The organism is Amycolatopsis sp. NPDC005003, assembly GCF_053600695.1.
Map to the genome: position 1 here is coordinate 56,702 of NZ_JBSGAI010000023.1, position 55,583 is coordinate 112,284.

51 protein-coding genes and 1 pseudogene (2 of these 52 running past the window's edge) are annotated in these 55,583 nt (G+C 71.6%); 20 read left to right on the forward strand and 32 right to left on the reverse strand.

The window, feature by feature from the left end; translation table 11 throughout:
* A protein-coding gene (locus ACWED2_RS25580; protein WP_449693008.1) for a DNA gyrase/topoisomerase IV subunit B crosses the window boundary here: on the reverse strand, positions 1 to 1,545 show its 5' portion. Its footprint begins 507 nt before the window's first position; 1,545 of the gene's 2,052 nt are visible here — the first part of the coding sequence; it begins with the start codon at positions 1,543 to 1,545; the stop codon falls past the left edge of the window.
* A gap of 134 nt (positions 1,546 to 1,679) precedes the next feature.
* Positions 1,680 to 3,281, reverse strand: a complete 1,602-nt coding sequence (locus tag ACWED2_RS25585) for a hypothetical protein (RefSeq protein ID WP_449693009.1) — start codon at positions 3,279 to 3,281, stop codon at positions 1,680 to 1,682.
* A gap of 107 nt (positions 3,282 to 3,388) precedes the next feature.
* Here ACWED2_RS25585 and ACWED2_RS25590 point away from each other — a divergent pair, with 107 nt between their 5' ends.
* Together ACWED2_RS25590 and ACWED2_RS25595 are read left to right on the forward strand one after the other, a co-directional pair.
* Positions 3,389 to 4,489, forward strand: coding sequence for an LLM class flavin-dependent oxidoreductase (locus ACWED2_RS25590; RefSeq protein WP_449693010.1), 1,101 nt, complete (start codon positions 3,389 to 3,391; stop codon positions 4,487 to 4,489).
* Positions 4,486 to 5,073, forward strand: a complete 588-nt coding sequence (locus ACWED2_RS25595; protein WP_449693011.1) for a CE1759 family FMN reductase — start codon at positions 4,486 to 4,488, stop codon at positions 5,071 to 5,073. Before ACWED2_RS25590 ends, ACWED2_RS25595 begins: the two co-directional genes overlap by 4 nt.
* A 55-nt stretch (positions 5,074 to 5,128) precedes the next feature.
* Here ACWED2_RS25595 and ACWED2_RS25600 read toward each other — a convergent pair whose 3' ends face one another.
* Positions 5,129 to 6,331: a DUF222 domain-containing protein gene (locus ACWED2_RS25600; protein ID WP_449693012.1), complete on the reverse strand. Its 1,203-nt coding sequence runs from the start codon at positions 6,329 to 6,331 to the stop codon at positions 5,129 to 5,131.
* A 52-nt stretch (positions 6,332 to 6,383) separates the two neighbouring features.
* Positions 6,384 to 6,980: a dihydrofolate reductase family protein gene (locus ACWED2_RS25605; protein ID WP_449693013.1), complete on the reverse strand. Its 597-nt coding sequence runs from the start codon at positions 6,978 to 6,980 to the stop codon at positions 6,384 to 6,386.
* 145 nt (positions 6,981 to 7,125) lie between these two features.
* Here ACWED2_RS25605 and ACWED2_RS25610 point away from each other — a divergent pair, with 145 nt between their 5' ends.
* From ACWED2_RS25610 to ACWED2_RS25620, 3 genes are read left to right on the forward strand one after another with little or no spacing between them, the layout of a single operon-like run.
* A complete protein-coding gene (locus tag ACWED2_RS25610) occupies positions 7,126 to 8,550 on the forward strand; it encodes a serine hydrolase domain-containing protein (RefSeq protein WP_449693014.1) in 1,425 nt (474 codons plus the stop codon).
* Complete coding sequence (locus ACWED2_RS25615; protein ID WP_449693015.1) at positions 8,517 to 8,933, forward strand: PGPGW domain-containing protein; 417 nt, start codon at positions 8,517 to 8,519, stop codon at positions 8,931 to 8,933. Before ACWED2_RS25610 ends, ACWED2_RS25615 begins: the two co-directional genes overlap by 34 nt.
* An 18-nt stretch (positions 8,934 to 8,951) precedes the next feature.
* Positions 8,952 to 9,614: a TetR family transcriptional regulator gene (locus ACWED2_RS25620; protein WP_449693016.1), complete on the forward strand. Its 663-nt coding sequence runs from the start codon at positions 8,952 to 8,954 to the stop codon at positions 9,612 to 9,614.
* Here ACWED2_RS25620 and ACWED2_RS25625 read toward each other — a convergent pair.
* The 7 genes and pseudogenes from ACWED2_RS25625 to ACWED2_RS25655 form a co-directional block, all read right to left on the reverse strand.
* On the reverse strand, positions 9,574 to 10,239 hold the full coding sequence (locus tag ACWED2_RS25625) for an epimerase (RefSeq protein ID WP_449693017.1): 666 nt from the start codon (positions 10,237 to 10,239) through the stop codon (positions 9,574 to 9,576). The two genes, ACWED2_RS25620 and ACWED2_RS25625, sit on opposite strands and share 41 nt — an antisense overlap.
* On the reverse strand, positions 10,236 to 10,634 hold the full coding sequence (locus ACWED2_RS25630; RefSeq protein WP_449693018.1) for a carboxymuconolactone decarboxylase family protein: 399 nt from the start codon (positions 10,632 to 10,634) through the stop codon (positions 10,236 to 10,238). The genes ACWED2_RS25625 and ACWED2_RS25630 overlap by 4 nt, the downstream gene beginning before the upstream one ends.
* Positions 10,635 to 10,723: 89 nt before the next feature.
* Complete coding sequence (locus tag ACWED2_RS25635) at positions 10,724 to 13,192, reverse strand: LamG-like jellyroll fold domain-containing protein (protein ID WP_449693019.1); 2,469 nt, start codon at positions 13,190 to 13,192, stop codon at positions 10,724 to 10,726.
* A gap of 29 nt (positions 13,193 to 13,221) precedes the next feature.
* Entirely contained in the window at positions 13,222 to 14,196 is a 975-nt protein-coding gene (locus tag ACWED2_RS25640; RefSeq protein WP_449693020.1) for an ABC transporter permease, read from the reverse strand.
* Entirely contained in the window at positions 14,193 to 15,143 is a 951-nt protein-coding gene (locus tag ACWED2_RS25645) for an ABC transporter permease (protein ID WP_449693021.1), read from the reverse strand. The genes ACWED2_RS25640 and ACWED2_RS25645 overlap by 4 nt, the downstream gene beginning before the upstream one ends.
* A pseudogene (locus ACWED2_RS25650) lies at positions 15,130 to 16,690 on the reverse strand (sugar ABC transporter ATP-binding protein); the annotation flags it as partial. The gene ACWED2_RS25645 and the pseudogene ACWED2_RS25650, both read right to left, overlap by 14 nt.
* Positions 16,687 to 17,766, reverse strand: a complete 1,080-nt coding sequence (locus ACWED2_RS25655) for an ABC transporter substrate-binding protein (RefSeq protein WP_449693022.1) — start codon at positions 17,764 to 17,766, stop codon at positions 16,687 to 16,689. The gene ACWED2_RS25655 and the pseudogene ACWED2_RS25650, both read right to left, overlap by 4 nt.
* Positions 17,767 to 17,919: 153 nt before the next feature.
* Between ACWED2_RS25655 and ACWED2_RS25660 the strand changes: the two genes are divergently transcribed.
* Positions 17,920 to 18,924, forward strand: coding sequence for a LacI family DNA-binding transcriptional regulator (locus tag ACWED2_RS25660; protein ID WP_449693023.1), 1,005 nt, complete (start codon positions 17,920 to 17,922; stop codon positions 18,922 to 18,924).
* Positions 18,925 to 18,983: 59 nt separating this feature from the next.
* Here ACWED2_RS25660 and ACWED2_RS25665 read toward each other — a convergent pair whose 3' ends face one another.
* From ACWED2_RS25665 to ACWED2_RS25675, 3 genes are all read right to left on the reverse strand, one after another.
* Positions 18,984 to 20,141 (reverse strand): AAA family ATPase, encoded by a 1,158-nt coding sequence (locus tag ACWED2_RS25665; protein ID WP_449693024.1) that lies wholly within the window; start codon positions 20,139 to 20,141, stop codon positions 18,984 to 18,986.
* A gap of 133 nt (positions 20,142 to 20,274) precedes the next feature.
* Positions 20,275 to 20,829, reverse strand: coding sequence for a snapalysin family zinc-dependent metalloprotease (locus tag ACWED2_RS25670; RefSeq protein WP_449693025.1), 555 nt, complete (start codon positions 20,827 to 20,829; stop codon positions 20,275 to 20,277).
* A 115-nt stretch (positions 20,830 to 20,944) separates the two neighbouring features.
* Positions 20,945 to 21,436 (reverse strand): winged helix-turn-helix transcriptional regulator, encoded by a 492-nt coding sequence (locus ACWED2_RS25675; protein WP_449693026.1) that lies wholly within the window; start codon positions 21,434 to 21,436, stop codon positions 20,945 to 20,947.
* A gap of 101 nt (positions 21,437 to 21,537) precedes the next feature.
* On the opposite strand from ACWED2_RS25675, the gene ACWED2_RS25680 reads away from it, so the two are divergent.
* Positions 21,538 to 22,242 (forward strand): SDR family oxidoreductase, encoded by a 705-nt coding sequence (locus ACWED2_RS25680; protein WP_449693027.1) that lies wholly within the window; start codon positions 21,538 to 21,540, stop codon positions 22,240 to 22,242.
* 80 nt (positions 22,243 to 22,322) lie between these two features.
* Entirely contained in the window at positions 22,323 to 22,925 is a 603-nt protein-coding gene (locus tag ACWED2_RS25685) for a TetR/AcrR family transcriptional regulator (protein WP_449693028.1), read from the forward strand.
* Positions 22,926 to 22,987: 62 nt separating this feature from the next.
* On the opposite strand, the gene ACWED2_RS25690 is transcribed toward ACWED2_RS25685, so the two are convergent.
* The 3 genes from ACWED2_RS25690 to ACWED2_RS25700 are packed head-to-tail and all read right to left on the reverse strand — an operon-like array spanning position 22,988 to position 26,933.
* Positions 22,988 to 23,860, reverse strand: coding sequence for a phosphotransferase family protein (locus ACWED2_RS25690; protein WP_449693029.1), 873 nt, complete (start codon positions 23,858 to 23,860; stop codon positions 22,988 to 22,990).
* On the reverse strand, positions 23,845 to 24,663 hold the full coding sequence (locus ACWED2_RS25695; protein WP_449693030.1) for a siderophore-interacting protein: 819 nt from the start codon (positions 24,661 to 24,663) through the stop codon (positions 23,845 to 23,847). Before ACWED2_RS25695 ends, ACWED2_RS25690 begins: the two co-directional genes overlap by 16 nt.
* Entirely contained in the window at positions 24,660 to 26,933 is a 2,274-nt protein-coding gene (locus ACWED2_RS25700; RefSeq protein ID WP_449693031.1) for an ATP-binding cassette domain-containing protein, read from the reverse strand. The genes ACWED2_RS25695 and ACWED2_RS25700 overlap by 4 nt, the downstream gene beginning before the upstream one ends.
* A 76-nt stretch (positions 26,934 to 27,009) precedes the next feature.
* Here ACWED2_RS25700 and ACWED2_RS25705 point away from each other — a divergent pair, with 76 nt between their 5' ends.
* Positions 27,010 to 27,810, forward strand: coding sequence for a TetR/AcrR family transcriptional regulator (locus ACWED2_RS25705; protein ID WP_449693032.1), 801 nt, complete (start codon positions 27,010 to 27,012; stop codon positions 27,808 to 27,810).
* On the opposite strand, the gene ACWED2_RS25710 is transcribed toward ACWED2_RS25705, so the two are convergent.
* The 6 genes from ACWED2_RS25710 to ACWED2_RS25735 form a co-directional block, all read right to left on the reverse strand.
* Positions 27,788 to 28,528, reverse strand: a complete 741-nt coding sequence (locus ACWED2_RS25710) for a methyltransferase domain-containing protein (protein WP_449693033.1) — start codon at positions 28,526 to 28,528, stop codon at positions 27,788 to 27,790. The two genes, ACWED2_RS25705 and ACWED2_RS25710, sit on opposite strands and share 23 nt — an antisense overlap.
* Before the next feature lie 11 nt (positions 28,529 to 28,539).
* Positions 28,540 to 28,770 (reverse strand): putative acetyltransferase, encoded by a 231-nt coding sequence (locus ACWED2_RS25715; RefSeq protein WP_449693034.1) that lies wholly within the window; start codon positions 28,768 to 28,770, stop codon positions 28,540 to 28,542.
* On the reverse strand, positions 28,767 to 30,881 hold the full coding sequence (locus ACWED2_RS25720) for a phage holin family protein (RefSeq protein WP_449693035.1): 2,115 nt from the start codon (positions 30,879 to 30,881) through the stop codon (positions 28,767 to 28,769). Before ACWED2_RS25720 ends, ACWED2_RS25715 begins: the two co-directional genes overlap by 4 nt.
* Entirely contained in the window at positions 30,878 to 31,459 is a 582-nt protein-coding gene (locus ACWED2_RS25725) for a DedA family protein (protein ID WP_449693036.1), read from the reverse strand. Before ACWED2_RS25725 ends, ACWED2_RS25720 begins: the two co-directional genes overlap by 4 nt.
* Positions 31,456 to 32,238, reverse strand: coding sequence for an MBL fold metallo-hydrolase (locus tag ACWED2_RS25730; protein WP_449693037.1), 783 nt, complete (start codon positions 32,236 to 32,238; stop codon positions 31,456 to 31,458). Before ACWED2_RS25730 ends, ACWED2_RS25725 begins: the two co-directional genes overlap by 4 nt.
* Positions 32,239 to 32,348: 110 nt before the next feature.
* A complete protein-coding gene (locus ACWED2_RS25735) occupies positions 32,349 to 34,493 on the reverse strand; it encodes a terpene synthase family protein (protein WP_449693038.1) in 2,145 nt (714 codons plus the stop codon).
* A gap of 160 nt (positions 34,494 to 34,653) precedes the next feature.
* On the opposite strand from ACWED2_RS25735, the gene ACWED2_RS25740 reads away from it, so the two are divergent.
* Both ACWED2_RS25740 and ACWED2_RS25745 read left to right on the forward strand, forming a co-directional pair.
* Entirely contained in the window at positions 34,654 to 34,950 is a 297-nt protein-coding gene (locus ACWED2_RS25740; RefSeq protein WP_449693039.1) for a GNAT family N-acetyltransferase, read from the forward strand.
* 151 nt (positions 34,951 to 35,101) lie between these two features.
* The gene (locus tag ACWED2_RS25745) at positions 35,102 to 36,118 is read left to right on the forward strand and encodes a S1 family peptidase (protein WP_449693040.1); all 1,017 of its coding nucleotides are present in this window, start codon (positions 35,102 to 35,104) and stop codon (positions 36,116 to 36,118) included.
* A gap of 58 nt (positions 36,119 to 36,176) precedes the next feature.
* On the opposite strand, the gene ACWED2_RS25750 is transcribed toward ACWED2_RS25745, so the two are convergent.
* Positions 36,177 to 36,800, reverse strand: coding sequence for an SAM-dependent methyltransferase (locus ACWED2_RS25750; RefSeq protein WP_449693041.1), 624 nt, complete (start codon positions 36,798 to 36,800; stop codon positions 36,177 to 36,179).
* Positions 36,801 to 36,876: 76 nt separating this feature from the next.
* Positions 36,877 to 38,454, reverse strand: coding sequence for a discoidin domain-containing protein (locus ACWED2_RS25755; RefSeq protein ID WP_449693042.1), 1,578 nt, complete (start codon positions 38,452 to 38,454; stop codon positions 36,877 to 36,879).
* Positions 38,455 to 38,622: 168 nt separating this feature from the next.
* Between ACWED2_RS25755 and ACWED2_RS25760 the strand changes: the two genes are divergently transcribed.
* The 5 genes from ACWED2_RS25760 to ACWED2_RS25780 all read left to right on the forward strand — a co-directional run bounded on the left by ACWED2_RS25760 (position 38,623) and on the right by ACWED2_RS25780 (position 42,635).
* Entirely contained in the window at positions 38,623 to 39,351 is a 729-nt protein-coding gene (locus ACWED2_RS25760; RefSeq protein WP_449693043.1) for an SDR family oxidoreductase, read from the forward strand.
* Positions 39,352 to 39,448: 97 nt separating this feature from the next.
* Positions 39,449 to 40,648 (forward strand): cytochrome P450, encoded by a 1,200-nt coding sequence (locus ACWED2_RS25765; protein ID WP_449693044.1) that lies wholly within the window; start codon positions 39,449 to 39,451, stop codon positions 40,646 to 40,648.
* 217 nt (positions 40,649 to 40,865) lie between these two features.
* Complete coding sequence (locus ACWED2_RS25770) at positions 40,866 to 40,991, forward strand: hypothetical protein (protein ID WP_449693045.1); 126 nt, start codon at positions 40,866 to 40,868, stop codon at positions 40,989 to 40,991.
* A gap of 9 nt (positions 40,992 to 41,000) precedes the next feature.
* Positions 41,001 to 41,828: an SCO6745 family protein gene (locus ACWED2_RS25775; RefSeq protein WP_449693046.1), complete on the forward strand. Its 828-nt coding sequence runs from the start codon at positions 41,001 to 41,003 to the stop codon at positions 41,826 to 41,828.
* A gap of 60 nt (positions 41,829 to 41,888) precedes the next feature.
* Complete coding sequence (locus ACWED2_RS25780) at positions 41,889 to 42,635, forward strand: SDR family NAD(P)-dependent oxidoreductase (RefSeq protein ID WP_449693047.1); 747 nt, start codon at positions 41,889 to 41,891, stop codon at positions 42,633 to 42,635.
* A gap of 49 nt (positions 42,636 to 42,684) precedes the next feature.
* Here the strand turns inward: ACWED2_RS25780 and ACWED2_RS25785 are convergent, their stop codons facing one another.
* Positions 42,685 to 43,239 carry a CGNR zinc finger domain-containing protein gene (locus ACWED2_RS25785; protein WP_449693048.1) on the reverse strand — a complete coding sequence of 185 codons (555 nt, stop codon included), beginning with the start codon at positions 43,237 to 43,239 and terminating at the stop codon, positions 42,685 to 42,687.
* A 101-nt stretch (positions 43,240 to 43,340) separates the two neighbouring features.
* On the opposite strand from ACWED2_RS25785, the gene ACWED2_RS25790 reads away from it, so the two are divergent.
* Together ACWED2_RS25790 and ACWED2_RS25795 are read left to right on the forward strand one after the other, a co-directional pair.
* Positions 43,341 to 44,210, forward strand: a complete 870-nt coding sequence (locus tag ACWED2_RS25790; protein WP_449693109.1) for an alpha/beta fold hydrolase — start codon at positions 43,341 to 43,343, stop codon at positions 44,208 to 44,210.
* A 67-nt stretch (positions 44,211 to 44,277) separates the two neighbouring features.
* Positions 44,278 to 46,329, forward strand: coding sequence for a PQQ-dependent sugar dehydrogenase (locus ACWED2_RS25795; protein WP_449693049.1), 2,052 nt, complete (start codon positions 44,278 to 44,280; stop codon positions 46,327 to 46,329).
* A gap of 34 nt (positions 46,330 to 46,363) precedes the next feature.
* On the opposite strand, the gene ACWED2_RS25800 is transcribed toward ACWED2_RS25795, so the two are convergent.
* Positions 46,364 to 47,389: a carbohydrate kinase family protein gene (locus ACWED2_RS25800; RefSeq protein WP_449693050.1), complete on the reverse strand. Its 1,026-nt coding sequence runs from the start codon at positions 47,387 to 47,389 to the stop codon at positions 46,364 to 46,366.
* 149 nt (positions 47,390 to 47,538) lie between these two features.
* Here ACWED2_RS25800 and ACWED2_RS25805 point away from each other — a divergent pair, with 149 nt between their 5' ends.
* On the forward strand, positions 47,539 to 48,819 hold the full coding sequence (locus ACWED2_RS25805) for a 6-phospho-beta-glucosidase (RefSeq protein ID WP_449693051.1): 1,281 nt from the start codon (positions 47,539 to 47,541) through the stop codon (positions 48,817 to 48,819).
* On the opposite strand, the gene ACWED2_RS25810 is transcribed toward ACWED2_RS25805, so the two are convergent.
* On the reverse strand, positions 48,816 to 49,517 hold the full coding sequence (locus tag ACWED2_RS25810; protein ID WP_449693110.1) for an SDR family NAD(P)-dependent oxidoreductase: 702 nt from the start codon (positions 49,515 to 49,517) through the stop codon (positions 48,816 to 48,818). The two genes, ACWED2_RS25805 and ACWED2_RS25810, sit on opposite strands and share 4 nt — an antisense overlap.
* 299 nt (positions 49,518 to 49,816) lie before the next feature.
* Between ACWED2_RS25810 and kstD the strand changes: the two genes are divergently transcribed.
* Positions 49,817 to 51,538 carry a 3-oxosteroid 1-dehydrogenase gene (gene kstD / locus ACWED2_RS25815; RefSeq protein ID WP_449693052.1) on the forward strand — a complete coding sequence of 574 codons (1,722 nt, stop codon included), beginning with the start codon at positions 49,817 to 49,819 and terminating at the stop codon, positions 51,536 to 51,538.
* On the opposite strand, the gene ACWED2_RS25820 is transcribed toward kstD, so the two are convergent.
* The 4 genes from ACWED2_RS25820 to ACWED2_RS25835 all read right to left on the reverse strand — a co-directional run.
* Positions 51,535 to 52,557: an LLM class flavin-dependent oxidoreductase gene (locus tag ACWED2_RS25820; protein WP_449693053.1), complete on the reverse strand. Its 1,023-nt coding sequence runs from the start codon at positions 52,555 to 52,557 to the stop codon at positions 51,535 to 51,537. The genes kstD and ACWED2_RS25820 overlap by 4 nt on opposite strands.
* Before the next feature lie 44 nt (positions 52,558 to 52,601).
* On the reverse strand, positions 52,602 to 53,774 hold the full coding sequence (locus tag ACWED2_RS25825) for a Glu/Leu/Phe/Val dehydrogenase dimerization domain-containing protein (RefSeq protein WP_449693054.1): 1,173 nt from the start codon (positions 53,772 to 53,774) through the stop codon (positions 52,602 to 52,604).
* A 20-nt stretch (positions 53,775 to 53,794) separates the two neighbouring features.
* On the reverse strand, positions 53,795 to 54,376 hold the full coding sequence (locus tag ACWED2_RS25830; protein WP_449693055.1) for a TetR/AcrR family transcriptional regulator: 582 nt from the start codon (positions 54,374 to 54,376) through the stop codon (positions 53,795 to 53,797).
* A gap of 440 nt (positions 54,377 to 54,816) precedes the next feature.
* Positions 54,817 to 55,583: the final stretch of a TIGR03086 family metal-binding protein gene (locus tag ACWED2_RS25835; protein WP_449693056.1), read on the reverse strand. Its footprint extends 940 nt past the window's final position; only the last 767 of its 1,707 coding nucleotides appear in the window; its start codon lies off the right edge, out of view — the gene reads right to left on this strand; it ends in the stop codon at positions 54,817 to 54,819.

Consider the following 55,583-nt stretch of genomic DNA (forward strand, 5'->3'; position numbering starts at 1 on the left):
GAGCACCTGGACGATCGACGCGATCTCGGCGTTCTTCAGCGTGTCGCCGAGCGACGCCTTCTGGACGTTCAGGATCTTGCCGCGCAGCGGGAGCAGCGCCTGGTACTCCGACACGCGCGCCATCCGCGCCGAACCCAGCGCGCTGTCGCCCTCGACCAGGAACAGCTCGCTGCGGGAGACGCCGGTGGTGCGGCAGTCGACCAGCTTCGGCGGCATCGCCGCGCCTTCGAGCGCGGTCTTGCGCCGGGCGGCGTCCTTCTGCTGCTTCTGGGTGAGCCGGACGCGGGAGGCGTCGACCACCTTCTGCAGCACGACCTTGGCCTCGGACTTCGTCTTGCGATCCTCGGTCCAGGCCTTGACGTGCTTGTCGACGATGCCCTGCAGCACGCGGGTGATCCCGGCGGTGGACAGCTCGTCCTTGGTCTGCGAAGTGAACTGCGGCTCCGGCAGCCGGACGTGGATCACGGCCGTCATGCCCTCGAGGACGTCCTCGATCGTCGGCATGTCCTCCTTGGGCTTGAGCAGCCCGCGGGTCTTGGAGATCGCGTCCTGCAGGGCCTTCGCCATCGCCCGGTCGAAGCCGCGGCGGTGGGTGCCGCCGTGGACGTTGCGGATCGTGTTGGTGAAACACTCGATCGTGCGCTCGTAGCCGGTGCCCCAGCGCAACGCCACCTCGACCTCGGCGTGGCGCTCCACATTGGACTGCATGACGCCCGCGGCGTCGGCCGCGTTCTCCTTGTACGTGCCCTCGCCGGTGATCAGCAGCGTGCCGCAGACCGGCTTCTCGCCCGACGGTGTGAGGAAGTCGACCATGTCGGCCAGGCCGTGCGGGAAGTGGAACGTCTCCTCGTTGATCGTGTCTTCGATCGCGGTGCGCAGCACGTACGTGACGCCCGGGACGAGGAACGCGGTGTTGCGCAGCTTCGACCGGACGCCTTCGACGTCGAGCGCCGCGCCGGACTCGAAGTAGCGCGCGTCGTACCAGTAGCGGATCGACGTGCCGCTGCGCTCGCCGCGCTTCATCTTGCCGGTGATGTTCAGCCCGGACCGGCGGGTGAACTTCGCCTTCGGGCCCGGCCCGTCGAACGTGCCGGGGACGCCGTGCTTGAACGACATCTGGTGGACCTTGCCGTCCTGCTTCACCGTGACGTCGAAGCGGTGCGACAGCGCATTGACCGCCGAGGCGCCGACGCCGTGCAGGCCGCCGGAGGTCTTGTAGCCGGAGCCGCCGAACTTGCCGCCGGCGTGCAGCCGCGTCAGCACCAGCTCGACGCCGGACAAACCGGACTTGGCGTGGGTGCCGGTCGGGATGCCGCGGCCGTCGTCGTCGACCTGGACGCTCCCGTCGGCGTGCAGCGTGACGACGATCTTCGTCGCGTGACCGGCGACGCCTTCGTCCGTGGAGTTGTCCACCACCTCCGAGAAGAGGTGGTTGATGCCCCGGCTGTCGGTGGAGCCGATGTACATCCCGGGGCGTTTGCGGACGGCTTCGAGACCCTCGAGATGCGTCAGGTCGTCGGCCCCGTACAAGGTCTCGGCAGTCACAGGGTCGTTCTCCCGGATCGTGGCTCGCGAAAGTGCTGGTGGTGGTGCGGACTGGCCTGCACCGTAGTGCAGGATATCCGCCGACCCCGACAACTTTCGCGCGCTGTCCTCCCCGGAGTGGCGCGCACCGCCCCCTAGCGGGGGTCGTAGCCCAGGTCGGGCCACAGACTCAGCAGGGCTTCGATCTTCCGCGGGACCTGGAAGCTGTTCCGGAAGTTCGGCTTCTCGCCGATCGCGGCGAGGGCCTTGCGGAGGTCGCCGAAGGCCGGTTTGGCGGCCGACTGCCGGGTCAGGACGTAGCAGTACGTGCGGCGTGGGTAGGCGAATTCGTCGATGTGCGCCTGCAGAACGAGACCGGGCGCCTCGATCCGGGACCCGACGAGGGGACGGCCCTGCTTCTGGCTGTAGACGGGGATCACATGCACCCCCGCGCGGAGCGTGCGCGGCGGGTCCTGGCCCTGGCCGTCGTCGGCCCAGAGCAGCTCGACCCGGAACGGCGATTCGCCGCCTTCGCCGGGGTGGGTGTACTCGCGGGCCAGCTCCTCGAGCCGGTACTCGGCCTCGGCGGATGGTTCGCCGCCTTCGACGAGGCTGACCAGGTACAGCTCGGCCGGCCGCGGCCAGGACGGCCGGGGCACGTCGGTGGCTTCGGCGGATTCCGGCTCGGCCGCAACCGGTTCCGTGGTGGCGGGCGCCGCGGTGGCGGCCGTGTCCGGGGTCTCCGGCTGCTCCGCGGACGAGCCGGCGGGCGCGGCCTCCGCCGGGTGCTCCTGGGCGTCTGGGCCGGCCGCGCCCGGCTGCGCCGGGTGGCCGGAGTCGGCAGTGCCGGGCTGCGCCGGGGAACCGGCTCCCGGAGTGCCCGGCGCGGCGGTAGGGCTACCCGGCGCGTTCGCGGGGTGAACGGGGGAGCCGCTTGCGGGGGCGCCGGGCGTCGGACGGACCGGGGAACCGGGTGCGGCGGTCCCCGGCGCGGGGCGTACCGGGGAACCGGTTGCGGGCGTGCCCGGCGTGGGGTGGACGGGGGATCCGGCTGCGGGTACGCCCGGCGTCGGGCGGACCGGTGAACCGGGTGCGGGCGTGCCGGGAGCGGTCGCCGGTCGCACCGGCGAGGGCGGCGGCGTCGCGGCCGCGGGCCGGACCGGTGGCACCGGGCGGCTGGTCACCACCGGCCGGGCGGGCGCCGCGGCGGTCCGGGTCGCCGCCGCGGGGCGGGCGGTGACCGGCTTGCCGGCGCCGTACTGCTCCAGCAGCGGCTCCAGGTCACCGGCGGTCAGCGAAGGGCCCGCGAGGTCGCACCACTCGAGCCAGGCCTCCTGGGCCTCCTCGACGGTGTGCCGCTCGTGGGAGAGGGTGACGGCCTCGAACAGCTGCCGCGGGCCGGCGGCGGTGACGTCGGCCGAGCCGACCACCACGAACGACGGGTCGTCCTCCGCGATCACCAGCTTAGCGTTCAGCCCGCGCAGCGAGTGCACGATCACGCCCGCCTTGACCCAGTGCAGCAGCGCGTGCGGGCTCGTCGCGCCGGACAGCACGGTGTCCAGGCTCGCGTCCGTGATCAGCGTGTCGCCGGGTTGCAAGGGCAGCAGGGCCGCCGCGCCGGGCCCGACGTGGCCGAAGGCGGCCACCAGGTTCCGGCGCGGGGCGAGCAAGGGGGTGATCGAGGCCCAGATGTCGCGACCGGCGAGTAGTCGTACCGAACGTTCTGCCAAACCCAGCCGAGCGAGCTCCGCGTCCATGTCCCCGACCTTAGCCGGTGCCCCCAAGGCACTTGTCGGCCGGAATATCTCTTGCTTGGAAGTAGTTGAACGCGCATGTAAGATGGTGCTCGCGAAGGGAGCAGGTCATGCAGTTCGGAATCTTCACGGTGGGCGACGTCACGACCGATCCCACGAACGGAACCACGCCCACGGAGCACGAGCGGATCAAGGCGATGGTCCGCATCGCGCTCAAGGCGGAAGAGGTCGGCCTCGACGTCTTCGCGACCGGCGAGCACCACAACCCGCCGTTCGTGCCGTCGTCGCCCACGACGATGCTGGGGCACATCGCGGCGCAGACGTCCAAGCTGATCCTGTCGACGTCGACGACCCTGATCACCACGAACGACCCGGTGAAGATCGCCGAGGACTTCGCGATGCTGCAGCACCTCGCCGACGGCCGCGTCGACCTCATGATGGGCCGCGGCAACACCGGCCCGGTCTACCCGTGGTTCGGCCAGGACATCCGCCAGGGCATTCCGCTGGCCATCGAGAACTACGCGTTGCTGCGCCGGCTCTGGCGTGAGGACGTCGTCGACTGGTCCGGCAAGTTCCGCACCCCGCTGCAGGGCTTCACGTCGACCCCGCGGCCCCTGGACGGCGTCCCGCCGTTCGTCTGGCACGGGTCCATCCGCAGCCCGGAGATCGCCGAGCAGGCGGCCTACTACGGCGACGGTTTCTTCGCCAACCACATTTTCTGGCCGAAGGAGCACTTCCAGCAGCTGATTTCGTTCTACCGCCAGCGGTTCGAGCACTACGGCCACGGATCGGCGGACCAGGCGATCGTCGGCCTCGGCGGCCAGGCGTTCATCCGGCCCAAGTCCCAGGACGCGTGGAACGAGTTCCGGCCGTACTTCGACAACGCGCCGGTGTACGGGCACGGGCCGTCCCTGGAGGAGTTCACCGACCAGACGCCGCTGACGGTGGGCAGCCCGCAGGAGGTCATCGACAAGACGCTGACCTTCCGCGAGCACTTCGGTGACTACCAGCGCCAGCTGTTCCTGATGGACCACGCCGGCCTGCCGCTGAAGACGGTGCTGGAGCAGCTCGACCTGCTCGGCGAGCACGTGATCCCGGTACTGCGCAAGGAACTGGACTCCCTGCGTCCCGCACACGTCCCGGACGCGCCGACGCACGAGTCTCTGAAGGCGGCGGCTGCGGCTTCGGCTTCGGTGGAGGCGACGGTATGAAGCTCGCAGTGGTGACGGCGGGTCTGTCGGTGCCTTCGTCGACCCGCCTGCTGGCCGACCGCCTGGCCGCGGCGACGGTCGCCGCGGCCGGGGAACCGGTCTCGGTTGCCGTGGTGGAGCTGCGGGACATCGCCTTGGACATCACGAAGAACCTGTTGACGGGCTTCCCGAGCCCGCAGCTGCGCACGGCGATCGAGACGGTGACCGGCGCGGACGCGCTGATCGCGGTGACGCCGGTGTTCACGGCCGGGTACAGCGGGTTGTTCAAGTCGTTCTTCGACGTGCTGGACGCGGATTCCCTGGTGGGCAAACCCGTTCTGCTGGCGGCGACCGGCGGGACGGAGCGGCATTCGCTGGTCCTCGACTACCAGCTGCGGCCGCTGTTCGGGTATCTGAAGGCGGATCCGGTCGCCACGGGCGTGTACGCGGCATCGTCCGACTGGGGCAGTGGCGAGGCGTCGGGCGCGTTGCAGCGGCGGGTCGAGAAGGCGGGGGCCGAGCTGGCCGCCGCGGCGGCCGGACGGCCTGCCGAGTCGGGGGAGCCGGAGTTCGTTCCGTTCGAGCAGTTGCTGGCTGCCGACTGAGGTTGGGGCGTGGGGTGTGGGCTCGCAGCCGGATGGCTGCGGGCCTTTCCCGTGTTCAGGCCGCGTAGGGCAGCGGTCCGTGGCGGTTGCTGCGCCGGGGTTTTCCGCGTCGGTCGGTGAAGACGGGTGGGAGGGACTCGGGGAGGCCGTCAGCGATGCGGGCTTCCCCGCCCGAGCGGCTCAGCAGCCGGTCGTGGTGGGCGCACAGCAGTGCCAGGTCGTTCAGATCGGTGGAGCCGCCGTCGGCCCAGTGGTGGATGTGGCGTGGTGGGCGGAGGCAGCCGGGGACCGCGCAGCCTCGGTTGCGCAGGAACAGGGAACGGCGGAGTCCGGCGGAGATCCCCCAGCGGATGCGGCCCAGGCTGAGAGGCTCGCTCTTGGTGCCCGGCACGGCGGGAATGGTCACGGCGTCGCAGACGTGCATGCGGCCTTCGGCGGCCGGCATCTCCCCGGTCTCGCGGAGGGTTGCCTTCCCCATGCCCGGCTTCGGATCCTCCACCGACACCGCGGCCAGGTCCTGTGCTCCTTCCCTGGCCGGCATCGGCAAGTCCGGAGAATCCAGGGCCAGGTCGATGGCGTCGGAGAAGGCATCGCCGCGCCGCTGGGGCAAAGTGCGGTGTTCGTCGCCGGTGCGCGGCTCGGTCAGCGCGTTCAGCAAAGCGTTGGCGCGGGTGCCGGTTTCGTCGTCGAATCGGGCGTTCAGTTCCCAGGTGCCGGATCTTCGGCGGCGCAGGAACAGCTCTCGGGCCGGGACGGCGGGTTCGGTGGCGTCGAGTGCCCGGCCGCCGGGGTCGAGGCGTGCGAGGATGCGGGTGCCCAGGGCGGCGACCTGCCGATACCCGGCCTCGCCGGCGAAAGTCAGCAGGTCCGCCTCGACACTCTTCCGCTGCTCAGGAGGCACCTGGATGAGCACGCCGGTGATCACGTCGATCATCGGGCTGCTCAACCGCCCCGCCCGAGCTGCGGCACCGGTCGCGGGTGCCAGCGCGGGAATCGGGCTGCCGTCGGGGTTTCGGCCCGGATTGACCAGGCGGGCGCGCTTCACCAGCCGTGTGGCGGCCGACCTCGGGACATCGGCGAGCTGCTGCAGGAGCCGGATGGTGGAGTGGTAGCCGAACAGCTCCATCATCCCGCGCTGCTCGATTTCCACCAGCAGCGCACCAAGTTCGGCTTCGGTGGACCGCATGGTCGCGAGCAGCTGACCGATGCGGTCGGCGTAGGCCGCCGCCTCGGCGGTGAGGGTCGCATTGTCGGACATAGATCAAGATTACCCACGTTTCGAACATGGGGTTATCACACGATCGGGTAAATCAGTTGTGGTGGACCCGGTATCGCACATGCGTAACCCCTTGTCCCGCAACGACTTCTACCTGTTCCAGCTCGGCTTTCCCGGTGTCGAGGTTCTCGAAGTACCGCACGCCTTCGCCGAGCAGTGCCGGCACCAGGTCGATCCGCACCTCGTCGAGGAGCCGCAAGTTCAAGCACTGCTGGGCGATCGACGGCCCGGAAACCCCCACGGTTCCGTCGCCGGCGGTCTTTGCCTGCTCGACCGCGCTCGCGACGTCCGCCCAAAACGTGAAGGGCGCCAAGTGATCCGCGGGCCAGCCGGTGGGCGGCGGACGGTGGGTCACGACGAAGGCCGCCCCGCCGCCCGGGGGCCGGCCACCCCAGCCGTGGGTGTACTCGAACACGCGGCGGCCGCACACGAAAGCGCTGTGGCGCACCGATTCCAGGAACGCGCTCAGGTACTCCGCGCTGGCGGGCGCGACGCGGAACGTCATCGGGTAGCCGATCATCGGGACCTCGACGTCGCCGGCCTGGTACCAGTCGAAGAGCGGTCCGACGCTGTCGTCGGGCCGCGCCACGAACCCGTCGAGCGACATGCAGAAGCTCGCCACCACCGGCATCGTTGTCAACCTCTCTATTTATCAACCTAATGGTTGAATATAGGAACGGTGCCGGCGGCTCGTCAAGGAGGGTGCCGAAAGTAGGGGGTGGTGCCCGCCGTCCGGCAGCAGCCGACGGGGGTGGCCGCCGCCTACTTTCAGCGGCATGACCAGGCTTTTCCTCGTACTTGCGGCCCTTCTGCTCGCCACCGCGGCTCCGGCGCGGGCCGCGGCGCCGCCGGACATCGACAGCTACGTCCGCGCCTACCTGGACCACACCGGCCTCCCCGGCGCCGCGGTCGCGATCACCCACGGCAACGCAGTGATCCGAACCGCCGGCTACGGACACGACGCCGCCGGCACGCCCCTCACCGCCGAAACCCGCCTGCCGATCGCGTCCCTGAGCAAGTCCATGACGGCGTTCGCGGTACTCCAGCTCGCCGAAGCGGGCCGGCTGGGGCTGGACGAGCCGGTGACGCGGTACCTCCCGGACTTCCGGCTCGCCGATCCCCGCGGCGCGCGGATCACCGTCCGGATGCTGCTGGACCAGACGTCCGGGATGGCCGACTCCGCCTTCCCCGACCTGGCGCTGCCGCAGCCGCACACCCTCGCCGAGGCCGTCACCCGGCTGGCGGACGCCGGGCTCGCCGACGAACCCGGTGCCCGGTTCCACTACCACAACCCGAACTACGAGGTCGCCGCCCGGATCGTCGAGGTCGTCGGCGGGCAGCCGTTCGACGACTACCTGGCCGGGCACGTCTTCCGGCCGCTGGGCATGACCGGCAGCAGCTCCGCGGCCGCGCCGCCGCCGGGGACCGAGGGGTACGTCCGGGCGTTCGGGATCGAGATCCCGGTGTCCGAACCGGACTGGTTCACCGGCGGCAGCCACGGCGTGCTCAGCACCGCGGAGGACCTGGCGAAATGGCTGGTGGCGCAGCGGGACGGCGGCGGGGTCGTCTCGCCGGCGGCCGCCGCGCTGGCGCACACGCCCGCGCCGGGACGCGATTACGCGCTGGGCTGGCGGGTCCGGGACGGGAAGACGTCGCACACCGGCGAGTGGTTCTCCCACACCGCGGCGCAGGTGCTGCTGCCCGGCGGGTACGGCGTCGCCGTGCTGGCGAACACCGGGATGGCGCTGGACAACGAGGCCGAGCTGCTGGCCGAGGACCTCGCGAGCCTGCTGGCGGGCGGCACGCCGGAGCCGGCCCTGCCCGCCGGGGTGGTCGCGGACCGGGTACTCGGCGCGTTGGCCCTGGTCGCGGTGGGACTGGCGGTGATCGGAGTGCGCCGGGCCCGGAAGCTCCGGTGGTGGCGGCTCGTGCCGCCGTTGCTGCCGCTCCTCCCGCTGGCGTTCCTGCCGCAGCTGCTCGGATGGGTATTCGCCGGGCGGCGGGGTACCTACGACCAAGTGCTCTACGTCTGGCCGGGACTCGTGGTCGCGCTCGGTGTGGCCGCGCTGGCGGGCCTGACCGTGGCCGCGGCCAGGGCACGGGCCCTCGTGAGTGGCACGCGAGGCCGCGACCAGGAAGAATCGGACCAGACGAGGGGAGACGCCCGGTGGGCATCGGCAAGCAGACGAAGCGGATCCTGATCACGGTGGCGGGGGCCATCCTGCTGGTGGTCGGGGTGCTGCTGCTCGTCCTGCCCGGTCCCGGGCTGCTGCTCGTGCTCGCCGGGTTGCTGCTGCTGGCGTCGGAGTTCCCGGCGCTCGAGAAGTACGTCGATCCGGTGCGCGACCGCGCGATGAAGGCGGCCGAGGAGAGCGTTTCGTCGCCGCTGCGGATCGCCGGCTCGGTGCTGGCCGGGCTGGCGCTGCTGGCGGCGGGGATCGTCTGGGGCACGGTGAAGTCGCTGCCGTTCAGCGGCTGGAGCACCGGGTCGAGCCTGATCCTGTCGTCGGTGATCCTCTTCGCGCTGCTGATCTGGAGCTACCGGCGGGTCAAGACCCGGCGCGAGGCGCCCAGCCGCAGCTGAGGGGATACTGTCGGCGGCATGAGCGCCGGATTCCAGCGAGCCCGGCGGCCGGAGCAGGTCGAGGCGCGCCGCACCGCGATCCTCGCCGCCGCGCGGGAGCTGCTGGCCCAGCGCCCGGTCGCCGACATCAGCCTGCGGGAGCTGGCCTGCCGCGTGGGGCTCGCGAAGTCCAATGTGCTCCGCTATTTCGACAGCCGCGAGGCGGTCTTCCTCGAGGTCCTCGACACCGCGTGGACGGAGTGGCTCGACGAGCTGGACGGCAGGCTCGGCGAGCCCGCGCCACCGGACCCCGGCTTCGCGCGCGAAGAGCGGGTCGCGAGGGCGATCGCGGCGACGCTGGCCGAGCGGCGGCTGCTGTGCGAGCTGGTCAGCGCGATGGCGCCGGTGCTGGAACGCAACATCTCGCCGGAGTTCGCCCGCAGCTTCAAGAGCCGCGCGACGGCCAGCACCGAGCGGCTCGGTGCGCTGGTCCGGACCCGGGTGCCGGAGCTGTCGGCCGACGGCGCCCGTCAGTTCGCGGCCGGCGTGGTGATCGTGGTGTCGGGGGCGTGGCCGCACGCGAACCCGACCGCCGCCGTCGCGGCCGCCGCGGCCGAGCTGGGCGGGGTGCCATCGTTCGCGGAGGTGCTGGCGGAAAGCCTCACGAACCTGCTGGCCGGGCTCGTCGCGCGGCGGCGGTGACCAGGTCGGCGTTCTCGAGCACCGGCTTCTCGTAGCCGTTCTCGGCGACTTCCAGCATCGCCCGGCCGATCTCCTCGTTGGTCGTCACGAAGCCGGGGAACAGCCGCCGCAGCAGCGGGTACAGCGGCATCGCGACACGGTAGAGCGTCCGGTACAGCGGGGTCCTGGACGTGATCCCGTGCATCGGCTGGATGTAGCCCGGGCGGACGGCGAACGTCCGCAGCGGCAGCCTGGCCAGTGCGTTCTCGGTGGCGCCCTTGACGCGGGCCCAGCGCACCCGGCCGCGTTCGGTGCTGTCGGTGCCCTGGCCCGAGACGTACACGAACGTGGTGCCTTCGGGCAGCTTGCCGGCGACCGAAAGCGTCAGCTCGTAGGTGATCCGCTCGTACTCCGCCGGCGCCATGCCGACCGAGGACACGCCGAGGCAGTAGAGGCAGACGTCGTAGCCGGTGATCGGTTCGAGGGCGAACAGGTCCCGCTCGACGCGCTCGGTCAGCTTCGGGTGCGTCTCGCCGAGCGGGGACCGGCCCACGGCCAGCACCGCCTCGACGCGCTCGTCGAGCAGGCACTCGCGCAGTGCGCCCCGCCCGACCATGCCGGTCGCGCCGAAGAGGACGACCCTCACGCGTCCGCCACCGGCAGGAGACCGCGTTCGGCGAAGACCTTCTTCGCGACGGCGGTCGCGTTCAGGGCACGCGGGAAGCCGCAGTAGGCCGCGGACTGCAGGAGCGCTTCGACGATCTCCTCCGGCTTCAGGCCGGCGTTGAGCGACGCGTTCACGTGCACCTCCAGCTGCGGCTCGCACCCGCCGAGCGCGGTCAGCATGCCCAGCGTCACGAGCTGGCGGTCGCGCGGCACGAGCGCCGGCCGCGAGTAGATTTCGCCGAAGCCCCACGACACGAGACTGTCGGCGAGCTTCGGCGAGACGTCCGCGAGGCCGTCCAGCACCCGCTGGGCGTTCTCTTCCCCGTTGAGGTCGACCAGGGCCCGCATGCCGCGTTCGAAACGATCTTCGCTCATGACAGCGACGGTAGCGGCTGGAGCGGACTCCAGGTCAACCGGAAAGGCCGCGCCGGGAACATCCCGGCGCGGCCCGTTTCGCGGAACTCCTACTTCCCGCTCGAGTACAGCGCGCTCACGTCGGCGTCGGACAGCGCCCGGTCGTAGACGTGGACCTGGTCGACCTCGCCGTTGAGGAAGTCGACCGGGTTGCCGCCGTACTTGCCGCGGCCGATCACGGTGTTTCCGGTGGACGCCTCGCCGAGACAGACGCTCTTCGTCGCGGCGAGCTGGCCGTCGACGTAGAGCTTCAGCGTGCCCGCGGCCGCGTCGCGGACGCCGACCACGTGGTACCAGCGACCGGCTTCCGGGGCCGTGGGCGCCAGGGCCCGCGTTCCCACGAAGCTCATCGCCAGCCGGTGGTCCTGCCCCGAGTACTGCAGGAAGAACGCGCTGTTGCTCGGGCCGTCCTGGCTGACGATCGTCTGGAAACCGTCACCGACGGCGGTGAACTTCACCCACGCCGCCGCGCTGTAGCTGCCTTCGGTGTTCACCAGGGCCGCGCCCGTGTCGGCGTACTGGCCCGACCCGTTCACCGCCAGCGCCGAGCCGCTCTTGCCCGCGGTCCAGGACGCGCCGCCGACGAGCGTGGCGTCGTGGTCGCCCACGCTGTCCGCGGCCACCGTGCCGGTGTTCTCGTCGAACGGGTACGCCGCGATGCCGTCGATGCCCGGCGTGCCCTGCGGGACCGACGGCCCGGACACGGGAGCGCCGGTCGCGCCCTTGATGACCGCGAGGTTCGCCGCGCGGACCGCCGCGAAGTCCATCTTCTTCACCTGCCGGTCGTAGGTGAAGAAGCCGTTGACCTCCTTCTCGACGTCGGTGGTCTGCGTGTAGACACCCGCGGACACCCCGCACCGCTGGGCGACCAGCAGGAGGCGCTGCTGGAGCTCGCCGTAGCGCCGGGTCAGCGTCGCGCTGTCCGGCTCCATCTCGTAGGCGAAGCTGCCCGCCGCGTCGAACTCGTGGCCGGCGACCTTGAGGCCGAGGCCGCCGTACTCGCCGTCGACCGCCGCGCGCGTCCCGTTCTGCGCCGGTGTGCCCGGGCCGGTGTAGCTGTGGTCGTCGTAGATGTCGCCCTTGCCGCTGTCCGGCTCCGACCGGCAGCAGTTGACGCCGGACTCCGCGTTCACCAGCCGCGTCGGGTCCCAGGACTTGACCAGGTCGGCGATGCGGCCGACTTCGTAGTCGCCCCAGCCTTCGTTGAACGGCACCCAGCTGACGATCGACGGGAAGCTGCGGTGCTGGTCGATCATCCGCTTCATCTCGGACTCGAAGTTCACGCGTGAAGCGGCGGACGGCTCGACGTCGTCCTTCATCGCCGGCATGTCCTGCCAGACCATGAGGCCGAGCTTGTCGGCGTAGTAGTACCAGCGGTCCGGCTCGACCTTGATGTGCTTGCGCACCATGTTGAAGCCGAGCGCCTTCTCCTGCTCCAGGTCGAACTTGAGCGCCGCGTCGGTCGGCGCGGTGTAGATGCCGTCCGGCCAGAAGCCCTGGTCCAGCGGGCCGACCTGCATGACGAACTTGCCGTTGAGCAGCATCCGCTGCTTGCCGTCGGCGGTCTTGCCGAGGCCGACCGTGCGCAGCCCGAAGTACGAGCCGACCTCGTCGCCCGACGGCACGAGCTTCACCCGCAGGTCGTAGAGGAACGGGTCGTCCGGCGACCACAGGTGCGGCCGGTCCACCTTGAGCTTCAACGGCGTGTTCGCGTCCCCGGACACCCGCCCGACCGGACGGCCGTGGTCGTAGGCCACCGCTTCGACGCGCTGCTTCACCGGCCCGCCGACGACCGCGGTCACCGTCACCGAACCGAGGTCCGGGGTGAGGTCCAGGCGGTCGATGCGCGCGGACGCCACCGGTTCCATCCAGACGGTCTGCCAGATGCCGGAAGACGGCGTGTAGAAGATGCCGTCACCGGCCCGCCGCTGCTTGCCGATCGGCTGTCCGCCCTGGTCGTTCGGGTCGGCGACGCCGACGACGATCTCCTGGGTCTTCGCCGTGGTCAGCGCGTCGGTGACGTCCACGGACCAGGCGTCGTAGCCGCCGGTGTGGCGGCCGACGGTCTTGCCGTTGACGATCACCGTGGCGTCGTAGTCGACGGCCTGGAAGTGCAGCAGCAGCCGCTGTCCCTTGCCGACCTGCCAGGTCTTCGGGACCTCGAAGGTGCGGCGGTACCACATGTTCGTCTCGTGGCGCATGATCCCGGACAGCGCGGATTCGACCGGGTACGGCACGAGGATGCGCTCCCCGAGCGTCTTGCCGATCGGGGCGGCTTCACCCGGGGCCGCCTTGGCGAACTCCCAGACGCCGTTGAGGTTCTGCCACCGGTCGCGGGTCAGCTGCGGTCTCGGGTAGTCGGGCAGGGCGTTGGCGGGGGAGACGTCGTTGGTCCACGGCGTCGACAGCGGCGGGGTGAGCCGCTGCCACTGGGGTGGGGACTCGGCGTGCGCGGCGGGGACCGCGAGTCCGGTGAGGGCCAGTGCCAGCACGGCGGCCAGTCGGGCGGGGCGGAACATCGGTGAACCTCCTGGTAGGGGCTTCGGGTTCAACGGGTACGGGAGCGCGCGAGCAGGCGCTGGATCACGACGACGACGAGCAGGAAGGCCCCGCTCACCACCGTCTGGTAGTTGGAGTCGAGGGTGCCGATCTGGTTGATGACGTTCTGGATCAGCGTGCGCAGCAGCACGCCGACCAGCGTGCCGATGATGGTGCCGGCGCCGCCGGTGAGCAGCGTGCCGCCGATGACGACGACGGAGATCGCGTCGAGTTCGGTGCCGACGCCGATCACCGTGACGCCGGACTGGAGGTACGCGGCGGTGAGGATGCCCGCGACGCCGGCGAGCGCGCCGCTGAGCGTGTAGAGGCCGATCTTGGTGCGGGCCACCGGGAGCCCCATCAGCACCGCCGACTGCTCGGCGCCGCCGATGGCGAACACGGACTGGCCGAACCGGGTGCGGCGCAGCAGGAGCCCGCCGAGCGCGAACAGGACGAGCGTCAGGTACACCGGCACGCCGACGCCGAAGACCGTGCCCTGGCCCAGCCAGAGGAACGCCGAGCCGGAATCCACTTTGTACGTCGTCGCGCCCTCGGACGTCCACGCCAGCAGGAGGCCCCTGGCGAACAGCAGCGACGCCAGCGTCACGATGAACGGCGCCATTCCGGTGCGGGCGATGAGCAGGCCGTTGACGAACCCGATCAGCGAGCACACGGACAGGGGCAACAGGATCGCCACGACCAGCCCGTACTGGGCGCCGTAGGCGGCGAGGACGCCGCCGAGCGCGTAGTTGGAGCCGACCGAGAGGTCGATGCCGCCGGAGATGATCACGAACGTCATGCCGAGCGCGATGATCGCCAGGAAGGAACTTTGCAGCGCCAGGTCGCGCAGGTTGTCCGGCGAGCCGAAGCGGGGGAAGGCGAACCACGCGGCGGCCATGCCCAGCACGAGCACGACGGCCGCGCCCTGGCGTTGCAGGACTCCGGCGAACGCCGCGCCCGAGGCCTGGGTCTGGGTTGCGGTCATCGGCTGCTCCGCTCACGCGCGACGTAGACCGCGGCGACGATGATGGCCGCCTGGACCATCTGCGCGGTCGAGTCCGGCAGGTTGTGCTTGATCAGGGTGGCGTGCACGAGCTGCATGAGCAGCGCGCCGAACACGGTGCCGAGCACGCGGACCCGGCCGCCGGTCAGTGGGGTGCCGCCGACGACGACCGCGGTGATCGCGGACAGCTCCATCAGCAGCCCCAGGTCGTTCGGGTCACTGGCGCCCAGCCTCGACGTCGCCAGCACGCCGGCCACCGCGGCCAGCGCCCCGGAGATGACGTAGACGCCGACGAGCACGCGTTTCACCGGCAGCCCGGCCAGGGTGCTCGCCGCGCGGTTGCCGCCGACGGCGACCAGGTGCCGCCCGAACGTCGTGCGCTGCACGACCAGCCCGGCCAGGACCGCGAGCACGCCCGCGACGATCACCATGACCGGGACGCCGAGGACGTCACCGGTGCCGAGCGCCAGGAAGTCGCGGTTGTGCAGCTGGACGAGCTGGCCGTGGGCGATCACCAGGGCGAGTCCCCGCCCGCCGACCAGCAGGGCCAGCGTCGCGATGATCGGCTGGATGCCCAGGTAGGCCACCAGGTAGCCGCTGAACAGGCCGGAGACGATCCCGGCGATGACGGCGACGATGATCGCCGTCAGCGGACCCGCGCCCAGGTAGAGCGGGATGAGCGCGGCGGCGATCGACATCACCGAGCCGACCGAGAGGTCGATGCCCTCGGTGCCGATCACCAGCGCCATGCCGAGGGCGACGATGCAGACCGGTGCCGCCTGCACCAGCTGGGTGCGGAAGTTGGCCGCGGACAGGAAGTTCTCGGTGAACAGGACGTTGAACAGCAGCAGCACGACGACGGCCAGGTAGACGCCGTAGTCCTGCAGCCACGCGGTGACCTTCGCGCGCTCGAGGGTGGAAGTCGACATCGTTGTCACCCGCCGGTGCTTTCCGCCGCGATGGCCGTCAGTACGTTTTCCTCGGTGATGCGGTCGCCGGTCAGCTCGCCGGCGACCGCGCCGTCGCGCAGGACGACCACGCGGTCGGAGCCGTCGATCAGTTCCTCCAGTTCGGACGAAATGAGCAGCACGCCGAGCCCTTCCCGCGCGAGTTCGTCGATCAGCGCCTGGACCTCGGCCTTCGCGCCGACGTCGATGCCGCGGGTGGGCTCGTCGAGCAGCAGGATCTTCGGGCCGGTGGCGAGCCAGCGGGCGAGCAGCACCTTCTGCTGGTTGCCGCCCGAAAGCTCCGACACCTTCTGCTCGGGACCGGCCGCCTTGATCCGCAGGCGGTCCATGAAGATCTTGACGATCCGGTCCTGTTTGGCCTTGCTGACCAGGCCGAACGGCGAGAGCGCCGGCAGCGCGGCGAGCACGATGTTCTCGCGCACGGACAGGTTCGGGATGATGCCGTCGGTCTTGCGGTCCTCGGCCAGCAGCGCGATCCCGGCGCGCACGGCTTGCGCGATCTTGCCCCGCTTCAGCGGTTTCCCGGCGAGCAGCACGCTGCCGCCGTCCAAGGGGAACGCGCCGACGATGGCCCGGGCCGTCTCGCTGCGGCCGGAGCCGAGCAGCCCGGCCAGGCCGACGACCTCGCCGGGCCGGATGCTGACCGAGACGTCGTGCAGCTTCCGCATGCCGCTGAGGTTTTCCGCCTTGAGCAGCGGCTCGCGTTCGACGTCGTGTTCCTCGCCGAACGCCGTGACGCCCTCTTCGCGGATCTGGCGGATCTCCCGGCCGAGCATCAGCGACACGAGCTCGATGCGCGGCAGCGGCTTCAGCGGTCCACTGTGGACGACCCGGCCGTCGCGCAGCACGGTGACGCTGTCACACACCCGGTACAGCTCGTCCATCCGGTGGCTGACGTAGACGATCGCGATGCCTTCGGCGTGCAGCCGGTGCAGCACCTCGAAGAGCGTCTCGACCTCGCGCGGCTCGAGCGACGACGTCGGCTCGTCCATGATGACGACCTTGGCGTCGGTCGACACCGCGCGGGCGAGGGCGACCATCTGCTGCGCGCCGACACCGAGGGTGTGCAGCGGGCGTTTGACGTCGTCGTCGATGCCGTAGCCCTTGAGCAGCTCGCGGGCGTCGGCGTACATCTTCGACCAATCCACCAGGCCGGCGCGGGTGCGCGGCTCGCGGCCGAGGAAGACGTTGCCGGCGATGCTCATCAGCGGGACGAGGTTGACCTCCTGGTAGATGGTGGAGATCCCGGCGCGCTGGGCGTCGATCGGCCGCTTGAACGTCACCGGCTCGCCGAGGTGGCGCACCTGCCCCTCGTCGGGCTGGTGGACGCCGGTGAGCACCTTGATCAGCGTGGACTTGCCGGCGCCGTTCTCGCCGACCAGCGCGTGCACCTCGCCCGGCGCCAGCGTGAAGCTGACGTCGTCGAGCGCGAGGGTGCCGGGGAACCGCTTGGTCACCCCGGTCACCTCGAGCACCGGTGCGGTCCTCACTTCGGTGGTGGCCGTCACTGGTAGGAGTTCCCCACCTTCTGGGCCGCGTTGGTTTCGTCGTACTGGTCGTCGGCGATGACGATGCTCGCCGGGATCGGCTCGCCGTTCTCGAACTTCTGCAGCGTCTGGAAAGCCAGCGGGCCGAAGCGCGGGTTGGACTCGATCACGGCGTTGTAGCTGCCGTCGACGATGAGCTGCACGGCGTTGCGGGTGCCGTCGATGGAGACGATCTTGACGTCCTTGCCCGGTGCCTTGCCCGCTGTCTTGAGCGCGTTGACCGCGCCGACGCCCATTTCGTCGTTCTCGGCGTAGACGGCGGTGAGGTCCGGGTGGCTCTGGATGAGCTGTTCCATCACGGCCTGGCCCTTGGACCGGTCGAACTCGCCGGTCTGCTCGGCGACCACGGACAGGCCCGGCGTCTTCGCGAGCTCGTCCTTGAAGCCCTTGGTGCGGTCGGTGGTGACGTTGTTGCCCGACGAGCCGAGCAGGATCGCCACCTTGCCGGTGCCGCCCGTCGACTTCGCCAGCGCCTGGGCGGCGCGTTGGCCCTGCTCGACGAAGTTGGAGCCGATGAAGGTGAGGTAGTCGGTGCACGGCTGCGACGTCACCTTGCGGTCGATGGTGACGACCGGGACCTTCTTGGCCTTCGCCGCGTCGAGGGCGGGCTGGAGGCCGTCGGAGTTCAGCGGGGCGACGACCAGCAGCTGGGCGCCGCGGTCGAGCATCGACTTGATGTCGCTGATCTGCCGGTTCAGGTCGCTCTGGGCGTTGGTGACGAGCAGCTTGTCCTTCGCGATGCCGAGCTTCGCGGCTTCGTCGCGGATGGACTGCGTCTCGGTGATCCGGAAGGGGTTGGCCTCCTTTTCGGACTGTGAGAAACCGACCACCGCCGTCTTGAGGTCGACCTTGGGGTAACCGGTCTTCTGCAGGGTGCAGCCGTCGGCGCTCGGGGCGGCGGACTGGGCGCTGGCGGCCGGCCCGCCGCCGCTGGTGGGGGCGGCGGGGGTTTCTTCCCGGGCGGTGCAGGAGGTGAGGGTCAGCGCGGCGGCGGCCGCGGTGACCAGGACCAGTCGGGGACGGGAGGGCAAGAGCACGTCGACTCCTCGGGCAGCGTCGTTGGTGGCCCGCTCGCCGGGGTGATCGGGGTCACCTCGGGAGCCTTGAAGTACTTTTTACATCGTTGGAACAACGTTGTAAACCGGCAGCCGCTCGCTACACTTCGTGCTCACTCTCTGAAGGGACCGCCCGTGACCGTGACGCTCAAGGACGTCGCCACGCTTGCCGGAGTGTCGGTGAAGACCGTGTCGAACGTCGTGAACGGCTACGCCTTCGTCAAGCCGGAAAACCGGCGGCGCGTCGAGGAAGCCCTGGCGGCGACCGGGTACCGGCCGAACATCGGGGCCCGCAACCTCCGCCGCGGCCGCACCGGCTTCCTGGCGCTGATGGTGCCGGAGCTGTCGATCCCGTACTTCGGCGAGCTGGCGGGCCTGGTCATCACCGCGGCGCAGAAGCGCGGCTGGAGCGTCCTGATCGAACAGACGCAGGGGACGCGGCAACGGGAGCGGGAGACGCTCGCGTCGCTGGGGCCGCACCTGGTCGACGGGGCCCTGGTGCACCCGGAAGCCCTGCAGGCGGCGGACTTCCCGGCCGACCCGGGTGGGATCCCGCTGGTCATGCTCGGCGAGCACGCGGTGGACCTGCCGATCGACCACGTGGCGATCGACAACGTCCTGGCGGCGCGCACGGCGGTGGCGCACCTGGCCTCGCTGGGCCGCACGCGGATCGCGGCGATCGGGCGCAACCCGGAGCGCGGGACGTCGTCGCAGCGGCTGGCCGGGTACCGCGCGGCCCTGCAGGCGGCCGGTTTGTCCTATTCGGACGCTTTGGTGGCGCCGGCGGAGAAGTGGCACCGGTCGGTGGGGGCGGCGGCGATGAAGTCGTTGCTGGCCCTGCCTGCGCCGCCGGACGCGGTGTTCTGCTTCAACGACCTGCTGGCCGTCGGCGCGCTGCGCGCGGTGGCCGAGCTGGGCCTGCGGGTGCCCGAGGACGTCGCGATCGTGGGGTTCGACAACAACGAAGAGAGCGCATTCTCACTGCCGTCGCTGACGACGATCGCGCCAGACAAGACGGCACTGGCCGAGGCCGCGGTGGACCTCGTGCACCGGCGCATCACGGGGGACAAGACGTCGCCGCCGCAGGACGTCCAGACCCCGTTCGCCTTGGAGATCCGTGAAAGCACTCGCGGCCGCTGACCCCACGCGTGCCTGGATGGACGACACGGCGCCCGGCCTGCCGTCCGGCCGGGTACGGGTCAGCGGGAGGGCCAGTGCCAGGAGGGGCGGTCGAGGTGGCCCTGGCCGGCCACCTTCGTCTCGCCGTATTCCTTCGCCAGCTCCACCGTGCTCACGTCGGTCACTTCGGAGAGGGCGCGGATCAGGGGCTGGGCGTGGGACACCACCACCAGCTGGGTCTCCTTCGCCGCCGTCGCGATCAAGGTCGCCAAGGCCGGGAGCAGGTCCGGGTGGAGGCTGGTCTCCGGCTCGTTCAGCACCAGCAGCTCCGGCGGGCGCGGGGTCAGCAGGGCCGCCACCCAGAGCAGGAACCGCAGCGTCCCGTCCGACAGCTCCGCCGCCGACAACGGCCGCAGCAGGCCGTGCTGGCGCAACTCGACCGACAGCAGGCCGTCCTCGGAGCGCCGCACCTCCAAGGTGGAGCCGGGGAACGCCGCGTCGACCACCTCCGCGAGCTCCTCGGTGCGGCCCACCTCGATGATCGTCTGCAGCGCCGCCGCGAGGTCGGCGCCGTCGTGGGCCAGCACCGGGGTGCGGGTGCCGATGCGGGACTGGCGCGCTGGTGCGTCCTCGTCCGTGCGGAAGTGGTCGTAAAAGCGCCATGACCGGATGCGCTCCCGCAGGACCAGCAGCTCAGGGCACGCCCGCGGGTCCGCGAACTCGCTCAGCATGCTGTCGGTCAACCGGATCTTGAACCGCTCGTCGCCCCAGGCCCCGGAGGAAACGCGCGTGCGGACCGACGGGCCCGCCCGGTCCGCGAGCAACGCGGCCGGCCGCAGGACCGGCCCCGACCACACCGCTTCCCGCTTGAACTCCGGGTCGAGGTTGAACAGCGTCGCGGCCGGCACCGGCAGCCCCAGGTCGAGCGCGTAGCCGAACTCCTCACCCGCGAAGCCGAGCCGCAGCCCGACGGCCTTCGTGTGCACCTTGCCCTGCACCCGCGTGGTCCCCCGCCGCACGCCGTTCTCCGGGCCGGCCCACAACGTCGACGGCAGGCCGCCCTCCCGGGCCAGCGCCGCCACGGCGCCGTTGCGGGAGGCATCCGCCAGCAGCCGCAGCGCCCGGTAGAGGCTCGACTTGCCGCTGCCGTTCGGCCCGGTGACGACGGTCAGCCCGGACAGTGGCAGCACCAGGTCGCGCAGCGACCGGTAGTTCGCGACGGCCAGCGTGGTGAGCATGCCCCCGAACCTAGCCGAAGTGCCGACGGGCATCACGTGTGTTCGGCGGGGCATCATGCGTGTCCGAGGGGGTATTGCTCGTGACTGAGGGGGCATCACGGCTGATGCCCCCTCAGTCACGCGTGATGCCTGGTCACTTGACCGGCATCGTCACTTCGTAGACGCGGGACGCGGCCTTGCGGGCGCCGGTGAAGCCGTTGGTCCACAGGGATTCCACCTGCGACGCTTCCTGCGCGTTCGGGTTCGCGTTGGTGCACGACGGGCCGGGGCCGCCGCCGGACATCAGCTCCGAGCACGGACCTTCGTAGTGGTCCGGCAGGCCCAGCGCGTGCCCGGTTTCGTGGGCCGCGATGCGGGTCTGGTCGTACTGCTGGGCCTGGGTGTAGTCGATGAAGATCGTGCCGCTGCCGTGGCCGTCGGTCTGGGCGTACGAGCCGCGCGGGTCGTTGCCCTCGGTGTAGTGCAGCGACGCGCCCGAAGAGCGCTCCTGGAGCTTGACGTTCGACACCGCCGCGTTCCAGTTGGCCGCGCCGGCGTTGATCACCGCGCGGAAGCTCGGGGCGTCCGAGGTGTCGTAGTAGACGATCGTGGCCGCTTCCGGGGCCGCGAAGGCCGGGCCGGCCGTCAGCGGGGTCGCGATCATCGCCAGGGCGACGGCGGCGCCGGGCAGCAGGTACTTCCTGGACATCGGGACGACTCCTTGCCGTGGGGAATTTACCGGGTCTGCGCGCGCTGGGTGTCGAACTTACGGAATCGCCCGGCGTTTGTGACCCGACTTTCGTACCGGCTTGGGGCCGTTCGGCTCAGCCGACCGGTTCGGCCAGCGGGATTTCGCCCTCGCCGAGCCAGGATCCGCGCCACGCCAGATCGCCCCTGGCCAGGGGTTTCCCGCAGGCGTCGCACTTCGCGCCCGGCCGGGTGAGCTGTCCGCAGCGGGAGTGGACCAGTGTCATCGGGCCGGGCGAAGTGTCCGACGCGGTGTGGGCGTCGCCCCACGCGCCGAGCGCGTGCAGCACCGGCAGTGCGTCCGAACCGGCCTGGGTGAGGCGGTATTCGTGGCGGGTTCGGCCGCCGTCGCGGTAGGGGAGCTTGGTCAGCAGGCCGCGGTCGACGAGCTTGGCCAGCCGGGTGGTCAGCACGTTGTCGGCGATGCCGAGCTGGGCGCGGAAGTCTTCGAACCGGGTGGTGCCCGCGGTGGCGTTGCGCAGGATCAGCAGCGTCCACGGTTCGCCGAGGACGTCGGCGGCGCGGGCGATCGGGCAGGCGGCATCCGCCCAGGTGATGCGACGGCTCATCGTGTGATCCCTTCAACCTGGCTTGCTTGGAGCAAGTTTACGCCGTAGGGTCGGTGACAGCTAGCTTGCAACGAGCAAGCCAGGTGCGAGAGGAGCTCGTCATGGACATCACTGGTGCGGTGGCGCTGGTCACCGGAGCGAACCGCGGACTCGGCCGGCGCTTCGCCGAGGCGCTGCTGGAGCGCGGGGCGGCCAAGGTCTACGCCGCCGCGCGGAACCCCGAGTCGATCGACCTGCCGGGCGTGGCCCCGCTGAAGCTGGACGTCACCGACCCGGAGTCGATCAGGGAGGCGGCCGCCGTGGCGAGCGATGTCACGCTGCTGGTGAACAACGCCGGATCGTCCACCGGCGCCTCCTTGCTGGGCGGATCCCTTGAGGACATCCGGCTGGAGATGGACACGCACTACTTCGGCACCTTGGCCGTGACGCGCGAGTTCGCGCCGGTCCTCGAGCGCAACGGCGGCGGCGCGGTGCTCAACGTGCTGTCGGTGCTTTCCTGGTTCACCGCCCCGCGGGTCGCGGCCTACTCCGCGGCGAAGTCCGCGGCCTGGTCGCTGACCAACGCGCTGCGCCTGGAACTGGCGCCGCAGAAGACGCAGGTGACGGCGCTGCACGTCGGGTACATGGACACCGACATGGCCAAGGACGTCGACGGCCCGAAGACCGACCCGGCGGTCGTGGCGGGACTGGCGTTGGACGGCGTCGGCGAAGGCCGGTTCGAGGTGCTCGCCGACGACGTCAGCCGGAACGTGCGGGCCGGGCTCGCCGGCGATCTCCCCGTGCTGTACCCCGCGCTGGTTTCCTGAGCGTTTTCCGGACCCCGGAATACGGCGGTGCCTGCCGCGGGCGTATGAATAGGCGGGTGGCGGAACGCGTCGAAGCGGGAATGGGCCGAAGAAGAAACCGCTGGGGCGAAGGCGAACGGTTGCGCGGCGAGATCCTGGCCGCCGCCGGCCGGTTGCTGGCCGAGCTCGGCGGCGAGGACGGGCTGACGATCCGCGGCGTCGCCCGCGCCGTCGGCATCGCCCCGGCGAGCATCTACCAGCATTTCTCCGATCGTGCGGAATTGGTCCGCGGTTTGCTGGACCACGAATACGCCCGGCTGCGGGATTCGATGCGCGCGGCGGAGGAGGCGATGGGGGAAACCGACGTCGTTGGTCGCGTCCGGGCACAGATTCACGCCTACTGCGCGTTCGCGATGGAGAACCCGGGCCATTACCGGTTGATGCTGGCGAACGGGGCTTCGCGGCCGGCTCCGGACGCCCGCGCGGAGGGCCCGCTGCTCGACGTGATCGACCGGCTGGCCGCGGGCTTCGAGCGCTGCATCGAGGCCGGCCACCCGTTGCGGGTGACGCCCGGCCGCGCGGCGGCGGTCGTGTTCGTGGGCGCGCACGGGCGGGTGGCGCTGTTCCACAGCGTGCTCAACCGGACCGGGGCGGAGCTGGTGGAGCCGTTCGTGGACGAGCTGGTGTCACTGGTGTTCGAGTGATCGGCTTGCGAGGTCGCGGATGAGCAGGGGAACCACGGTTTCGGCGCGCACGGGCATCCCGTTCACAGCGCCCGCTGGGCCGCGTCGAGGTTCTCCGCCAGCCACGCCGAGACGAACCGCTCCCGGTCCGCGTTCGTGTCCTTCCGCGGCACCATCTCCACCAGCATGATCAACCCCAGGTACACCCGGTACAACGTCAGCCGCCGGTGGGCGGGGGCGTCGAACCGGGCCGGGCCGTAGCCCGCCAGCAGCGGTGCGTCCAGGTCGTGGAACAGCGTCAGCGATACGAACTCCGCCACCGGGTCGCCCCAGAACGCCCGCTCCGCGTCGACGATGCCCGACACGCGGTCGCCGTCCAGGAGGATGTTGCCCTGCCACAGGTCGAAGTGGACCAGGACCGGCGTCTCGACCGGCTCCAGCAGCGGCTCGTGGCGGCGCACCAGGTGGGCGATCTCCGCTGCCGGGCGTGGCAGCCGCACGCGGAAGCGGACGGCGTCGGCCAGGATCGCGTCCACCATCGCCGTGAACGCCGAAAACCACGTCGGGTGCAGCGGGTCCTGGAGGTAGCCGAACCCGGTGCCGGTCGTCTCGTGCAGGCGAGCCACGACCTTGCCCAGTTCCGTGCGCAGGTGCGGGCCGGCGCCGGGCGTCCGGTTCCACGGCTCGCCCGGCACCTCCGTCATCAGCAGGAACCCCGGCCCCGCGCCGACCACGGCCGGCAGCGGCCCGGAAGCCAGGCGGTAGTACTCCGCCTCGGTCGCCAGCAGGTCGTGCTCGTAGGTCAGGCCGGGCGCGGACGGCGCGATCTTGAGCACCAGCCGCCGCCCGTCCGCCAGGCGCAACCGCACCGCCCGGTTGTACGTGCCGCCGCCGAGGTCCTCGGCCGACACCACCGAAGCCGGGTCGATGCCCGACGCCGTCAGTTCCCCTTCCACCCGGCCGAGTGTTCCAGCTTTTCCGCCGCGTCGGCCAGGTCCTCCGGCGTCGGGGCGTCGTCCTGGGTCAGGCTGCGGCGCCAGTAGCCGGTGAACTCGATGACGCTCTTGGCCAAGCCGCGCTCGGCGACGAGATGGCGGCGCAGCGCGCGGACCGTCGACGCCTCCCCGGCCAGCCACGCCGCCACCGATCCGGAGGGGAGCGCCGCCTCGCGCACCGCCGCCACCAGGAGGCTGCCGTGCTCGGCGCCGCCGCGGTGCAGCCAGTGCACCTCGCCGGGCAGCGGCTGTTCCTCCGCCGCGTCCGCGACCTCGAGGAACACCACCGCGTTGTCCACTTCGGACAGAATGGAAGCGATGGCCGGGAGCGCCGTCTCGTCGCCCGCGCACAGCAGGGTGTCCGCTGTGGACAGTGGACGGCGGTAGGCCGGGTCCGGGCCGTACCGGCCGAGGACGTCCCCCACCGCCGCCCGAGAAGCCCAAGCCGTGGCCGGGCCCGGCGAGCCGGAATGCAGCACGAAGTCGACGTCGATCGTGTCGCGGTCGCGCGAACGCACCGTGTAGCTGCGCATCACCGGGCGCTCGTCCTCGGGGATCGCCAGGTACGCCTGGTACCAGCGCATGACGTCGTCGCCGGCCGACGGGAGCCGCACCGGGCGGCCCGGCGGCGGGAACAGGAGCTTCAGCTGCTGGTCCGGCCACGGCTCCAGGCCGGCCAGACCGTCGCCGGTGAAGGTGACGCGCACGGTCCGCGGCGTCACCCGCCGCACCGCCGTCACTTCGAGCAGACCGGTCGGTTTCACGGCTTCCCCAGGTATTCGCGCAGGTGACGGGCGGTGAGCGTCGAGGCATCCGCGACGAGCGCGGCCGGCGTGCCTTCGAAGACGACCCGGCCGCCGTCGTGGCCGGCGCCGGGGCCGAGGTCGATCAGCCAGTCGGCGTGGGCCATCACGGCCTGGTGGTGCTCGATGACGATCACCGTGTTGCCCGCGTCGACGATCCGGTCGAGCAGCGCCAGCAGCTGGTCGACGTCGGCCAGGTGCAGCCCGGTCGTCGGCTCGTCGAGGATGTAGGTCGACCCGCGTTCGGCCATCCGGATCGCCAGCTTGAGCCGCTGCCGCTCGCCGCCGGACAGCGTCGTCAGCGGCTGCCCGAGCGTCAGGTAGCCGAGACCGACGTCGGCGAGGCGGTCGAGCACCGTCCGCGCGGTGCCGCCGGCGAAGAACTCGCGGGCCTCGGCGACGGACATCGCCAGCACCTCGCTGATGTTCTTGCCGCGCAGCTCGTAGGTGAGCACCTTCGGCGTGAACCGACGGCCCTCGCACTCCTCGCAGACCGACGCGACCCCGGCCATCATCGCCAGGTCCGTGTAGATCACGCCGAGGCCCTTGCACTTCGGGCAGGCGCCTTCGGAGTTGGCGCTGAACAGGCTCGCCTTGACGCCGTTGGCCTTGGCGAACGCCGCCCGGATCGGGTCGAGCAGGCCCGTGTAGGTCGCCGGGTTGGACCGCCGGGACCCGCGGATCGCCGACTGGTCGACCACGACGACGTCGTCGCGCCGGGCCAGGGAGCCGTGGATCAGCGACGACTTCCCGGACCCGGCCACCCCGGTGACCACGGTCAGCACGCCGAGCGGGACGTCGACGCTGACGTCCTTCAGGTTGTGGAGGCGCGCGCCGGTGATCGAGATGTGCCCGGTGGGCTGCCGGACCTCGGAGCGGAGGGTGACCCGGTGGTCGAGGTGGCGGCCGGTGAGCGTGCCGGACGCGCGCAGGCCGTCGACGCTGCCGGTGTAGCAGAGCCGGCCGCCGTCGGCGCCCGCGCCGGGACCGAGGTCGACGACGTGGTCGGCGATCCGGATCGTCTCCGGCTTGTGCTCGACGACCAGGATCGTGTTCCCCTTGTCCCGCAGGCACAACAGCAGGTTGTTCATCCGCTCGATGTCGTGCGGGTGCAGCCCGACGGTCGGCTCGTCGAAGACGTAGGTGACATCGGTGAGGCTCGAGCCCAGGTGGCGCACCATCTTCACGCGCTGCGCCTCGCCGCCGGAGAGCGTCGCGGACTCGCGGTCCAGCGACAGGTAGCCGAGGCCGATCTCGACCAGCGAGTCGAGCGTGTCGCGCAGGTTGCCCAGCAGCGGCCGGATCGACGGCGCGTCGAGGTTCCGGACGAACTCGGCGAGGTCGCTGATCTGCAGGGCGGCGCAGTCGGCGATGTTCTTGCCGTCGATCTTCGCCGACAGGGCGGCCTGGTTGAGCCGGGCGCCACCGCACTCGCCGCAGGTCTTGAAGGTGGCGGCCTTCTCGATGAACGCCCGCAGCTTCGGCTGCAGCGATTCGACGTCCTTGTGCAGGTAGAGCCGCCGGACCTTCACCGCGAGGCCCTCGTAGGTGACGTTGGTCTTGCCGACCTTCACCTTGCAGGAATCCTTGTGCAGCAGGGCGTCGAGCTGCTCCGGCGTGAAGTCGCGGATCTTCGCGTCCGGGTCGTAGAAGCCGGAGGAGAGGTAGGTCTGCACGTACCAGGTGTCCGGCGTGAAGCCCGGCACCTGGATCGCGCCTTCGTTGAGGGAGAGGTCGAAGTCGAGCAGGGCGTCGACGTCGAGGTCGGAAACCCGGCCGAGGCCCTCGCAGGCCGGGCACATGCCTTCGGGCAGGTTGAAGCTGAACGCGCCGGACGTGCCGACGTACGGCTCGCCGAGCCGCGAGAAGGCGATCCGCAGCATGGCGTAGGCGTCGGTCGCGGTGCCGACCGTCGAGCGCGAGTTGGCGCCCATCCGCTCCTGGTCGACGACGATGGCCGCGCTCAGGTTCTCCAGCAGGTCGACGTCCGGGCGCGAGAGGCTCGGCATGAACGACTGGAGGAAGGCGCTGTAGGTCTCGTTGATCAGCCGCTGGGACTCGGCCGCGATGGTGCCGAAGACCAGGGACGACTTGCCGGAACCGGACACGCCCGTGAACACCGTGAGCCGTCGCTTCGGGATGTCCAGGTCGATGCCGGTCAGGTTGTTCTCCCGGGCCCCCCGGACCTCGATCACGTCGTGGGTGTCGGCGGCCCGCCTGGGTGAAGTCATACCGTCCTTCTTGATACTTTAGGCTGTAAAGTGATTCTCCAGGGTACATTACTTTAGGGTGTAAGGAGTCGGCAAGGTGGTCGTCTTCGCGGGTCAGGGCGACGCCCGGCGGTCCATGGAGCTGCTGTGGGGGCCGCGGGTGGTGGCCCCGCGCACCGGCCCGGGGCCCAAGCCGGGCCTGTCCGTCGAGGCGATCGTCGCGGCGGCGATCGAAATCGCGGACGCCGAGGGCATGGCGGCGCTGTCGATGCGGTCGGTCGGGGAGCGCCTCGGCCGCACAGCGATGGCTCTGTACACCTACGTGCCGGGCAAGACCGAGCTGGTCGACCTCATGTACGACCGGACGCTGGGCGAACTGCCGTCGTCGTTCCCGGCGGCCGGCGGCTGGCGCTCGTCCGCCTTGGCGCTCGCCGGCGCGCTGTGGGACCTGCACCTGCGGCACCCGTGGCTGCTGCAGGTGTCGCCGGCGCGGCCGGTGCTCGGGCCGGGGGAGTTCCACGTGCAGGAGACGCTGCTCTCGGTCCTGGCGTCGACCGGCTTGCCGCTGTCCCGGGTCCGCTGGGTGGTGGCGGCGCTGTTCAACATCGTCCGCGGCTCGGTCCAGGCGGCGGCGGAGTCCCGGCAGGCCGCGACCGAGACGGGACAGTCCGAAGAGGACTGGTGGTACGCGCGGTCGGCGTTGCTGGCGGAGCTGGCGCCGGACCTCACGGCCCGGTTCCCGACGGTGGCCAGGCTCGGCGAAGAGGGCGAGTACGAGGCGTCCGGTTCCGAGGAGCCCTACCTGGAGCGGGAGGCCCGGCTGTCGTTCGAAGCGGGGCTGGAGCTGCTGCTCGACGGCGTCGAAGCGGCGATCGTCAAGGCTTCCGGGCCTCGATGAGGAACCGCGTCGTGTGGGCGACGAACGGGCCGTCACGCTCGATCTTCTCGTGCAGCTCCCGCAGCCGGCCGCGGTACTGCTCGACCGTGAAGCCCGGGACCATCCAGATCACCTTGCGCAGGAAGTAGACCACCGCGCCGATGTCGAAGAACTCCGTGCGCAGCGACTCCGAGCGCAGGTCTGTCACTTCGAGCCCGGCTTCCGCGGCCGCCCGCACGGCGTGGTCGGGGTGGCGGCTGTCGCGGGCTTCCTCCGGCTGCGGGCCGAGGAAGAACTCCACGAGCTCGAACACGCTCGCCGGGCCGACCTGCTGGGAGAAGTACGTTCCGCCGGGACGCAGGACGCGGGCGATCCCCGGCCAGTCGGTCGTCACCGGGTGGCGGCTGCTGACGAGGTCGAACACGCTGTCGCGGAACGGAAGACCCGCGGTGGCCACGACGGCGACCCCGCGCGGCCGGAGCCGGGCCGACGCCTTCGCGATGTTCGGCGGCCAGGACTCGGTGGCGACCGTCCGCGGCGGCAGGGCCGGGCAGCCGTCGAGGACTTCGCCGCCGCCGGTTTCCAGGTCGAGGGCCGTTTCGACGTGCATGAGGCGTTTGCCGAGCAGCCGCTGGTAGCCCCACGAAGGGCGGGCTTCGGTGGCTCGGCCGTCGAGCCAGGAGAAGTCCCAGCCGTCGACGGACACCGCTTCGGCCTCCGCCACCAACGCGTCGAACATGAGCCCGATCGTCACAAAGCGGGCGGCGGGCCGCCACCCGATTTCCGGACCGGCGGCGGAGGCACCGGCTTGGCGAGCGTGACCGCGGCAAACGCGACCACGACCGGGCCACGCCGGGTCTCCACCGTGCAGGAGGCGTCGTCGCGGGCCACCAGGTCGCCGAGCGCGTCGGTGAAGCCGCCTTCGATGCGGTAGCGCACCACCACCCGCGTGCCGAGCGGCAGTTGCCGCAGCAGCTTCACGAAACCACCTCCGGAACCGAAGCCCCGGCACCGGCCGGCTCGGGGTGGCCCAACTCTGTCAGCCAGCCGCGGAACACCCGGTGCAGGGCCTCCGCCCCGACGACCTCGCCGGGAAACGCCAGCTCGCGCGGGTGCACCACGAAGCCGCGCTGCTGCGGCCCGCCCAGGCCGCCGTGCGAGCCCACGTGCGTCTCGAACGGCGACGCCTGGTCGGATTCCGGGTCGTAGCGGCTGTTGATCATCACGTCCGCGCAGTGCGGGAACGTGTCCACCCGGGCGATCAGGTCCGCCGCGTGCGGGCCGTACGGCGTCAGCGGGTCCTCGCCGATCACCACGCCCGTGGCCAGCCGGTGCAGGCCGTCGCGGCCCAGCACCACCGGGCCGAACTCGCGGCTCGAGACCAGCAGGAACCCGACGCCGGGGTGGTCCACCAGGGACGGCAGCAGGTCCGGGAACTCGCGCTCGATCGTCTCCAGTTCGACCCGGCCTTCGTGCTCGGTGAACGAAACCATCGCGAGGTGCCCCGACACGACCACCACCACGCCCGGCGCCACGCGGGTGACCGCGCTGGGCGAGCCGGACGTCGTGCGCGGGCGGTCTTCGGCGCACTCGGCGTCCTCCACCCGGGCGCGCAGCCGGCGCGCGATGAGGCCGCCGCTCTTCGTCGCCTCGGCCAGGGCCGCGTTGATCTGCCAGCTCTCGGCCTGCCGCCGTTTGCCCGCCGACGGCGACGGCGAACCGCCGCACATGCGGCCGACGTACGCCTCGATCGTCTCGCCGAACCGCTGCGAGAACGCCTCGCCCTGCGTCTGGCCGTGGTCCGACAGCGCGACGACGTGGTAGCGGCGCGGAGCGAGCCGCGAAGCCCGGTGCAGCCGCGCGATCTGCTGGTCGATCGAGCGCAGCACCGACAGCGTGTCGAACCGCTCGATGCCGGAGTGGTGCGCGACCTCGTCGTAGCCGAGGAAGTCCGCGTACACCGCGGGCCGGCCGGCGAGCATGTCGCCGAGGATCGCCGACACGACGACGTCCCGCGCGATCACCGTCGTGCCCGGCCGCGCCAGGGGATACCAGCCGCCGCGCGGGATCCGCGGCACGACACCGGCCCGGCGCTGGCGCACCGACGCGCTGATCTCGCGGAAGACGTCGACGAGGGCGACGGCGAACGTGCGCAGCGTGTTGACCGGGTTCGCGAAGTAGGCGTAGTAGCCCGCGCCGACGCGGTCGCGGTGGCGGCGCAGCAGCTTCTTCGGCACGAGCACGGGGATCGAGCTCATGGTGAGGCTGACGTGGGCGGCGTCACCGGAGAAGAGGTTGCCGCGGCTCGCGCCGTCGCCGGCCAGGAGGCCGCGGCCGTCGGAGTGCCGCCGCTCGATCTCGGCCGCGTCGGCCGGGTGCGCGCACGCCATCACGTGGTCGCGGTCCTTTTCGTACCAGCGGAAGCCGAGGATGTCGTGGTTGGAGCCGTGCAGGATGCCGCAGACGCTCGCGCCGGTCTGCGAGCTCCAGTCGGTGTGCCGGCGGTTCAGCGCGTGGCTGTCCTCGGCGAGCCAGGCGGCGAATGTCGGCATGTCGCCGTCGCGGATCGCGCGGCGGACGGTGTCGTACCCGAGGCCGTCGATCTGCAGGAACAGCACGCCGGGCGGCGGTTCGGCGGCGCCGGGTTCGTGGTGGTGCCGCCGGCGGCGCCGGGCGGCGCGGCGGAAGAAGATCTCGTCCTCGTCGACGGCGAACAGGCTGGAGATCAGCGCGCCGACGGCGGCCATGCCGAGCGTGACGATCACCGCGGTCCGGAAGCCCGCGACCTCGACGCCGGGCACCGTGCGGAAGACGGCGAGGGTCCCCGCGCCGAGCAGCAGGAACCCGAAGCCGCCGAAGGTGACGAACGCCAGCGGGTAGGCGATCCGCATGACCAGCGGCCAGACCACGGCGGTGAGCAGGCCGAGCAGCAGCGCGCAGACGGTCGGCTGCCACCAGTGCGTCATCCGGAAGCCGGGCAGGAGCACGTCGAGCAGGCGCAGCGCGCCGGTCACCGCGATCCACACGCCCACCGCGCGGGCGACGGCCCGGCCGCCGCGCAGCAGCCTGCCCTTCGGCGCCGTCGTCGTCACACCGGCTCCTTGGTCCTGCGCCGCCACCGGGCGATCAGGTTGGCCAGCACGGTGACCAGCAGGACGAGCACCGTCGCCAGCAGCGTCGCGACGAGGGGCGAGTCGAAGATGCCGCCGCTGACGATGCCGAGCACGGCGTACGCGCACGCCCAGAGCACGCACGCCCCGAGCGCGGCGGGCAGCAGGCGCCGCCACGGGTAGCTCAGCGCGGCCGCGGCGAGCAGCACCGGGATGCGGCCGGCCGGGACGAGCCTGCCGATCACCACGAGCTGCCAGCCGCGGCGGGCGAACTGTTCGCGGGCCTTCTCGAGCCGTTCGGCGGGCTGGCGGCGGCTGATCCAGCGGAACGCGGCTTCGCTGCCCAGGCGCGGGATGCCGAACGTGACGACGTCGCCGACGTACGCGCCGAGGGTGGCGAGGACGATCACGAGCGGCAGGGACAGGTGCCCGGTCGTGGTCGCGACGGCCGCCGCGGCGCCGACCACCGCGCCGGTCGGCACGACGGGGACGATCGAGCCGAGCAGCACGCCGCCGAACACCGCGGGGTACCCGATGGCGGCGGGGTCGGTCCAGTTCACGCGCGGTCCTTCGGGGCGGGCAGGGCGACGTCGGCACCGGGCTCGGTGCACAGCACTTCGGTCCGGCCTGCGGCTTCGGCGGCGAACACCCTTGGCGGGTCGGCCAGCAGCCGGCGCATCCGGGCGGTGCGCCGGACGCCGGGGACGGCGAGCGTGCCCCAGTGCACGGGGACGGCCGCGCGGGCCTGGACCAGCGCGGCGGCCTGGGCGGCGCGGGCGGGGTCGAGGTGGCCGGGGCCGAGGTTCGGTCCCCAGCCCCAGACGGGCAGCAGGGCGACGTCGACCGGGCCGAGGTCGCGCATGCCGTCGAAGAGGTCGGTGTCGCCCGCGTTGTAGATCTTCTTGCCGTCGCCCTCGATCAGGTGCCCGAGTGCGGGACTCTGCGGCCCGTGGGTCAGGCGCGGTCCCCACCGGTGTCCGGAGTGGACGGCCTCGGTGGCGGTGACGGTCAGGCCGCCGTCGGTGAGCGTCTCCCCGGGCGCGATCTCCTCGACGCGCTCGAAGCCCTTCCGGCGCAGCCACGTCCCGGCGCCGCGGGGGACGACGATCCGGGGGCGCTTGCCGAGCAGCTTGAGCGACGGCAGGTGCAGGTGGTCGCCGTGCAGGTGGGACAGCAGGACGAGGTCGACGTCGGCGTAGCTTGCGGGCGCCGGCACCGGCACCACCCGGACGAGCCCGCCGACGCGCGCGGTGAGCACCGGATCGGTCAGCACCACCCGGCCGCCGAGTTCCAGGCGGACGGTCGAATGGCCGAGGAACCGCAGGCTGAAGCCGCTCACGCCCCGAGTATCACCTCCGCCGGCGGGGAATGCCCGGCGGAGTGGCCAGGGCAACGCCGTTCAGTGACCCCGAGGGGCGGCTTGCGTACCTGGAGGGTCGGCCTGCGTACTCAGGGCGTCGGGAGCAGGGCCGAGATGCGCAGGGACGACGTGCCGATGCCGGTCGGACCGCCGAAGACCGGGACCGGCATCGGGTGGTAGCCCAGCTCCGGCTCGGTGTAGCGGGCCGAGTTCTCGTGCCAGTGCCCGAACCCGGCCATCCAGTCGCGCAGCTCCTGGACGAACCCGAGCAGCGTCTGCTCGGTGGCGTCGTCGCGGTACAGGGCGGGCAGCTCGGTCGCCGCCGCGTGCTCGAACTCCGCCAGGCGGGCGTGGACCAGGTCGGTCACCACCTCGGCCGCGCGCTCCTCCGTGCAGTCCAGGAAGTTCCGCACCACCAGCACCGCGTTGTGCAGCTCGCCTTCGTGCCGGATCTCCTTGCGGTAGGAGTACAGGTCGTTGAGCAGGCACACCACGTCCGTCGCCGCGTGCTCGAGCGTCTGCACCGGACGCGTCCGCCGCAGCGCGGGCGGCACCGCGTGGCGGCGCGAGAGGCTCATCGTGAGGTCCGCACCGAACGTCCGGCGCCGCATCTCGACGTAGTCGATCGGGTCCGGGATGCGGTTCTGGGCCTGGTTCGCCAGCTCCCAGAGCCAGCTCGACGTCATCGTCTCGACCGCCCGGCGCACGGCGGGCCGGCTCTCCGCCGCGGTGCGCGGCCAGAGGTCGGCCAAGCCGGCTTCCAGCGGTGTCGTCGGCGTGGGCATCGGCGCGCCGTCCGCGGGCATGAACGCCGGCAGGCGGAAGTTGGCCGCCTTCGCGCCCGCGAGGTCGCGGGTCGCGCCGAAGACCAGCGGGTAGTGGTCGTCGGCGTAGGTGCGCCAGGTCAGCCAGTCGCTCGTGACGTCGAGCGTGTCGGCCGTCGCGTCCGGGTGGATGCCCGCCGCGCACAGCGGCAGGTCGGCGGCGCGCAGCTTCCGCTCGTCCCACACCACGCCGTCGAGCAGGCCCGTGCGCCGCGCCCAGTCGACGTTGCGGGCGCGGGCCTGGTCGAGGTGCGGGCTGAGCCGCGGCGGCAACGGCAGGTCGAGCGACGGCCGCGGCACGCCGGCCGCGGAAAACGGTGTCGAGCCGTACGCCCGCAGCCGTTGCGGCGCGGTGGCCAGTACCGACGCGAAGATGTGCGCCGCGGAAGTGCCGCGGCCGGCCAGGGCGCCTTCGTTCATGTACCGGCTGGACCGCAGGTGCCATTCGTGCCCGCCGGCCTGCCAGTCCTGCAGGCCCTTGACGTAGGCGAACGTCGCCGCGCGCGCGGCCGGGTCGACGCAGTGGTCTTCGAACAGCGCGGGGACCTCGGTGAGCGCCGTGTGCTCGAACTGGTGCAGCCGGGAGGTGATCAGGTCGTTGACCGCGTCGGCCGCCTGCTGCGTGCCGAGCCCGAGGAACTTCTCGAACACGAGCACGCCGTTGGACAGCTCGCCCTCGTCCTGCACTTCGCGCTGGTAGGAGAACAGGTCGTTGCGCAGGTGGACGCTGTCGGCGAAGCAGTCGCGCAGGACCTCCATCGGCCGGGACGCGGCGATCGCGTCGGGCACTTCGGCGTGCACCGAGTGCTCGACCAGGTTCGCCGACCACGGGGCGCCGCCGACCTTGCGCCGCATCTCGACGTACTCGATCGGGTTGGCGAGCCGGCCTTCGTTGATGTTGGCCAGCTCCCACAGCGATTCGTCGAGCAGCGCCTTCGTGCTCTCGGCGAACCGGCGCCGCCAGCCGGCCGACCGCTGCGGGACCGTCCGGTTCCACAGGTCGGCGAGGCCGCGCTCGACCGGGTTCTCCGGTGTCGCGGTGATTTCGCCCTCGGCGGGCATGAACAGCTCGAGCCGGTCGAGGTAGCTCCGCGCGCTCTCGATGTCGCCGGTGCGTTTGTACAGTTCGAGGAAGTGGTCGTCGAAGTAGAACACCCAGACGTACCAGTCGGTGATCAGGTCGAGCTCGTCGGCACCGGCGTCGGGGTGGGTGTAGGCGCACAGCAGCGCGTAGTCGTGGGAGTCGAGGTCGTGCTCGGTCCAGATCACCGTGCCGTGCTGCGGCACGTCGATCATGTCGAGCTCGCGCGCCCACGCCTTGCTGTGTGCGCGCGCCCGGTCCAGGTGCGGGTTCAGGCGCGCCGGGTAGGGCAGGTAGAACTCGGGGAGGACGAACGGCTGATCGGGCACCCCGCGAGGCAACCAGCCGGCCGCGGTGTCCGCCAAGGGGAACAGCCGCGAAGCACACGAACGGGACGGCCGCGTCCCCCGGCCGGCCCAGCGGCGGGCCGGGCCCGATCGGCAGGCGGTGGCGGGCCGTCGCACGATGGTGTCCCCGAGAGGAGAACAGATGACCGACGAAAACCGGGTGGTCGACAACCCGGACGAAGACCGCTACGAGCTCTGGCAGGGCGAGAAGCTGGCAGGCATCGCGCAGTACGACCGGCGCGGCGACCTCACCGTGTTCACCCACACCGAGATCGACGACGCCTTCGCCGGCCAGGGCCTCGGCAAGGTGCTCGCGGCGGGCGCGCTCGACGACGTCGTCGCCCACGGCCGGACGATCGTGCCGGTCTGCCCGTTCATCGCGGGGTACCTGAAGAAGAACCCGGGGTACGAGGACCACGTCCGCTGGCCCCGCGGGTAGGCCGGAAGGGGAGACGCGTTACGCCGTTCGGGGTGATCTGAGAGGTATGTCCGGTTCCCTTGGTTATTAACCAACCTTCGTCGGTGGTGCGTTGGTTGCCTGGCAACGAAAGTGTCGGCACAGGCTTCAACGGCAACCCTGGAGGAAGTTGATGACTCCCCGGAAGACCGCCCTCAAGGCACTCGCCGTCTTGTCGGCCGCCGCGCTGACCAGCGGTGTTTGCGCCTCGGCGGCCACCGCGTCCCCACTGGCCTTCGCCGAACTGCAGGCCCACGCGATCACCGGCGCCACCCAGGTGGCGAACGCGCTCGGCGCCGCGTCCGGCGGTGTTTACCTCGAAAACGGCAAGGCCGTCGTGAACGTCGTCGACGACGCCGCGATGCAGCAGGTGCAGGCCGCCGGCTTCACCGCGAAGAAGGTCAAGCACACCTTCGCCGCGCTGACCGGCGTCAAGAACCAGCTGGACGCGGTGAAGAACGTGCCGCAGACCGCGTGGGGCATCGACACGAAGACCAACCAGGTCGTGGTGAAGGTCTACGACGCGGCGAGCAAGGAGACCGCCGACAAGGTCTCCGCGGCCGCCGCGCAGTACGGCGACAGCGTCCGCGTCGAGCACCGCACCGGCAAGCTGTCGCTCTACATCGCCGACGGCGACGCGATCCAGAACAGCCAGGGCCGCTGTTCGCTCGGCTTCAACGTGACGCGCGGCGGCTCGCCGTTCCTGCTCACCGCGGGCCACTGCACCAACCTCGGCGGCACCTGGTCCGGCGGTGACGTCTCCGGCGCGCAGGTCGTCGAAAGCGACTGCCCCGGCGCCGACTCCGGCCTGCTGACCCGCCCGAACGGCACCGGGCCGGGCGAGATCAACACCGGCCAGCGGATCACCAGCGCGGCCACCCCGACCGTCGGCGAGCAGATCCAGAAGCAGGGCTCGACCACCGGCGGCGGCAGCGGTGAGGTGACCTCGGTCGACGAGTCGGTCAACTTCGACGTCGGCGTGCTCAACCACGAGTTCGGCACCACCGCGCACACCGACCACGGCGACTCCGGCGGCCCGGCGTACGACGGCTCCAAGGGCCTCGGCACGCTGTCCGGCGGCGACACCGTGACCAGCTACTTCTACCCGCTCACCCTCGAGCTGCAGGCCTACGGCCTCGAGCTCGCCTGATCCTGGGGTGGAGGGCCCGCTCACTTCCGTCGGGGGAAGTGAGCGGGCCCTCGGTGCGTCAGGCTTCGAGCCGCCGCGCGCGGTAGACGGCGTCGGTGTGGTGGCCCTCGCCGCGCGTCTCGCAGGTTTCGACCACCCACTGCCACGGGTCGCCGAGGTAGCCGGTGATCTCCTCCGGCTCGAAGTACAGCTCCTCCGGTGGCTTCTGGCCGTCGAACTCCCGCATGGCCTTCGGCGAATGCCCGACGACCAGCAGCGAGCCGCCCGGCCGGATCGCCGCCGCGGCCGCCGTGAAGACATCGCGGCGGAGGTCCGGCGGCAGGTGCATGTACTGCGCCGAGACCAGGTCGTACCGCGCTTCCGGCCGCCACTCGAGGATGTTGCGGTGCAGCCAGTTCACCGTCACGCCCGCCTCGGCGCCGGCTTCTTCCGCGCGGGCGAGCGCGGTGGTCGAGATGTCGACACCGTCGACCGTCCAGCCCTGCTTGGCGAGCCAGATCGCGTCGCCGCCCTCGCCGCTGCCGAGGTCGAGGGCGTGCCCGGGTTTCAGGCCTTCGACCTCGGTGCGCAGGTTGACGTTGACGTTCCCGCTCCAGATCCGGTGCTCGTCACGCTGGTACAGCGCCTCCCAGAAGTCCTGCTTGAGCATCGCGTCGACGGTCATCGGGTGGTCGTGGGGCATGGTTCCTCCTCAAGGACGTCCTCCGAGCATGCGGACGACGTCCCCGAGAAGGCAAACTTCGTTGCCGGTTCAGCAACTAACTCCCGTACACCTGGAGCTCGTACAGCGAGTAGCCGTACGACGTGCCACGCGTGACGCCGTTCATCCGCACGTACCGGCCGGTGCCCGAGAGACCGGTGAGGTCGTCCGTGCCGCCGTTGCCGGTCGTGGTGCTGTAGATCGTCGTCCAGGTCGTGCCGTCGGCCGAGGTCTGGATGCTGTACGCCTTGCCGTACGCGGCCTCCCAGGTCAGCTTGACGTGCGTGACGGCCTTGCTCGCGCCGAGGTCGACGCGCAGCCACTCCGCGTTGCTCCCTTCCTTCGACGCCCAGCGGGTGCTGGTCAGGTTGCCGTCGAAGGCCGCGCCCGCCGGGTACGACGCCGATTCCGTAGAGGACGCCGTCGCGGCTTTTCCTTGTGACAGCAGGGTTTCCGTGCCGCCCCCGCCGGTCACCGTCACCCCGAGCGACACGGTCTTCGGCCCTCCGGCGATGGCGATCGTCGCCGAGCCGGGGGACGCGGTGGTGGCGGCAGCGACCGTGACGGTCGAGCTCCCGCCTGCGGGCACCGATTCAGGGGAGAAGGACACGGTCACGCCCGCGGGCGCGCCGCTCGCCGACAGCGTGACAGCTTCGGTGGAGGTCACGGTGGCCGTCGCCGAAGCGCCCGGCGCGACCGACACCGACGACGGCGTCACGCTGAGGCCCGAGGGGTTGCCGGCCGCGGTGAACGTCCAGCGGGCGGCCGTGCCGGAGCAGCTGCCCGCGGTGAGGGTGGTGCCCGAGGCGCGGAAGCACTTCTTGCTCGTCTGGATGTCGGAGATGGTGCCGTCCGGGTTGATCGACCACTGCTGGGCCGGGCCGCCCGTGCAGGTCTGCAGCACGATCGAGCTGCCGGAGATGCCGGCGCACTTGTCGTTGATCACCAGGAAGGCGCCGTGGAAGGTGAACCGCTGCTCGGCGGTCCCGGTGCAGGCGGCCACCTTCAGCGTGGTGCCGCCGCTCGGGGCGGCCAGGCAGGTGCCGGTGGAATCGTTCTTGTACTGGCCGACTGTCGTGTTCGGCTTCGCGCCGCCCCAGCATTCACCGGTGCTCGTGTTGAAGATCGGCGTGGCGTCGTAGGGCTCGTTCGAGGGCGGGTCGACGACGACCGGTTCCATCACCGGCGTGTTGTCGGGGTTGTAGTGCGTCAGCGCGTCTTCGCAGTCGATCGCGTCGAAGGCGCTGCCGCCCTTGCCGCCGAGCCAGAGGTCGATGTGGCGCAGGCCGGGGCCGCCGTTCGGGCCGTGGCCGTTCCAGTCGTCGGAACACTCGTCGCAGCCGTCCTCCATGATGAAGTACTTCTTCACCCGCGGCACCCAGACCTTGGTGCCGGGCTTGAGTTCGTCGCTGCTGGTGGCGAAGGTGATCGGGTCGGCGTAGGTGCCCTTGCCGCCGGCCGTGCCGTGGATCTGCGGGTAGGCGATGTCGCCGCCGGGCGGGGTGTTGTCCCACCAGCCGTAGAAGGTGAGGAAGGTCGGCTGCGTGGTGGCCGCGCTCGCGGTGGCGGCGCCGGAGAGGGCGGCGGCCAGGGCGAGGAACAGGGTCACGACGAGCACGAGCGCGCGCCGGGTCATGCTGCCTCCGAGGGCTGGGCGGACGATGACTGCGGCGTGCGTCCAGGGTCGCCGGGCTTCCGGTCGCCGTCAAGACCTATTCGTAAAGTTTCCTAACTAATGGGGTTTCGTGTCCCGCTCGGCGGGAAAATCCGGTGGGGAAGCGGTTTCCTCGGCGAAGATGGCGGCATGAGCGAACAGCGGGAAATCGTGGTCACCGGGGGCGGCACCGGCATCGGGCTGGCGATCGCCGCCCGGTTCGCGGCGGCGGGCGAGCGGGTGACCGTCACCGGGCGGCGCAAGGACGTCCTCGAAGCGGCGGCGGAAGAGATCGGCGCGCGGGCCGTGGCCTTCGACGCGAGCGACCCGGCGGCGGTGCAGGCCGCGCTGGCGGACCTGCCTTCGCGGGTGGATGTCCTGGTCAACAACGCCGGCGGCAACACCGACCGGGTCCGGGAAGCGCCGGCGGCCGGCGACCTGAAGGGCCTCGCCGACGCGTGGCAGGCGAACTTCGAAGCCAACGTGCTTTCCGCCGTGCTCGTCACCGCGGCGCTGAAGCCGCGCTTCGCGGACAACGTGCGTGTCGTGACGCTCGGCTCCATCGCGGCGAAGCAGGGTTCAGGCTCGTACGGCGCGGCGAAGGCGGCCATCGAGGCGTGGAACACCGATCTCGCGCGGCAGCTGGGTGCCGGCGGAACGGCCAACGTCGTCGCGCCGGGCGTCGTCCTCGACACGGAGTTCTTCCACGGCACGCTGACCGACGAATGGCTGGAGCCGCGGATTTCCCTGGCGTTCAACAAACGGGCCGGCCGTCCGGAAGAAATCGCGGACACCGTGCGGTTCCTGGCCGCGCCGGAAGCCGCGCACCTCACCGGCCAGGTGGTGCACGTGAACGGCGGCGCGTACGGCGCTCGCTAGGCCATCCGGGTCGCAAGTGCGGCGGCGGCCCCACGGCGGCCGCCGTTCTCTCCATGGTGGAAGTGTTGGAACCACCGGAAGAGAGAGGTGATCCGCCGTGACGGCCGCTCCCGAAACCCCGGCCCTCCCGACGACCCGGCCGGCCGGCTGCCCGTTCGACCCGCCCGGCAGCTACGCCGCCCTGCGGGAAACCGCACCCACGTCGAAGGTGCGGTGTCCGGCGGGCATGGACGCGTGGCTGGTGACGCGCTACGCCGACGTCCGCGCGGTGCTCGCCGACCGCACGCTGAGCTCACGCGGCGCGTCTTCGGTGCACGTGAACCCGAACGCCGACCTCGACGAGGAAGTCAGCCCGGGTTCGATCATCCAGCTCGACGGCGCGGCGCATTCGCGGCTGCGGAAGAAGGTGATCGCGGAATTCACCGTACGGCGCATGAAGGCGCTGCGCGGGTACGTGCGCTCGCTGGTGGACAGCCATCTGGACGCGATGCTCGCGCACGGGGCGCCGGCCGATCTGGTGCAGGACTTCGCGTTGCCGATCCCGTCGCTGGTGATCTGCGAGCTGCTCGGCATCCCGTACGCCGACCGGTCACACTTCCAGCGGCAGAGCGCCACGATGGTCAGCACGGACGCGACGCGCGAGGACGGCGAGCAGGCGTACCACGAACTTTCCGATTACCTGGCGGAGTTGTTCACCGAGAAGCAGCGGAATCCGCAGGACGATCTCTTCAGCAGACTGATTTCCGGTGGCGCGGACGACCCGCTGACGATGGAGGAGCTGGTCGTGCTCGGCCTGAGCCTCCTGGTGGCCGGCCACGAGACGACGGCCAACATGATCGCGTTGAGCACGCTGGTGTTGCTGGAACACCCCGGCGCGCGGGAGGCGGTGCTCGGCGCGCCGGAGCGGGCGGTGGAGGAACTGCTCCGGTACCTCTCGGTGGTCCAGTGGGGTGTGCTGCGGTACGCGACGACGGACGTCCAGGTCGGCTCGCGGTCGGTCCGGGCGGGGGAATGGCTGGTGGCCGCGTTGAATTCGGCGAACCGCGACGACGACGTGTTCCCGGCCGCGGACAAGCTGGACTTCGACCGGGAGTCGCCTCGGACGCACGTGGCTTTCGGGTTCGGGGCGCACCAGTGCGTGGGTCAGCAGTTGGCGCGGGTGGAGCTGCAGGAGGCGTTGACGGGGTTGCTCCGGCGGGTGCCCGATCTGCGGCTGGCTGTGCCGCAGGAGGAGCTGGAGTACGAGCACAACACGCTGGTTTACGGGGTTCGGGAATTGCCGGTGGCTTGGGGCTGAGAGTGAGGGCCAGCTGCGGGCAGGGCTCCGGCAAAGTCGGAGGGCCCGTTCAGGTGGCTCACCGGCGTGCGCGGCAGGCTGTCGACCGGACCTGCACCCCGCCCAGACCTGCCCCGCCGCTCCCAGGGGGCGTCCCCAGGTCCATTCTATCGGCCCCCACCGGCAAACCCGCCGATCGCCGCCCGAGGGGGTGAGCTGTCCACAGGTCGGTCAGCTTGTGCACAACCCCGTGCCCGGCGGGTTCTCCATCGGTCTGGAACGCTGGACCGCGCGGCTGCTCGGCGCCGCGGACGTCCGGGCGGTCACGCTGATCCCGCGCGATCTGCGCCGGCTGACCCCGTGAGGAGGGCCCGTGACAGCTCGACGCCTCTGGGCGGCCGTGGAACCACTGCACGCCGTCGTCTACTTCGCGCCCCAGACCGCCGAAGCGGCGAAGGTGGCCGGCCTTCGGGGCTACTGGATGGGCTACTTCGCCGGGCGGCTGGCGCCGCTGGGGCCGATCGGGCCCGGACCGGCGACGGCGATGCTGTTCGGCTTCGCGCCGGCCATGGTGGCCCGGGCGTTGCCCGATGCGTGGTCGTTCGCCTCGCCCGGCGCCGTCGTCGGCTCGCGGATGGCGGCGGTTGCGTCGGCGTTGGGCTCGGTCGCGGACGACGTCGCGGAGCTGAGCTCGCTGCTCTGGCGGGCGGTCGACGCGTGCGAGTTCGGCGGGCGCCCGCTCGCGGCGGCGTGGGCGGCGGTGCCGAAGCCGGCGGACCCCCTCTCCCGGCTGTGGCTGGCGGCGACGATCCTGCGCGAGCACCGCGGCGACGGCCACGTCCTCGCCGCGGTCCACGCCGGACTGGGCGGGCTCGAGACCACCCTCACCCACATCGGTGACGGAGTGATCGCCCGCGCGGACATCCAGCCCCACCGCGGCTGGTCGGACGCGCAGTGGGACGCGGCGGTGGACCGGCTGCGGGCCCGCGGAATCCTCGATTCCGACGGCGTCCTGACCGAAGCCGGCCGCGACCTGCGCCGCGGGATCGAAGCGGACACGGACCGGCTGGCGGCCGCGCCGGTCGAGGCCTTGGGTGCCGACGTCGGACGGGTGCTCGAGCTGGCGGTGCCGCTGAGCCGGGCGGTGGTCGACGCCGGGCTGGTCACCGTGCCGAACCCGGTGGGCGTGCCGCGGCCCTGAGTGTCGAATCCGGGGCCGGCCGTTCGACGCACGGGCAACCGAACATTCAGGAGGCCCTTCATGACGCTGCTCACCGGCAAGAACGCGATCGTCTACGGCGCCGCGGGGCGGATCGGCACGGCCGTCGCCACCGCGTTCGCCGGGGAAGGCGCGCGGGTGTTCCTCGCCGGCCGGACCCGCGCGCGGCTGGACGAGGTGGCCGGCCGCATCCGCGCGGCCGGCGGCTGGGCCGAGACCGCGGAGGTCGACGCCCTCGACGAGCGCGCGGTCGACGAGCACGCCGCGGCCGTCGGCACCATCGACGTCTCGTTCAACCTGATCGGCCACGGCGACGTCCAGGGCACGCCGCTGGTGGACATGGCGCTCGCGGACTACGAACGCCCGGTGGTGACGGCCGTGCGCACCCAGTTCCTGACCGCCCGCGCGGCGGCCCGGCACATGATCGGGCAGCGGTCGGGGGTGATCCTGTTCTTCGGGGGCGCGGGGGAGCCGGTCCGCGAATTTTCGGTCGGCGGGCTGCAGGTGGCGTTCCACGCGCTCGAGGCGATGCGCCGCCAGCTCGCCGCCGAGCTGGGCCCGCACGGGATCCGCACGGTGACGCTCCGGACGGGCGGCATCCCGGAGACCATCCCGGCGGATTTCGCGGGCCGCCAGGCCATCGAGGAGAACATCGCGGGCAAGACGATGCTGGGCCGCGCGGCCACGCTGGCCGACGTGGGCGCGGTGGCGGCCTTCGTGGCCTCGGACCGGGCAGCCTCGATGACGGCGGCGACGGTCAACATCAGCTGCGGAGCCTTGGTCGACTAGCGCGACCCGTCAGCCTGCGGCGACCACCCGCCGAAGACCCGCCGGGGGCTCAGCGGGTCCCGTCGCGCTGCTCGACCACCAGCCGCTGGTGGCGGGCCGCGCGCACCCGGTCGCCGCAGGTTGTCGAGCACCAGCGGCGGCGGGCGTGCTCGCGGACGTAGTACCTGACGCAGCCGTGCGCCTCGCACGGGCGCACCAGCGGCCCCAGCTCGCCGCTGACCACCTCGATCGCGTCCCGCGCCAACGCCGCCACCGCCGCGTCGAGGCTGCCCGGCCGGGCGCCGGCCCACGAGCGGACCGGCCCGTCACCCCAGGTCAGCGAAAGGGCCGCCCCGTCCGCGCGGGCCGCCGCGTTCACCGTCTCCACGGCCGCCGGGGCCGGGGTGCGGCCCTCCGCCAGCGCCGCCAGCAGCTCGCGGACCGCGGACCGCAAGCCGGTCAACCGGCTCAGCGCGGCCGCGTCGGGGACGGCCGCACCCAGCCCGTGCGCAGCCAGCCACGAAGCGGCAAGAGCGGGCGTCGCGAGGTCGTCTCCCCGGACGTGCCCGCTGTTGACCAGCGCCAACGCCGGTGCGCGGTCCTCGCCCGGTGCCGCCGTGACCATGTTCGCCTCCCGAAGTCCGTCCCCCCGAGTGTCCCCGACCGTTGACAGCCTACGCCGTCTCATGGATAAATGAGCTAATAAACATGAGAGAGGACGACGCCATGGTCACCGTGCACCACCGCCACGCCACCGTCGCCGGGCACCGGCTGTTCTACCGGGAGGCCGGCCCCGCCGACGCCCCCACGATCGTGCTGCTCCACGGCTTCCCGACGAGCTCGCACATGTTCCGGCACCTCATCCCGGCACTGGCCGACCGCTACCACGTCGTCGCGCCGGACCACCTCGGCGCCGGTGCCTCCGACGCGCCCTCCACCAGCGAGTTCACCTACACCTTCGACGCGCTCGCCGAACTCACCCTCGGCCTGCTCGACCAGCTCGGCCTCGGCCGCTTCGCGCTCTACATCCAGGACTTCGGTGCGCCGATCGGCCTGCGCATCGCCGCCGCGAACCCCGGTCGGGTGACCGCGATCGTCACGCAGAACGGCAACGCCTACGTCGAAGGCCTCGGCGCCGGGCTGCCCCAGAAGCTGGCCGCCGGCACGCTGACCGAAGCCGACCTGCGCGGCATGGTCACCCTCGAAGCCACCAAGGCGCAGTACCTCGACGGCGTGCCCGATCCGTCGCTGGTCAGCCCGGACGTCTGGATCCACGACCAGGCGCTGCTGGACCGGCCTGGCGCCGCGGCGATCCAGCAGGCGCTGCTCGCCGACTACCACCACAACATCGCCCTGTACCCGAAGTTCCACGAGTACTTCCGGACGAGCCGGGTGCCGCTGCTCGCCGTTTGGGGCGGCAACGACGAGATCTTCGTCGCCGCCGGTGCCCGCGCCTACGCCCGCGACCTGCCCGACGCCGAGATCCACCTGCTCGATTCCGGCCATTTCGCCCTCGAAACGCACCTGGACGCCATCGCCGGCTACATCCGGGGTTTCCTCGGGCGGGTCCTGCCCGTTGACCGGGACGCCAGTTGACCATCGGACCGGCACGCTCGTAGGGTCGGATCGAACTCCGCCGTCGTCATCAGCCATGGAGGACGGTATGAGTCGACTGATTCGGGCGGGGGCGATCGCGCTCGCGCTCGTCGCCGCGACGATCACCCCGGCGGCGGCCGCGGACCCCTTGCTCTCCCAAGGAAAGCCGGTCACGGCGTCGTCGTCGGGCGGCTGCTGCCCGGCGCCGAACGCGGTCGACGGCGACAGCTCGACCCGCTGGGCCAGCGCGGCCGGCGTCGATCCACAGTGGATTTACGTCGACCTCGGCGCGACCGTGCACGTCAGCCGCGTCCGGCTGCAGTGGGACGCTTCCTGCGCCACCGCCTACGAAATCGACACGTCCGCCGACCACGTCACCTGGACGAAGATCTACTCGACGGACGCGGGCAAGGGTGGCGTCGAGGACCTGACCGCCCTCGACGGCACCGGCCGGTACGTCCGGATGTACGGCACGAAACGCTGCCGCACGGACTCGTCGAAGGGCTATTCGCTGCAGGAGTTCGGCGTCTACGGCTCGGGCGGCGACGTCCAGCCGCCGTCAGCGCCCGGCACACCGACGCTCGTCGGGGTCACTCCGACCAGCGCCACGATCGAGTGGACCGCGGCGACCGACAACACCGGCGTCACCGGCTACGACGTCTACCGCGACGGCCAGCTCTGCGCGAGCACGACCGGCGCGCTGACGGCGACCTGCGGCAATCTCGGCCCGAACGTCAGCTACGGCTTCTACGTGAACGCGCGCGACGCGGCCGGGAACGTCTCGCAGGCCAGCGGGACACTGCAGGTCAAGACGCCGCCGTCGGACGACCACACGCCGCCGTCCGCGCCGACGGACGTGCACACCACCGCGGTGAACAGCACGTCGATCGGCCTGGCGTGGACGGCGTCGACCGACGAAGTAGGCGTCACCGGCTACCGGATCTACGACGGCACCACGCAGATCGGGACGTCCGACACGGCGAGCACCACGCTCGGCGGGCTGACCCCGAACACGACGTACCACCTGCAGGTCCGGGCCTTCGACGCCAACGGCAACCTCAGCGACCCGAGCACGCCGGCCCTGGACGTCACCACCACCGGCGGGTCGACCTGCTCGCCGTCGCAGGGGGTCTGCGGCGCCACCCAAGTCGGCACGGACGACGACGTCGTGTGGGGTCTGGTGACGCTGCCGGACGGCACCATCCTCTACAACCAGCGCGACGCGCACGACATCGTGCACCTGAACCCGAAGACCGGCGCGAAGAAGACCATCGGCACCGTGCCGAACGTGCAGAGCACCGACGGCGAAGGCGGCCTGACCGGGCTGGAGATCAACCCGGTGTCGTACGCCGCCGACCACTGGCTCTACATCATGCACACCTCGGGCAGCGACAACCGGATCGTGCGGATCAAGTACGACCCGGCCGCCGACTCGCTGACCACGAGCACCGAGCAGGTCCTGCTGACCGGCATCGCGCGCAACAAGTTCCACAACGGCGGCCGGCTGCGGTTCAGCCCGGACGGGAAGTACCTGTTCGCGGGCACGGGTGACGCGCAGAACAGCAGCAACGCCCCGAACACGAGCAGCCTCAACGGGAAGGTGCTGCGGATCAACCCGGACGGCTCGATCCCGGCCGACAACCCGTTCCACAACGCGGTGTGGAGCTACGGCCACCGGAACGTCCAGGGCCTGGCGTTCGACTCCCAGGGCCGGCTGTGGGAGCAGGAGTTCGGCAACAGCATCATGGACGAGACGAACCTGATCGTGAAGGGCGGCAACTACGGTTGGCCCTCCTGCGAGGGGACGTCGGGTTCGTGCGACGGGTTCATCGCGCCGAAGAAGACGTACCCGGTGGGGCAGGGCTCGTGCAGCGGCATCACGATCATCCGTGACGCGCTGTACGTGGCGTGCCAGAAGGGGCAGCGGCTCTACCGCGCGGTGATCAGCGGCAGCTCGCTGACGAACTTCCAGACCTTCTTCAACGGCACGTACGGCAGGCTCCGCACGGTCGAGCCCGCTCCGGACGGGCAGATGTGGCTGGCCACCAGCGTGGACGGCGACAAGGACAGCACGCCGCACAACAGCCACAACAAGATCCTGCGGGTGTCCGTGGGCTGAGACCGGCGCTGACCGGGGACCTGCCCGTCCCCGGTCAGCGCCAGCTGTCGTCGCCGAAGCCGAGGGTCACCGGGCCGCGGCGGATCCCGGCCACCGTCTCCGACGGCAGCACGTCGTCCAGGAACGCGTACTCCGGGCTGCGGGTGCGCGCGTGCCACTGGGCGATCTCGTGCCAGCCCGGGGCCGCCAGCGCGCCGCCGAAGTGCTGGACCGACAGGCTCGCCGTCAGGCACGCGAACCGGAGGCGCTCCACCAGCGGCCAGCCCGTCAGCGTCGCGGCCACGAACCCGGCGCCGAACACGTCGCCCGCACCCGTGGCGTCGAGCACGTCCACCGGGAGGGCCGGGACTGCCGCCGTTTCGCCGGTCGTCCCGTCCACCGCCAGGACGCCCTCGCCGCCGCGGGTGATCACCGCGATCGGGACCAGCTCCGCCAGCCGGGCCAACGCCGCTTCGGGCGTGTCCGTGCGGGTGTAGCGCATCGCCTCGATCTCGTTCGGCAGGAACGCGTGGCAGCACGCCAGCTGCTCCAGCAGCGCCGGCGACCAGGCCTCGGACGGGTCCCAGCCGACGTCGGCGAACACCAGGCTGCCCGACTGGTGTGCGGTGTGGACCCACTCGGCCGTGTCGAGGCCGATGTGCGCCACCGTCGCGCGGCTCGCGGGCGGCGAACCGGCGAGCTCGGCGACCGGGACGGGCGGCGGGTGGCCGTGGGTGACCATCGCGCGGTCGCCCGCGTAGGCCAGCGAGACCGTCACCGGCGAGTGCCACTCGGGGAACCGCCGCGACCGCGAGAGGTCGATGTGCTCCTGCCGGGCCAGCACGTCCCAGCAGTAGCGCCCGTAGACGTCGGTGCCGAACGCCGCCGCCAGCGACGTCCGCAGGCCGAGCCGGCTCAGCGCGACGGCGAAGTTCGCGATCCCGCCGGGGCCCGAACCCATGCCACCCGTCCACACCTCGGTGCCCGGCGCCGGCGGGTGCTCCAGCCCGGTGAAGACCAGGTCGAAGAACAGCAGGCCGGACAGGAAGACATCGATTTCGGGGGTGGGCTCAGCCGGCACGGGCGCCTCCATGGAGATCACGCGACTTCTCGGCCCGAGCCTGCGTCAGCCGCGCGAGATCCGCAAGAGCTGGGCTTCTTCGGCCACGGATCGAGCGTCTCCGGCTGCTAGGGTCACGGAATGCGGCACGGCTGTCACTCAATCGAGCGATGAGGCTCGCGATCCTCGGCGGCGGCGGGTTCCGCGTGCCGCTGGTGCACGGGGCACTGCTGGACGGCGGCGACGTCACCGAGCTCGTCCTGCACGACGTCGACGCCGGGCGGCTCGCGGCGATCGAGCGGGTCCTGGCCGAGCAGGCCGGCGGCGCGGCGAACGCGCCACGGGTGCGCACCACCACCGACCTGGCCGCCGCGGTGTCCGATGTGGACTTCGTGTTCTCGGCCATCCGCGTCGGCGGCCTGCGCGGCCGGCGGCTGGACGAGCAGATCGCCCAGGCCGAAGGCGTGCTGGGCCAGGAAACCGTCGGCGCGGGCGGGATCGCCTACGGGCTGCGGACGGTCCCGGTGGCGGTCGCCCTCGCGCGGCTGATCGGCGAGCTGGCGCCACGCGCGTGGGTCATCAACTTCACCAACCCGGCCGGGATGGTCACCGAGGCGATGGCCGCGCACCTCGGCGGCCGGGTGATCGGCATCTGCGACTCCCCGGTCGGGCTGTGCCGCCGCGTCGCCCGCGCCCTCGGGATCGACGCGGCGGCCGCGAAGTTCGGCTACGCCGGGCTCAACCACCTCGGCTGGCTGCGCTCGGTCCGCGTCGGCGGCGAGGACGTCCTGCCGCGGCTGCTCGCCGACACCGCGGCGTGCGAGTCGTTCGAGGAGGGCAAGCTCTTCGGCGCGGACTGGCTGCGCACGCTCGGCGCGATCCCCAACGAGTACCTGCACTATTACTACTTCGCCCGCGCGGCCGCCGGTTCGGAGTCGCGCGGAGCGGTTCTCATGGAGCAGCAACGGGATTTCTACGCGGAACCCTCGCTGGCGTCGTGGGAACGCACGCGCCTGGAACGCGAAGCGACGTACATGGCCGAGACGCGTGAAGGGGAGCGTGACGACCTCGAAGGCGGCGGCTACGAGAAGGTCGCACTGGCCTTGCTGCGTGCCCTCGCGCACGGCGAGCGCACGACGCTGATCCTCAACGTCCGCAACGGTTCCACGCTTCCGGGCGTGCCGGGTGACGCGGTCGTCGAGGTCCCGTGCGCGGTCGACGCCGACGGCGCCCGCCCGCTCGCCACCGCCCCACTGGCGGACCACGCACTGGGCCTGGTGACGACGGTCAAGGCCGTCGAGCGGGCGGTGCTCGAAGCGGCGACGACGGGTTCGCGGGCCGCGGCGCTGCGGGCGTTCGCGCTGCACCCGCTGGTCGGCTCGGTGCCGGTCGCCCGGCGGTTGCTCGACGCCTACACCGCCGCGCACCCGGAACTCGGCTACCTCGCCTAGACCGCCACCATCGCGTTGAACTCCGCTTCGGCCTCTCGCTCGGTGTAGAGCTGCCACGCCTTCTCGGCGATGTCGTCCGGATCGAGCGTGCCCACGGTGAAACCGTGATCCTGCGCGGTGAACACGCGGTGGATGTCGCCGCGCTCGATGAGGCCGCCGATGGTCAGGAGCCCGGCGTGGACGCCCTTCTCCCGCAGGGCCGCGTGCAGGGTGAGCACATACATCCGCAGCGCCGCCGACGCCGGGGCGAGGCTGCCGAGCATCGGCATCGGGTACTTGCCGCTCAGGCCGCCGGCGAACAGCAGCGAGCCCGAGCCGCGTTCGAGCAGGCCCGGCAGCACGGCTTCGACGAGCTGCGCCGCCGGGCGCACCACGGAATCGAACGTCGCGCGCAGCGTGCCGGCGCCGGCTTCGGTGAGCGGGGTGATGCCCGGGCCGGCCGTGGCGTCGGCCGGCCCGAAGTACACCGTGTCGATCTCGCCCGCGTCGGCGGTGATCCGGACGAGCACGTCGCGGAGCTGGGCTTCGTCGGTCACATCGGCCGTGTAGGTGGGGGCCTCGATCCCGGCCAGCGACGCGCGGTAGCCGGCGTGCCGCGTGCCGGTGCGGGAAACCAGCGCCGTGGTGAAGCCTTCGCGGCCGAAGCGGCGGGCGATCGACAGGCCGAGCCCGGGACCGACGCCCAGGACGGCGAGCACTTTCGGCAAGAGAGCCTCCTCAAGTTGAGTATGTCCTCAACTTAGCCACAAGATGAGGGTAGCGTCAACTTGTGGCCGCGGTGTCCACAAGGGAGGTTGTGGGGAGTGGGGCCGTCCGGGCGGTTCCCGGTGTTCGGACTGCGGTGGCTCGTCGTGCCCTGCGCCGAATGCCGGTTCCCGTTAACGCCGCCGGCCGAGCGATCCGGATCGCGACTGCTCCACTCGGGTAGAACCTGTTCCAGTTTTGGGGTGTGACCGTAGAGCATGACCTTCGCCGTTCTCGCGAGCGAGGAGTCGCCATGGATGCCGACCTGACCCGCCGTCAGCTCCTCCGCGGCAGCGCCGCGGGCGTGGGCCTCGCCGTGACCGCCGGGCTCGCGGCCCCCGCCGCCGCGGCAACGGCCGAGTACGACGTCGTCGTGGTCGGCTCCGGAGCGGCCGGCATGACGGCGGCGCTCACCGCGGCCAAGCGCGGGCTGAGCGTCGTGGTGCTCGAGAAGGCGCCGACCTTCGGCGGGTCCGCGGCCCGGTCCGGTGCCGGCATCTGGATCCCCAACAACCCGGTGCTGCTCGCCGCCGGCGTGCCGGACACGCCCGCGAAGGCCGCGCAGTACCTCGCCGCCGTCGTCGGGCCGGATGTCCCCGCCGCGCGGCAGGAGGCGTTCCTGCGCAACGGCCCGGCGATGATCTCCTTCGTGCTGGCCAACAGCCCGCTGCGGTTCCGGTTCATGGAGGGCTACAGCGACTACTACCCGGAGCTGCCGGGCGGGCTGCCGAACGGCCGGTCGATCGAGCCGGACCAGTTCGACGGGAACCTGCTCGGCGCCGAGCTGGCGAACCTGAACCCGCCCTACCTCGCCACGCCGGCCGGGCTCGTCGTCTTCAGCGCCGACTACAAGTGGCTGAACCTCGCCCTGGTGAACGCCAAGGGCGCCGCGGTCGCCGCCGAATGCCTGGCCCGCGGCACGGCCGCCGCGCTGGCCGGGCAGAAGCCGCTCACCATGGGGCAGTCGCTCGCCGCCGGCCTGCGCGTGGGCCTGCAGCGAGCCGGCGTCCCGGTGCTGCTGAACACCCCGCTCGTCGACCTGAACGTCGAAAACGGTGCGGTGACCGGCGTGCTGACGCCGAACGGGCTGGTGCGGGCGCGCCGCGGCGTGATCGTCGGCTCGGGCGGGTTCGAGCACAACGCGGCGATGCGCGCGCAGTACCAGCGGCAGCCGATCGGCACCGACTGGACCGTCGGCGCGAAGGAGAACACCGGCGACGGCCACCGCGCCGGGCAGCGCGCCGGCGCCGCCCTCGACCTGATGGACGACGCCTGGTGGGGCCCGGCCATCCCGACGCCGGGAGACCCGTACTTCTGCCTGGCCGAACGGACCCTGCCCGGGGGGCTGATCGTGAACCAGGCCGGGCAGCGGTTCGTCAACGAGGCCGCGCCCTACAGCGACGTCGTGCACACCATGTACGACAAGAACCCGTCGGCGCCGGACATCCCGGCGTGGCTGATCGTCGACCAGAACTACCGCAACCGGTACCTGTTCCGCGACATCGCGCCACTGCTGCCGTTCCCGGACGCCTGGTACGCCGCGGGCGCGGTCTTCAAGGCGTCGACGGTCCAGGGGCTCGCCACGCAGATCGGCGTGCCGTCCGCCGCGCTGAAGTCCACTGTGGATCGCTTCAACGGGTTCGCCCGCTCCGGCGTCGACAGCGACTTCCGCCGCGGCGCGAGCGCGTACGACCACTACTACACGGATCCGGCGGTGTCGCCGAACTCGTGCCTCGCGCCGCTGAGGGCGGCGCCGTACTACGCGCTGCGGCTGGTCCCCGGCGACCTCGGCACGAAGGGCGGCATGCGCACGGATGCCCGGGCGCGCGTGCTGCGCCCGGACGGCTCGGTGATCCGCGGCCTGTACGCGGCCGGCAACGCGAGCGCGGCGGTGATGGGCCACAGCTACGCCGGCGCGGGGTCGACCATCGGCCCGGCGATGACGTTCGGCTACATCGCCGCGAACGACGTCTAGAACTCCTTTTCCACCAAGGGAAGCACCTCGGTGCCGAGGAGCTCGATGGCGCGCATGACCTCGGCCTGCGGGACGCCGGACCAGTCCATCTGCATGGCGTACCGGTCCGCGCCGGTGAGCTTGCCGACCGCGATCAGGCGTTCGGCGATCTCCTGCGGGCTGCCGACGAACAAGGCGTTCGCGTCACGGGTGTACTCGTCGTACTCGGCGCGGCTCGGGATCGCCCAGCCGCGGGCGCGGGCGCCGTACTTCATCGTCTCGAGCCAGTACGGGTAGAAGGTTTCCTTGGCGTCCTGGGACTTCTCGGCGATGAAGCCGATCGCGCCCATGGTGACGTGCAGGTCCTGCTGTTCTCCCGCTTCCCCGGCCCGGCGGTAGAGGTCGACCAGCGGGGCGAAGCGCTCGGGCTGTCCGCCGATCACCGCGTACACCACGGGCAGGCCGAGCAGCCCGGCGCGGATCGACGACTCGGGGTTGCCGCCGGTGCCGACCGAGATGCGAAGGTGCTCGCCGTACGGCCGGGGGAGGATCCGCGCGTTCTCCAGCGGCGGCCGGAACTTGCCGGACCAGGTCAGCGGGTCTTCGCGGTCGATGCGCAGGAGCAGGGCGAGCTTCTCCTCGAAGAGCTCGTCGTAGTCGCCGAGGTCGTTGCCGAACAGCGGGAACGACTCGGTGAACGACCCGCGCCCGGCGAGCAGCTCGGCGCGGCCCTGACTGAGCTGGTCGAGCGTGGTGAACTGCTGGTAGAGGCGGACCGGGTCCTCGGTGCTCAGCACGGTGACGGCGGAGCTGAGGGTGATCTGGTTCGTGACGCTCGCGGCGGCGGCCAGCACGGTGCCCGGGTTCGAGATCGCGTACTGGTCGAGGTGGTGCTCGCCGAGGCCGTAGAAGCCGAGGCCCAGCTCGTCGGCGAGCTTGATCCGCTCGAGCGTGTCGGCCAGCGTCTGCGCGACGGAGGGCTGCTCGCCGGTGCGCGGGTCCGGCGCCCGGTCGCCGAAGCTGTAGATGCCAAGTTTCATACAACGCTCAACTATCTCGGGGCCGGATTCGTTCCCCCGGGTCCTCAGCCGAACCTGGCCTGGATCGCTTCGAGGTTCTTCTCCGACAGCTGCAGCGCGGCGTCGCGGAGACTGAGGCCGTCGAGGGTGGCGACCTCGAACATGGTGGTCACCAGGGCGCGCATCCGGGTGCGGACCTTGCCGAAGGCTTCCTCGGCGTCCGCGCCGATGTCGCCGAAGAGCGTCCACCACCACCAGGAGTTGGTCGCCGAGTTGGCGACGAAGTCCGGCACCACGCGGATGCCCCGGGCGTCGAGGAGCTCCTCGGCGTCCGGCGTGACCGGCAGGTTCGCCGCCTCGACGATCAGCTTGGCGCCGATCTTGGCCTGGTTGTCGGCGTCGACGCAGTAGGAGATCGCGGCCGGCACCAGCACCTCGGCCGGTACGTCGAGCCAGGCTTCCGGTGGCAGGAGTTCGTCGCCGGGCTTGAGGTTGTCGCGGTCGATGCCGCCGAAGCGGTCGCGGTGCCGCAGGAGGTTTTCGACGTCGAGCCCGTCCGGGTTGGCGACCACCCCGCGGACGTCCGAGACGCCGACGACGCGCAGGCCGGCGTCGGCGAGGAAGCGGGCGGTGGCGCCGCCCATCGCGCCGAAGCCCTGCAGCACGACGCGGTTGTCCTCGTTTTCCAGGCCGAGCATTTCGAGCCCGGTGAGCGTGGCCTGCGCCACGCCGAGGCCGCCGACCAGCTCGTCGAGCCCGAGGCCGCCGACCTCGATCCGGAAGGCCTCCGCGAGCCGGGCGGTCGCGGCGTCGCGGTCTTCGAGCAGCGGGTAGATCGCCTGCACCGGGCTGGTCAGGCCGATTTCGGCGATGACGCCGTCGATGACGTCCTGCCGCAGGCCCAGGTCCTCGCCCATGGACCAGTACTGCTCGATGAGCGGCCGCATGGCGTGCAGGTACCGGGCGACGACGTCGCGCGCGCGGTCGTCGTAGGGGTCGAAGTCGATGCCGCCCTTGGCGCCGCCGAGCGGGATGTACCGGCCGTCGGGGTCGTAGTTGAGGCCTTCTTTGAGCGTCATGCCCCGGGCCAGGCCGCGGACCTCGAACAGCGAGCAGCCGCGGCGCATCCGCAGGCCCCCGCTGGCCACCCCGCGCACGAGCCGGTCGATCACCAGGTACCCGCGGCACCCGGTGACGGGATCGGTCCACGCCACTTCGAGCAAGGCTGTTTCGGTCATCGCCCCTCCTGATCCCCCGGTCAACACCCGAGCTCGTAAGCCATCGCCTGCTCGACCCACCGCTCGCAGTCCCCCGCGGTGACGGTCCCCTGCCGGGCGACGACCTGGACGGCGAGCCCGTCGAGCAGCGCGGTGAGCCGCCACGCGGCGCCGTGCGGATCGGGGCACCGGAAGACCCCGGCCCCGACACCCTCGGCGATCAGGGCGACAACGGCATCCCGCCACCGCAGGTCGAGGCGTTGCAGCACGGCCCGCAGGGCGTCATCCCGCACGGCGGCGGCGCCGGCTTCGATCCACAGCGGCCAGTTGTCGTGTTTCGTCGGCGCGTAAAGGGCGAGGACGGCGCGGAGCCGGTTGTCGGCGGGGCCGCCTTTGGCGAGCTCGTCGTTCAGCTTGGCCAGTTCGTGTTCGGCGGCCTGCCGGAAGGCTTCGATGACGAGGGTTTCGAGGGTCCCGAAGTGGTAGAAGATCAGCGCGGTGCTGACATCGAGCGCGTGCGCGACGTCGGCGGCCCGCACGCCGGAGATGCCCCGCGAGCGGATCTGCGCAAGGGCGGCCCGCACGATCTCCTCCCGCCGCACGGCCACGGCCTTCCGCATCATGCGGTCACCGTACCCAGGGGCGACGGGTGTGCGGCAGGCGCCGAATGTGGGTTCCTCGGCCTGTGCGGACAGTCAGGACCGCAGGTGAGAGGCGGATTGAGGGCCGTTTGTGACGTGGCTCGCGGTGCGGCTCCGTCGGCTCGCGTACCTGGAGGCCGGTGGGTGTGCCGGGAGGGGCGGTTGGGGTGTCTGGTGGGGCGTGAGCCGGCGGATGGTGAGCGGGTGGCCCCGCGGTCGGCGGAAGTGATCGCGGCGAACGATCCCGGGTTCGGCTGGGGCCTGGAGGTCTGGAGCGGGCTGGACTGGCCGGGGGCGAGAAAGGGCTTGGAGCGGCCCTGGTCGGCGGAGGCCGGTGGGGGCTGGAGAGGTTGGAGTCGTTGGGGATGTGGCGGAGTGCCGGGCGCCGCAGTTGCGGCTCCCGGCACTTCCACGCGCCCGGCTCAGGCGGTCCACTCGGGGTTGCGGCCCAGGTAGCGGAGCAGCGTGGCCACCGCGTCGTCGCCGGCTGACGGCTCCAGGGCCGGCGCGTAGGCGAAGCCGCGCAGGGGTTCTGCCAGCTCTTGGGCCACCGGGAGCAGCTGGGCGGCCAGCTCCGGCGTCAGGGGAGACTCCTGGCCCGCCGCCCGGGCGATGTCCCAGGCGTGGACCGCCGCGTCCAGTGCGGCCGCGCCGACCGCCACCGGGGCCGGGAGGGCTCCCTGCGGCAAGGGCGTCGGGACCGCCTCCGCCTCGGGGGAGATCGTGGCGAAGGCCGCCGAGGCGGCGGCCAGGGTCGGCTCGAGGTACTCCGCCGCCGGGGCCGGGAGGGTGCCCGACGGGGCGAACGGGTTGAAGTCCGGGCCGCCCGTGCCCGTGATCTGTGCCGCGTAGCCCAGCTGGTCGCCCGCCGCGTGCTGGAGGACCTGGGTGACGTTCCACTCCGCGCACGGCGTCGGGGCCGACCAGTCCGTCACGCCCGCGATCGCCGACCGCAGCGCTTCGTGCGCCGCCGCCAGGATCGGCCACGAAGTGCCGCGGTTCAGGCCCGCGAAGAACTGGCGGATGTCCGCCACCAGCACGTCCGTGGCTTCGTGCGCCGCGTAGTGGCCCGCCGCGTCGCGGGGGCCGCCCGAGCTCGCCGTCACGTCGTAGCTGTTCCAGCTGACGATGTTCGCGTGGTCGCGTTCGGCGAACCGGCGGATCGACTGGAAGTCGCCCGCGAACATCG

What these genes read in the sequence shown, in the direction of transcription:
- ACWED2_RS25585 (WP_449693009.1), bottom strand. Translation starts at nt 3,281, where the DNA reads ATGGACGCGGAGCTCGCTCGGCTGGGTTTGGCAGAACGTTCGGTACGA.
- ACWED2_RS25590 (WP_449693010.1), top strand. Translation starts at nt 3,389, where the DNA reads ATGCAGTTCGGAATCTTCACGGTGGGCGACGTCACGACCGATCCCACG.
- ACWED2_RS25595 (WP_449693011.1), top strand. Translation starts at nt 4,486, where the DNA reads ATGAAGCTCGCAGTGGTGACGGCGGGTCTGTCGGTGCCTTCGTCGACC.
- ACWED2_RS25600 (WP_449693012.1), bottom strand. Translation starts at nt 6,331, where the DNA reads ATGTCCGACAATGCGACCCTCACCGCCGAGGCGGCGGCCTACGCCGAC.
- ACWED2_RS25605 (WP_449693013.1), bottom strand. Translation starts at nt 6,980, where the DNA reads ATGCCGGTGGTGGCGAGCTTCTGCATGTCGCTCGACGGGTTCGTGGCG.
- ACWED2_RS25610 (WP_449693014.1), top strand. Translation starts at nt 7,126, where the DNA reads ATGACCAGGCTTTTCCTCGTACTTGCGGCCCTTCTGCTCGCCACCGCG.
- ACWED2_RS25620 (WP_449693016.1), top strand. Translation starts at nt 8,952, where the DNA reads ATGAGCGCCGGATTCCAGCGAGCCCGGCGGCCGGAGCAGGTCGAGGCG.
- ACWED2_RS25630 (WP_449693018.1), bottom strand. Translation starts at nt 10,634, where the DNA reads ATGAGCGAAGATCGTTTCGAACGCGGCATGCGGGCCCTGGTCGACCTC.
- ACWED2_RS25635 (WP_449693019.1), bottom strand. Translation starts at nt 13,192, where the DNA reads ATGTTCCGCCCCGCCCGACTGGCCGCCGTGCTGGCACTGGCCCTCACC.
- ACWED2_RS25640 (WP_449693020.1), bottom strand. Translation starts at nt 14,196, where the DNA reads ATGACCGCAACCCAGACCCAGGCCTCGGGCGCGGCGTTCGCCGGAGTC.
- ACWED2_RS25645 (WP_449693021.1), bottom strand. Translation starts at nt 15,143, where the DNA reads ATGTCGACTTCCACCCTCGAGCGCGCGAAGGTCACCGCGTGGCTGCAG.
- ACWED2_RS25665 (WP_449693024.1), bottom strand. Translation starts at nt 20,141, where the DNA reads ATGCTCACCACGCTGGCCGTCGCGAACTACCGGTCGCTGCGCGACCTG.
- ACWED2_RS25670 (WP_449693025.1), bottom strand. Translation starts at nt 20,829, where the DNA reads ATGTCCAGGAAGTACCTGCTGCCCGGCGCCGCCGTCGCCCTGGCGATG.
- ACWED2_RS25675 (WP_449693026.1), bottom strand. Translation starts at nt 21,436, where the DNA reads ATGAGCCGTCGCATCACCTGGGCGGATGCCGCCTGCCCGATCGCCCGC.
- ACWED2_RS25680 (WP_449693027.1), top strand. Translation starts at nt 21,538, where the DNA reads ATGGACATCACTGGTGCGGTGGCGCTGGTCACCGGAGCGAACCGCGGA.
- ACWED2_RS25685 (WP_449693028.1), top strand. Translation starts at nt 22,323, where the DNA reads ATGGGCCGAAGAAGAAACCGCTGGGGCGAAGGCGAACGGTTGCGCGGC.
- ACWED2_RS25700 (WP_449693031.1), bottom strand. Translation starts at nt 26,933, where the DNA reads ATGACTTCACCCAGGCGGGCCGCCGACACCCACGACGTGATCGAGGTC.
- ACWED2_RS25710 (WP_449693033.1), bottom strand. Translation starts at nt 28,528, where the DNA reads ATGTTCGACGCGTTGGTGGCGGAGGCCGAAGCGGTGTCCGTCGACGGC.
- ACWED2_RS25740 (WP_449693039.1), top strand. Translation starts at nt 34,654, where the DNA reads ATGACCGACGAAAACCGGGTGGTCGACAACCCGGACGAAGACCGCTAC.
- ACWED2_RS25745 (WP_449693040.1), top strand. Translation starts at nt 35,102, where the DNA reads ATGACTCCCCGGAAGACCGCCCTCAAGGCACTCGCCGTCTTGTCGGCC.
- ACWED2_RS25750 (WP_449693041.1), bottom strand. Translation starts at nt 36,800, where the DNA reads ATGCCCCACGACCACCCGATGACCGTCGACGCGATGCTCAAGCAGGAC.
- ACWED2_RS25755 (WP_449693042.1), bottom strand. Translation starts at nt 38,454, where the DNA reads ATGACCCGGCGCGCGCTCGTGCTCGTCGTGACCCTGTTCCTCGCCCTG.
- ACWED2_RS25760 (WP_449693043.1), top strand. Translation starts at nt 38,623, where the DNA reads ATGAGCGAACAGCGGGAAATCGTGGTCACCGGGGGCGGCACCGGCATC.
- ACWED2_RS25780 (WP_449693047.1), top strand. Translation starts at nt 41,889, where the DNA reads ATGACGCTGCTCACCGGCAAGAACGCGATCGTCTACGGCGCCGCGGGG.
- ACWED2_RS25785 (WP_449693048.1), bottom strand. Translation starts at nt 43,239, where the DNA reads ATGGTCACGGCGGCACCGGGCGAGGACCGCGCACCGGCGTTGGCGCTG.
- ACWED2_RS25790 (WP_449693109.1), top strand. Translation starts at nt 43,341, where the DNA reads ATGGTCACCGTGCACCACCGCCACGCCACCGTCGCCGGGCACCGGCTG.
- ACWED2_RS25795 (WP_449693049.1), top strand. Translation starts at nt 44,278, where the DNA reads ATGAGTCGACTGATTCGGGCGGGGGCGATCGCGCTCGCGCTCGTCGCC.
- ACWED2_RS25805 (WP_449693051.1), top strand. Translation starts at nt 47,539, where the DNA reads ATGAGGCTCGCGATCCTCGGCGGCGGCGGGTTCCGCGTGCCGCTGGTG.
- kstD (WP_449693052.1), top strand. Translation starts at nt 49,817, where the DNA reads ATGGATGCCGACCTGACCCGCCGTCAGCTCCTCCGCGGCAGCGCCGCG.
- ACWED2_RS25820 (WP_449693053.1), bottom strand. Translation starts at nt 52,557, where the DNA reads ATGAAACTTGGCATCTACAGCTTCGGCGACCGGGCGCCGGACCCGCGC.
- ACWED2_RS25825 (WP_449693054.1), bottom strand. Translation starts at nt 53,774, where the DNA reads ATGACCGAAACAGCCTTGCTCGAAGTGGCGTGGACCGATCCCGTCACC.
- ACWED2_RS25830 (WP_449693055.1), bottom strand. Translation starts at nt 54,376, where the DNA reads ATGATGCGGAAGGCCGTGGCCGTGCGGCGGGAGGAGATCGTGCGGGCC.